Genomic DNA, 57,671 nt, shown 5'->3' with positions numbered 1-57,671 from the left:
TCAGAAAGGGCGCAGATTTCAGCCAGGGCTCACCACTCCAACTGAGCCCCGGTCTGATACTCAATCACCCGTGTCTCAAAAAAATTCTTCTCTTTGCGCATGGTCGCCTGCTCATCAAGCCAGGGCGATACGTTTTTCGCCCCTGGGAAGGGTTCGGGCAGGCCCACAGTGCGGGCGCGGCGGTTGGCTACAAAGCGGAACTGTTCTATGTGGTATTCGGCGGAGTAGCCCAGGATTGGGTCGCGTAGGATGTAGTGGGCGTAGTCGCGCTCCGCGGCTTCGGATTCGTCCCACATGTCCCGCACGGCTTTGGGGTCGAAGCTGATGTTTTCTTCTTCCAGAATCTGGTTAACCACTTTCAGGCCAAAGGAGAAATGCATGGCTTCGTCGCGCAGAATGTACTGAAACTGCTCGCCGGTGCCACGCATCAGGCCGCGGCGCTGCAGGGCGAAGATGGGGCTGAAACCGTTGTAGAACCAGGTGCCCTCGAACACCGCCGCGAAGAACAGATAAGACATGATGAATTCCTGCAGGTCGTCTTTATTGCGCAGGTTCATGTCGGGGCGCATGGCTGCGTCCAAACGGCGGTTGGCTATCTGGATTTTGGCGTTGATTTGCGGCACTACGCGGTAGCGGTTGTAGATTTCACCCTGGTCCAGGTTGAGGGTTTCAATGCAGTGCTGGTAGGCCCAGGTGTGCATGGCCTCTTCGTAAACCTGGCGTGCCTGATATATCTGCAGCTCAGGCGCGGTCATTTTTTCCATCACCGCCAGGCCGATGTTGCGCATGGCCAGTATGTCGGAGGTGGTGAGGTAGGCCACCACGTTTTCAAACACATGCTTTTCCGCCGGGCTCAGGCGATGGTGGTAGTCGTGAACGTCTTGCGCCATGTTCACGTCCAGCGGCGTCCAGTGGTTTTTGTTGGCGTTCATGAAGTATTCCCAGGCCCAGGGATACTTGAACGGAGCCAGCTGGTTTACGTCGGTTTCGCCGTTGATCACGCGTTTATCTTCAACGTTTACCGGGGCCACGCTGCTGTGCGCAGCGGGCGGGCTTTGGGGTTTGGTTTCATCGTCCCAATTCAGCATGGGTGTGCCTCTCAATAGTAGTAAGTGGTTACTGACACGCTTCGCAGTCGGGTTCGTCGATGCTGCATACTTGTGGCTGCGGTGCGGCAACCGGGGCGGCTTGTTCGTTCACGCCGGTGGCTCCTAATGAACGCAAGTAGTAGGTGGTTTTCAGGCCACGCTCCCACGCCAGCTGGTACAGCTCGTCCAGTTTTTTACCGCTGGGCTCGGCCATGTACAGGTTCAGGCTTTGGGCCTGGTCCAGCCATTTCTGGCGGCGGGAGGCTGCTTCCACCAGCCAGCGGGCGTCTATTTCAAAGGCGGTGGCGTATCGGGATTTCAGTTCGGTGGGTATGCGCTCTATTTGTTGCACGCTGCCGTCGTAATACTTCAGGTCGTTCACCATCACGTTGTCCCACAGGCCTTCGGCTTTGAGATCGCGCACGAGGGAGGGGTTCACCACGGTGAATTCGCCGGAGAGGTTCGATTTCACAAACAGGTTCTGGTACGCAGGTTCTATAGATTGCGACACGCCCACGATGTTGGAAATGGTCGCGGTGGGGGCAATAGCCATCACGTTGCTGTTGCGCATGCCGTGCTTGGCGATGAGTTCGCGCACCGGCGCCCAATCCAGACGGCTGTCGGTGTTCACGCTCAGGTCGCCTTCAAGGCGGGCGGCTTTGAGCCATTCTATGGAATCGATCGGTAGAACGCCCTGGCTCCACAGGGAACCTTCGTAGCTTTCGTAAGCGCCGCGCTCTGCCGCCAGCTCCGCTGACGCGCGGATGGCAAAATAGCTCAGCTGCTCCATGGCCAGATCGGCAAATTCCACCGCCTGCGGGCTGGTGTACGGCAGGCGCAGTGCGTAAAGCGCATCTTGAAAGCCCATCAGGCCGAGACCAACCGGGCGATGCTTCAGGTTGGAGTTGCGTGCTTGGGGTACGGCGTAAAAGTTGATGTCGATAACGTTGTCGAGCATGCGCACGGCGGTGTTTACGGTGCGCTCCAGGCGCTGCACATCCAGTTCGCCGTTGTTGATGTGAGCCGCGATGTTTACCGAGCCCAGATTGCACACGGCGATTTCTTCGGCACTGGTATTCAGGGTTATTTCTGTACACAGGTTAGAGCTGTGTACCACGCCCTTGTGCTGCTGCGGCGAGCGCAGGTTGCAGGGGTCTTTGAAGGTGATCCACGGGTGGCCGGTTTCAAACAGTACGGTGAGCATTTTGCGCCACAGTTGTTTGGCCGGAAGGGTTTTGAATAGCTCGATTTTGCCTTCTGCGGCCAGGGCTTCGTAATGCTCATAGCGTTCGCGAAATGCGTTGCCGTATAGGTCGTGCAGGTCTGGCGCGTCGCTGGGGCTGAACAGGGTCCAGTCGCGGTCCTGGCGCATGCGCTCAATCAGCAAATCCGGCACCCAGTTGGCGGTGTTCATGTCGTGGGTGCGGCGGCGTTCGTCGCCGGTGTTTTTGCGCAGCTCCAGAAACTCTTCGATGTCCAAGTGCCAGCTTTCCAGGTAGGCGCACACGGCGCCTTTGCGCTTGCCGCCCTGGTTCACAGCTACGGCGGTGTCGTTCACCACTTTCAGAAACGGCACGACGCCTTGGCTCTGGCCGTTGGTGCCTTTGATGCGGGAACCCAGCGCGCGCACCGGTGTCCAGTCGTTGCCCAGACCACCAGCCCATTTCGACAACATGGCGTTGTCGCGGATGGCGCCGTAGATGTCTTCCAGATCGTCGCCCACGGTGGTGAGGTAGCAGGATGAAAGCTGGGAATGGCGGGTGCCGCTGTTAAACAGTGTGGGCGTAGAGGCCATGTAATCGAAGGAGGACAGCAAGTTGTAGAACTCGATGGCACGGCTGTTGGGGTCGTCTTCACGCAGGGCCAGGCCCATGGCGACGCGCATGAAAAATACCTGAGGCAGTTCCAGACGATCTTCTTTCCAGTGCAGGAAGTACCTGTCGTACAGGGTTTGCAGGCCTAGGAAGCCAAATTGCTGATCACGCTCGGGTTTCAATTCCGCGCCAAGGCGCTCCATATCAAACGCGGCCATGGCTTCGTCGAGCAGTTCGTAACGAATACCAGCGCTGATGAACGTGCTCAGGGCTTGCGGATACACCTCGGCCAGGGTCAAGTTGGTGTCTAGTTTCAAGGCGGTTACGCTTTCAAGACGCAACTGCTCCAGCAGCAGGCGGGCAGTGACGGCGCTGTAGTCCGGCTCCCGCTCGATACGGCCACGGGCGGTCATAATGAGGGCCGTCAGCACTTCAGTTTCGTCGATACCGTTGTAGAGGTTGCGGGTCGCCTCTTCCACCAAAGAGTCGCCGTCAATGCCTTCAAGCTCGAATGCAGCGTGATCGACCTGCTGCTTCATCAGGCCCAGATCCAACGGCGTGGTGCGACCATCAGCCTGTTTTACGGTGAGATGGGGATGCGCTTCGACTGGCTCATGCCGTGCGCGCTCACGGGCGTGTTCTTCGCGGTAGAGTACGTAGGCACGGGCCACTTTCTGCTCTTCGGCGCGCATCAGGGCCAGCTCTACCTGGTCTTGAATGTCTTCAATGTGCGCCCGACCACCGGCCTTCAGGCGTCGGCTGATGGCCTGAACCACCTGTTCGGTTACTCGGTGAACGGCGTCGTTGATGCGGGCCGACCCGGCTGCCTGGTCACCTTCAACAGCGAGGAACGCTTTGGTAACGGCTACACTGATTTTTGAGGGGGTAAAACTGGCCAGGTTGCCGTTGCGCTTGATTACCTGCAGGGCTTCTGTGTTGGATGACGATAACGGCCGGGGCTCGGCCAGAGTTGTCGCAGACATACGGCTTTCTCCTGAATACGCGTGAATTCCATTGCCTTCGCGTACGCAGGACGAACAGAGCTCAGCCTCTATAACGCATCAGCCCTCTATAGCTGTACCTTAACGTTAGCCTTGCCGTGTTCGTTGCTGCTCACCTTGTAGGGCCAAATGCAGGCGCCTGAGTCGCGAAGGTACAGTCTTCCCTGGCAGGTCTTCGGACTCAGGGGCATGAACCTGCTGGTTCTGCCTTGCGTGGCGACTTCCCGGCTTGCGCCAGTGTCTTTTTACCACGCTCGTTCCCCAATACCGCTGCGCGTCAGTTCCGGATTCTCACCGGATTCCAAATACCATATCTGGTATCTAACCAAGGATTTTGGCACTATATACGGTAAATATTAGAGGGACAAGGCACTTTTCCCGAATCCACCGGTCTCTCACAAACACACAGCACACGGGACACATTCATGCACATATCCACACGCCCTGTTATCTGGCTACTGTTTGCAGCGTTCAGCCTGGCTTCTCCGCACCTGCTGGCACAAGAGCCGCTGTTGCCGGAATTCTCGAAAATGACGTCGCTGTCCGATGGCTGGGAGCCACTGGAATTTCCCAACATAGAACAGCACTCACGCTACGAACTGGTTCAGGATGACGGTTTGCAGGTGGTGAAAGCGCAAACCTCCGGCGGTGCGTCTGGCCTGATTACGCGGCTGAACATAAAGCCGGATGAGTCGCTGATACTTCGATGGCGCTGGAAGGTGTCCAACGTCTTTGAAAAAGGCGACGCCACAAAGAAGTCCGGCGATGATTACCCCGCCAGAATTTACGTGGCCTTCGAGTTCCAGCCAGACAAGGCAGGCTTTTTCGAGCGAGCGAAGCGTAAGACCGTAGAGGTGCTGTTTGGCGAGGAATTGCCCGGCAATGCCCTGAACTACATCTGGGCAAACACCCTGCCCGAAGGCGAGTTTATTGATAACCCATACACCGACAAAACCGTGATGGTTGCCGTCAGTTCCGGCAACGAAAAGGCTGGGGAGTGGTTAAGCATTGAGCGGGATATTGTTGCGGATTATCGCAAGGCGTTCGGGGAAGCCCCACCGCCTATCCGGGGCATCGCAATCATGTCGGATTCCGACAACACGGGTGAGCAAGCAACGGCCTGGTATGGTGATATCAGCCTCACCCCGGCAAGTTCTGACTAACCATCACATCTAACGGTGCGCCCGGGGAAATCCGGGAATAAAAAATCCGGGGGTTACATCCTGAACAGGTGGCGCCTCGCCGCGGTTCACCATGCGCAAATAGGCGTCGTCGAGCTCGTCCCTCAAAAGAGCGGCCCGGGGGCTTGCCAGGGAAAACAGCCAGGCCGAATTACGCGTGCGTATTTTCGATTCTCGAACGCGGCGGTCGGAAGGCTGAATCAGGATTTTTTGAACCGGCTCTCGATAATCCAGAACATAATCGCCCCGTTTCAGTTTTAGCATGTCAATCGCCGCACGATGATTGGGGGCTTCGGTAAGACGTATCCGGCTGGAGGCCTCAAGCCAGGAAAGCAAGCCACCATAGGTATAACCGCCAATCACAATGACCGTTCTGTTATTGAGCTGGTCGAGATGCGTCAGTGGTTCTGTCGTTTCAAGGTGCCAGGCGCTCATCTGCACGGGAAAAACATTCACCCAGCTTTCGAGCACCTCTTTTTCCAGGCTCGGCACACCGGAAAGACCGAGCCATAAATCCACCGTCCCATTTTTCAAATACAGATAAATCCGGCTCACGGGCAGGTAGATAAACTCTGCATCGTAGCCTGCTTCCTCAACGACCTTTCGAGTGAGCTCTACAAAGAGGCCTGCCGGCTCGCCCTTTTCATTCTGAAATTCGATGGGGGGAAACTCGGTGTACGCGATACGCACGCTGCCGCGAACGCTATCGGCTTGAACCGGGCTGGCCAGAACAACAACCGTCAGCCACACAAAAACAATGGCCAGGCGGGCAACAGAAAGCGAAGGCGAAAATGAGTTCCAGAGTCTGCGCATGGCGTCACACTAAATAGACGAGTTGTTGATCTGCATACGCAGAGATTAACAGGTCTGTTTAGAAAGGATACAGGCCGCCAGCTCAAAAAAGCGGCAACGATCAAATATGAAAGCTCACCATGTACAGGCCAACACCGCCCATAACCACGGTATATGGGAACGCCATAACCACCATCCGCCCGTACGAAAGCCGCACCAGCGGTGCAACGGCCGAGGTCAGCATGAACAGGAATGCGGCCTGCCCGTTAGGGGTTGCTACACTGGGCAAGTTGGTTCCTGTGTTGATCGCCACGGCCAGGTCCTGGAAGTGCTCATAGCTGATACTGCCGGCATCCAGAGCCTGTTTGACCTCACTGATATAAACCGTCGCAACAAACACGTTATCGCTGATCATGGAAAGCAGGCCATTGGCAATAAAGAACATGCCCGGCTGTTGGCTTTCCGGCAGCGACAGCACGTAATCGATAATCGGCGCGAACAGATGCTGCTCGTGAATCACCGCCACCACCGCAAAAAACACCACTAGCAAAGAGGTAAACGGCAGTGATTCCTGAAACGCCTTGCCTATCTGGTGCTCGCCAGTAATCCCGGTAAACGACGTGATTAGAATAATAACCAGCAGGCCGATCAGGCCTACTTCTGCCAGATGCAGGGCCAAACCAAGCACCAATATAACCGCCGCAACCCCCTGCACCCAAAGCGCAGCCTGATCGGCCTTGGTGCGCTTGGCGCGCTCATTATCAGCAAATTCTTCCAGCACCCGCCGAACCGGCCGGGGAAGCCTTCCGCCGTAACCAAACCAGCGCATTTTCTCGAGCACCCAGCAGGTTAGCAACCCGGCGGCCAGCACGGGCAGGCTCACTGGCGCCATGTGCAGGAAAAACTCGACAAAGTCCCATCCCACTACCTTGGCAATCAACAGGTTCTGCGGCTCACCCACCATGGTCGCTACGCCGCCAAGGGCGGTGCCTATGGCGCCGTGCATCAACAGGCTGCGCAAAAATGCCTGGAAGTTCACCAGATCCTCACGGTGCAGCTCAACTACTTCCTCATCACTGCCCGCATTATGTTCACTGCTTTGGTAACCCTTACCGGAGGCCACCTTGTGATAAACAGAGTAAAAGCCAACCGCAACGCTGATGATGACAGCGGTTACGGTTAACGCATCAAGAAACGCCGAAAGCACTGCGGCGGCACTGCAGAACAGCAGTGATAGAGCTGATTTGGAACGCACGCCTACCAGTATCTGGGTAAACGCCACCAGCAGCAGTTCCTGCATGAAATAAATGCCCGCCACCATGAACATCAGCAGCAAAATGACCGGGAAATTGGTCAGCACCTCCGAATACACCGCGTCCGCCGTGGTCAGGCCTATCAGCAGCGCCTCTATCGCAAGCAATCCGCCGGGCAACAGCGGGTAGCACTTCAGCGCCATGGCGAGGGTAAAGATAAACTCGGCGATCAGAAGCCAGCCTGCCGTGACCGGCCCCAACAGATACATCACAATCGGATTGGCAATCAGAAACAGTACAATAAACTGCTTGTACCAAACGGGGGCGTTGCCGAGAAAGTTGCTGGCAAAGGCAGAAAACAGCGTCTTGGGCATTGCGGGATTCTTCTGGGTTAGCGGGCGGATACACTATGTGGCGACAAGCCTGAATCTTCCTGTGCCCATATTTACGACAAAGATACAGGATAGATCCATTCTTTTGTAGCGCCAGCCCGCCGGGCCGTCATCGTGAGTTAGCGGGAAGCGGTATTAAAAAGCGCTCTGAACGACCGATATTGTGACAGCGCGGCGTCACTTCCTATGGCCATCAGTTTGACCTGTTCTCCGGGCAAACACTGAGCTAACCTTGACGCAGACAACGGTGAGAGAGAACCAAAGCGGGGGTAACCGCCGATGGTCTGGCGATCATTCAGCAATACAATGGGCTGGCCATCTGGCGGCACTTGCACGCCACCCAGGTTAATACCCTCGGAGACAAGCGTGCTGATCTTGCAACTGAGCTTGGGGCCCGTCAGGCGCACGCCCATGCGATCTGCACGGTCATCAACCTTCCACCAGGTATTGAACGCGTCAAACAGGCTGCGGCCGGTAAACTCAGCAATCTGCGCGCCCGGCAAGAGGTCCAGCGTCGCCGGTTTTTTGAAATCAGGTATAGCCTCTTCGGGGGCGTGTGTCGGCCCCTCGTTGCCCTGCGCCTCTGCGCTGCGCACAAAAAGTTGGTCGCCCTGTGCCAGCTTGGCGCCTCTGCCGTCAAAGCCACCCAGATTTTCTCGGGTGACACAGGCAACGCTTCCCAATACCGGTTCGGCCACAAATTCACCACTAACGGCCAGATACGCCCGAAGCCCGCTCACCGGCGCGTCAAAGGCTAGTGTCTGCCCCTCTTTCCAGGTAATTCGCTGCCACAGTGGCACCGGCTTTTGGTCCAGTGTTGCACCCAGATCAGCGCCGGTAACGGCTATTTCCAGATCCCGCCCGGCCACCAACTGCAAACCACCGAAGGTGATCTCCAGATTGGCCGCGCCCCAAGGGTTGCCAACAAGATGATTCGCCCACGCCCAACAATACACGTCGGCCGGACCACCCTGGGTAACCCCCAGGTGGCGAACACCAAATCGCCCGCTGTCTTGCAGCAGGGCGAGAGGCCCGGCACGAAGAACTTTGATACAGGGTTCCGAGTGAGTTTGCTGCCTCATGCTAATGGCTCCGTGGGCGTGGTATCGCCGCCCTCACGTTCAAATTCGTCACGGCTCACGGGCACAAAGCGCACCTGATCCCCCACTCTTAACAGGCTGAAGCCTTCACGTTCTCGATCAAAAAGCCGGGCACTGGTGCGACCCAGCAAATTCCAGCCCCCTGGCGTCGGCGCGGGATAGGCCGCCGTCTGGCGCCCGGCCAGGGCCACACTGCCAACCGGCACCCGCCGGCGAGGCGTATCCAGCCTGGGGCATTCAATACGCGGATCGAGCAAACCCATAAAGGCAAATCCGGGCGCAAAGCCCAACGCAAACACCCGGTACACTTGCTCACTGTGGATTTTAATCACATCGCTGACGCTGATATCGGCATGCTCAGCCACCCGTGACAGTTCCGGGCCTACGCTTGGGTCGTACCAGGTTGCAAGTTCGTGTACCTCGCCGGTGTTGGTGCTTCCGTCCGGTTCCAGGTCTGCCAGTATCGTATAAATCATCGTCCGGGCCTGAGCGGGCGACACCCTCAACGGATCAAAAACAACCAGCAGCGTGGTATAGGAGGGCACCAGATCAATCAGCGCATCACCAAACGCCTGTTCACACCGGCGTGACAGTGCGGAAAACCACGGCAGGTTGTTCTCGTCGATGGCGTCGAACAACCTCACGATCCAGCTATCAAGCCCTGCGGATTCGAGCATTGAACGGTGTAAATCGGTTCTCTGGCTCATGATTTCTCCTCAGGCAGCGGAAGTGCAACGTAGGCTCGTTTATGTTGCCACTGACTGGTCAAGAACAGAGCGGCGCTGACCACGAGTGACCCCACTAACGATAGCGTAAAAGTCAACATGGGCGGCAACTTACCCACGGTAAAAGCCAGTACTACACAGAACGCGACGAGGCTCAGCATACCCTTTTGAGCAATGGTCACGGTTGCCCTTGCAACGTGTGAGCCGTAGCGCTCATGCAGTGTCCAGCTGATCGTCGAAAGCCCCACGGGGAACCCCACCAGAACGCCAGACAGCAGCGGGCCTGATTTGGTCGCAACCGTTGTTGCAATGCTGACCAGCACGCCGGCTAACAGGCCTCGCAACAGCACATCAAACCACCCTGCTCTGGCAACCACCACGGGCTGGCCAAGCTTCAGCGCCAGCCGCACACCTTCTGCGATCAGCAATACCACGCCATACAGCAGAACGGCGCCCCATACGCCTCCCGGTGTTTTAAAAAAAACCAACGTGGACGGTATCCAGCACGCGGTTGCCAGGCCGAGACTGGCCAACGCGCTCATCCGGCCCGCCGTCATCACAAAACAAATACTGAACACCAGTGTGCCCACAAGCGCGTGCAGTGTAGACAACGCGGCCGACTGTATAAACTCAACCGGGCGCTCCTGCAACATAAAGTAGTAACCAGGGCCCAATATGATTGGCGTTCCCGCAAGGATTCCACCCAGCCTTGGCCCCAGCTTGCTGACCGCGAGGGAAACGCCAATCACCACCGATGCGGTGGCAATCAGTTTGACCAGAATAACCTCAAACATCGTTACTAAAGCACCTTTTCCATTGCCTGTGCCGCACCAAGCAGCGCACTGTCAGCGCCGTTACGCCCCACCAGCATAAGACCGCTTGGCAAATCACCCGGGCGATGATTCGGCAGCGTAATTGAGCACAGGTCCAGCAGGTTTGCCACCGTTGGGTTGCGCAGAACCAACAGATTAAGACGCGCATAGTCTTCGTCGGTTTCGAGATCCGTCAGCAAAGGCGGCTCAACGGGTACCGTCGGGGCCAGAAGCCCGTCAAAAGAGGCGAGCCACTCATCAGCCTGCTTTTTGCGGGCAGCCCGGCGGCGCAATAGCTCGAGATAATCCGCCGCACTGATGCTCGCGCCTCTCTCGATACGGGTTCGTACGCGAGGGTCGTATTCATCCCCATGCTGTTGCAACCACTCGCGGTGGATGTGGTAACTTTCGGCGGCAGTGAAGCCCCCGCCCTCCAACAGTTCTGGCAGCGCGTCCAGCACCGGTGCTGGCGCTTCTTCAATATGAGCTCCGCCATCCCGCAGCGCTCGAAGGCTGCGCTCAAACGCCTCAGCAACAACCGGGGACACGTCATTCAGCATGTAATTGGTCGGCACCACAAAGCGCCGGCCGCGCAAATCAACCGGGTTCTTTTGCCGCCAGCGCTCGCCGGCCATCACCGCATCCAGCCGCGCGCAACACTCAACGCTGCGGGCGATCGGGCCTATGGAATCGAGACTGTCGGATAAGGGGAACGAGCCCTCGCGAGGTATTCGTTGTTGGGATGGTTTGAAACCTACCAGGCCACACAGGGCGGCAGGAATGCGTACCGAACCGCCGGTATCACTTCCGATGGCCGCAACCGCCATGCCGTGGGCCACCGCCGAGGCCGCACCGGATGAAGACCCGCCGGATATTCGCCCCGGTGCCAGGGGGTTCGCAGGCGTGCCATAGTGCGGATTGAGCCCCAGCCCGGAGTAGGCGAACTCCGTCATATTGGTATGCCCGGTAATCACTGCCCCTGCCCGGCGCAGGCGGGAAACAATTAGTGCATCACTGTGTGCTTTTTGCGCCCACCATCTAGACCCTGAGTGGGTTACCTCACCCGCCACGTCAAACAGAACCTTGAGTGCGATCGGCAGCCCCGCAAGCTCACCCAGAGGCACGTTACCCTTCTGGAGCGCATCGATGGCGGCCGCTTCGGCTTTTGCCGTGCGGTCAAAGCGGGCGGTATAAACCTGATTGGCGGGGTCATCATGCTGGTCAATATTGTCCAGGCAGGTTTCAAGCAACCGGCTCGCCGGCCACGAGTTCTGACGGATCCCATCAAGTAACGACGCAAGTGTCGACTTGGTGAGATCCACAGGTGCCTGCCCAGACGTTTGCTTCATTTCACCACCGATAACGTTTTTATGCGATAGGAATGCTCAAGGTTTCGGCCCGTTACCGGATCCTCAAGAACCATGCGAAACGCGTCAGAAGGGCGTACGCCGCCGATGACCGGCAGAGTGCCACACAGCATGGCCTGACCGGGCTCAAGCGTTGCCTCATTCCGGCCAAATCGTTGCAACAGGTCCTTCGGGTGCAACAATCCGGTTACTCCGCCTTGCTGGTAGAGCACTTCTTCACCGTTAAAGGTGGCGTAGGAGTACATTTTCAGCTCGTCCCAATAATCAATAACGCTGTCCAGCGGCCAGACCTGGCTACCCACAGGCTTGGCGCATACCTGCTTGGAATGCGCCACTGACCAAGCCTCCGCTTCCCGATCGGTATGATCTGAGCCTATACCCACAAACGTGCCCTGCTCGGTGCCAATCAGAACAACCTCCACTTCGCCACTGGATTCGCGACCCAGCACCTGCACCGTTTCCGCCGTGGTCAACTGATCCGCCGATACGCGGTAGAACAAGGGCGTGCTTGAAGGCGGTGTAACGCCAATCGCCTTGAGTTCTTCGATGTGTTCGTCTATTCCCGCCTGCTCACGGCCTGCCCATCCCGCAATAATGAGCTCCTGAATGTGAACCTCGAACGCCTCTTGGGTATCTGCCCGGTAAAATGTTGTCATAAATCAGTCCTGTTTTTGCTATTTGCAGGTGAAAATCAACCCAGTACTCCCGGCAGGTACAAAGCCAGAGAAGGGAAAACAATAAGCAGTACGACCATGATCAGCATGAACCCTACGTACGGCATAGCGCCCATCATTACGTCGTTGAACGAGCCGCCTTTTCGAACACTCTGCACCACGTAAAGGTTCAGCCCAACCGGCGGTGTGATCAGCGCCATTTCAATCAGAAGAATCAGCAAAATGCCAAACCAGACCGGGTCAAAACCCAGGGCAATAATAATGGGCGCGACAATCGGAATGGTAATCACCATCAGCGACAGCGTCTCGATGAAAAAACCGAGAACAATGTACATGGCGATGATAATCAGCAGCGTCAGGTAAGGCCCGAAGCCGGCGGACTCCAGAAACGAGCTCAGCTCTCGCGTGATGCCCGTTGAAGCAAGCACAAAATTGAGGAAATAAGACGCGATGATGATCAAAACGATCATGCCGGTGGTGCGCATAGTTCCCTCAAGTGCTTCAACCACAACGCTGACACTCAGCTTGCGCATGAAAAGCGCAATCAGAAGTGAGCCGATGACACCCAGGGAAGCCGCTTCGGTGGGCGTTGCCCAGCCCGCATAGATTGAACCGACAACAATACCAAACAGCGCCAACACGGGTATCAGGCTCGTAAGCCCTGCAAAACGCTCACCCCACGTATGGTGTGTGCTGGGCCCACCCAAAGAGGGTCGCCATATGCAGATCAGCGCGGTGCCCAATACAAACAGAAATGCGAGGAGTAGGCCCGGCACAAGACCCGCTGCAAACAGGCGGGGAATCGAAGTTTCAGTAAGAAATCCGTACACGATCAGGTTGATCGAAGGCGGTATCATGATCCCGAGCGTGCCACCGGCGGCAATTGAGCCGGTGAACAGCTTTGGATCATAGTTCATGGCCTTGCCTTGCGGAATCGCCACCGTGCCGATGGTGGCGGCGGTCGCGACGCTTGAGCCTGACGTTGCTGAAAACAGAGTGGCGGTGGCTATATTGGCGTGGAGCAGCCCGCCGGGTAGCCAGGAAAGCCAGCTTTCAAGCGCACGGTAGGTGCTTTTCGCGATCCCGGTTCGAACCAGAATCTCACCCAGCAAGATGAACAGCGGAATGGCGATCAGCAGAAAACTGTCGGATGCCGACCACAATACATCCCCCATTGCGTTAACCAGCGGGAAGGGAGAGAAAAACTCGTCAAGAAACAGCCCCAGCACGATCAGTGTGGCGGCAACCGGCACGCTCAACACGAGCAGAACCAACAAAACAACCAGCGAGATAAGTATCATGAGGCGGCTTCCCTGTTTTCTTCAGCGACCTGCTCGTCAAGCGTCGGGCTGCCCGCAATTTTTTGCACGTCTTCGAGGTTCCAGCTCAACAAACCAAAAAGAACACGGAGCGATAACACAATCACAGCGATACCAAACCAGGCCAGTCCAATCAGCCAAAGCACCTGAGGTATCCAGATAGGCGTGCCGAGGGGCGTGTTTGCCCTGGCGCCGCCGGTGTAAGACAGTTGAGTAACCTCAAAGGCGGCACCCACAACAAGTATGCAAAAGAGTGCCAGAGACAGCAGCGCAACCAGATCAAGCACACTGCGCACGCTGGTGGGCAGTGTGAGATACAAAGCATCAATACGAATATGCGCTTTGCGCATGAGGGTATAGGCGAAAGCCCAGCTTGAGCTGATCGCCATGATGTAACCCGTCAACTCGGTGGCGTGAACACCGGATCGACCAAAAAACTGACGCGAAAACACCTCAACTGTAACGAGCCCGACTGTCAGAAGGATCAGCAAACCGCCCGCCCGGGCCAGCCACAATGATCCGATATCCACGCCGACGAGTAGCCGATCCAGCCCATTATTGATCTGTTGTAACATAGGATTCTCCAGGGCGCGTGCGGGCGGCTATGTGAGCGCACGCACGCGTTCAACCGACCCGCATATTATTTGGTTGCCGTAAGACCCGTTACTTTGCCAATGGTCTCGTTCCAACGGTCAACCCACTTCTGATCCACACGGTTTGCCCAGTTGGGCAACAGCGTGGCTTGAAGATGACGAGACACTTCGGTGAAGTCTTTATCGGTCGCCTCCACAAGCACCATGTCGCCAGGCTCACCACGTGAACACTTGCCCTCGCCGGTCAGGCAGGCGATGCCTTCGCGTGTCTCCTCAACGGCCGAGTCCCACACAGGGTTCTCATAGTTGTCGTGAATCTCTTTTTGCAGCCACTTTTGCGTGTCTGGCGACAATGACGCCCACTTTTTGCCGTTCATGGCTGTGATCACGTAGTCCCAACCACCGACAGGTAGCGGATAAAGGTGCGTGGACACTTCTTGCCAGCCAGAGCTGTAACCTGAGAGCGAACCGGTGACGGCACAGTCGATAACACCTCGCTGCAACGCGCCCGGCACTTCGCTGAAGTTCAGAGTGATGCCTTCAGCGCCCAATGTTTCCAGGAACTCAGCCGTGGTGCGACCGCTGGCGCGGATCTTCTTGCCTTTGAGGTCCAACAACCCTTTAATTTCAGTATTACAGAACACCACCTGGGAGGGATAAGGCACAACGGCGAGCAGTTGCGCATTGTCAAAACGCTCGACGAACGCTTCCGCAAGCACGGGGCGATAGGCTTCCGCTATTTTCCGTGCCGTCGCCACATCCGGAGCCATCATCGGCATGTCCAGGCCTTCAAGTTCCGGAGCATCTGCTACGGCATAGTCAGCCACGGTGGAGGTCACTTCGATGACGTTGCGCGCCATCAAGCGATAAACCTCACCTCCGCCCAAACCCATTTGATCAAAGGTTGTAACGTCCGTTGTAATCTTTCCATCGGAAGCTTCGGGAACGTGATCCTGCCAGAACGGTTTCTCAAAGTTTTTGTACAGCGACAGGCTGCTCCAGCTGCCAACATAGGAAATATTGGTGCTGTCCAGTTCCTGAGCCGATGCCTGTGAGGCAACCACCAATAAAGCGGCGGTTACGGCAGAGGTGAGGTATTTTCGTGTAGTCATTGTTATCGTCCTATTGTCGTTGTTTTGGTGTTACAACAAAGCCACCTGACTTTCAGGGATGTCCGTGACCAACATGTGGCCCGGTGTGTGTGTAATCGCAAATTCGATTCCTGAATCCATCAGGACCTGCTGCGGCGTAACGCCACAAGCCCAGAAAACCGGAATTTCATGGTAGGCTATCGAAACCGCATCGCCGTAATCCGGTGAATTCAGGCTCTGTATTCCAATCAATGACGGGTCTCCAAGGTGCACAGGGGCACCATGGGTCTGGGGAAAACGCGTGGTGATCTGCACCGCACGAATGGCGGCGTCGGCCCGGAAGGGGCGCATGGATACAACCATATTCCCACTGAAGCCGCCGGCGGGTCTCAGGGGAATCGAGGTTTTGTACATGGGCACATTGCGCCCTTCCTCGATATGGCGCACGGGTACGCCATTCTGCAGCAGAGCGTGTTCGAAGCTGAACGAACAGCCAATCGCAAACGTAACCAGATCATCGCGCCACACGTCTGAAACGTCGTTCAGCGTGCCGTCGAAGGTGCCGTTGCGGTAAATTCGATAAGAAGGCACGTCCCGGGCAATGTCCAAGTCTTTGCCCAGCACATCGCATTGCCGTTCACCCGGCTCGCTGACGGCCAGCACCGGGCAGGGCTTGGGGTTTGCCTGGCAAAAGCGCAAAAAACCATTAGCCTGCGCCTCCGGCAGTATGACCAGATTGACCTGAACAAAACCTTTCGCCATTCCAGCCGTGGAGCCAACCAGCGAACCATTGCGGGCGGCCAGCCTGACATCATCGGGCGTTAAATAGCGCTGAGCGTGATCGTGGGGAGCCATGTTTCTGCCTTATTTTACTTTTTATTAAAATTAGCGCAGAAACAATGATAAGTACAAATCGAATTTTAGAATCAACTTTGATAGAGAAACATGATCAGCCAGCAATGATGCGACTGTCAGGGGCGTTTGGCCGCCACAATTTTGAGGGAAAGATCTGCAACGGCCCGCACAACGTTTGCGCCTGGCGCAGCGCAATACGCCATGTTGAAAACCAGGTCCGGAATACTGGCTTCCACCTGGAATTCCCGAAGTTGGCCGCTTGCGAGCTCTCTTGTGATGATCTCTTTTGGCAGGGCGCTGACGCCGATACCGTCCAATGCCATGCGGATAATGGTGGATAACGAGGAGCTGGAATGAATCTGGGTTGAACCGTTCATTTTATTGATCAGGCTGCGAATATTAACGTGGGGCTCGCTCATTCGCGGGTACGTAATAATCGGAATTTTTGACAGCCGGGAAAGGCTTACAGGTTCAGGGGGCAACGTGAGTTTCGGGCTGACAACCCATATCAGTGAGTAGCTGTAAAAAGGCGCGTTGAAAAAACCTTCGTGTTTCACCTCACCGATCAGGAACGCAATATCAATTTCCCGTTTGAGCAGTTTTTCCGCGAGATTGACGGATATGTCCACATCCAGTTCAAGGTTTATGGCCGGGTAGGTTTCATTGATTCGTTCGATCAGTTCAGGAAGCCAGGTATAAGCGATGGTCTCGGCAACGCCCAACCGAATGCTGCCCTGAATGGCATCCGGGCTGGCTACGGTTTCAAGCAAATCGGCATGAAGCTGAAGAATTTTTTCTGCGTAGACAAGCGCTTGTCGGCCTTCGGTTGTGAGCACCGCATTGCGCCCCGACCGATCAAATAACTCGATGCCAAGCTCATCTTCCAGACCGGCAATTCGTGCTGAAATCGTGGGCTGCGACGCGTACAGCTTCTTCGCCGTCGCTCGAAAACTGCCAAGCTTCGCAATCCAGAAGAAGGTTTCCAGCGACTTGATGTTCATAGCCTGGTGTTCATAACTTCGCGTTCATAAATGTGGGATCACAATAAAGTTGGTAACTCTGCGAAAAGCGACAGTTCAGATTCAAAGCAATTCCCTTCTGAGAATATCGCGTTGTTCCTGTTAAGCGCCCTCTAGACAATAAGTGGACACGACCATGATGCTGGCAACGCACGGCTCAGTATAGTATTACCGGACGCTGTTGTCCGGCAGAAGGAGAAAGGCCTCATCTTTTTCAATGCAGATAGAAGCCTCTCTCTAGCATCCGCTAACAGGCAAGGTAATCTCCCCAAGAAACCCCTCTTAAAATGGGGGATCAGTCACACTTATCAGAGCAGAGGACGGGAGGCGGGGCCGGCATAGCGACCTGGCGCCGGTTCCGCTGGCCCGCCAGCGGTATCAGCAGCGGGCAGAAGGCTTGCGGGTGGGGCCTTATCTCGCAGTGCAGACCGAATATCTCCTCGATCAGTTCCGGGTTCGCGGTCGCGGCCGGCGAGCCCTGCGCACAAATGCGCCCCCCCTTCATGTAGATCAGGTGGTCGGCGAATTCGAACGCCAGATTCAGGTCATGAAGCACCAACACCAGAGTCTTGCCCTGCTCCCGATTCAACTGCCAGATCAGGTTGAGCAGGTCGTACTGGTGGCTCAGATCCAAGTAGCTGGTGGGTTCGTCCAACATCAAAATGTCGCTCTGCTGAGCCAGCACCATAGCCAACCAAGCCCGCTGCCGCTGACCGCCAGACAGGGTGCCCAGTGATCGCTCCGACAGGTCGTGCAGGTCGGTCTGCGAAAGGGCCTCTTCCACGGCGGCACGATCCTCACGGCTGGGGGGTAGAAACGGACGCCGGTAGGGGTAGCGCCCCAGCATCACCAACTCCGTCACGGTTAGCGTTTCGGGGGCATTGGGGTGTTGGGGCAAAAAGGCCAACCGCTGAGCTAGCCGCCGGGCAGGGGTAGCTGCGAGATTCTCATCGCCAATCCAAACTTGCCCTCCCTGCAACGGATGCAGCCCCGCCAGAGCCTTGAGCAGGGTTGATTTGCCGGAGCCGTTTGCGCCCAGCAACACACTGATGTGTCCGGCAGGAAATTCCAGGCGGCCCTCGTCAATCAAAAGAGTACCGCGATAGCCGACGCGAAGATTCGTGGCGCGAATCGCATGCTTGTTCATTGTATCAGGCTCCTCGGATGCGTTGCTGCCAGAGCAGCAGCAAGATAAACAAAGGCACCCCGAGTATCGCTAGCATCAGTCCCGCAGGCAGTTGCACAGGGGCGAGCAAACTGCGGCCCAACAGGTCGGCCAGCATCGCCAGTAGCGCGCCGTAGCCAAGGACGGGCAGGCCTAACTTTTCCGGTTGCGGGGGGTGCAGTCGACGGGCGATATGGGGGGCCAACAGGCCAACGAACCCCAGAGTGCCTGCGGCAGCCACGGCCACAGCCCCGAGGACGCAAGCCATCAACAGGCAAAGGAATTCAATGGTACCGGTACGGGCACCCAGCATACGGCTGCTGAGGGGGTCCAGCATTAGCGGCCCCAGCCGCTGACAAAGTAACCAAGACGCCGGCAGCAGTACCAGTGACCAGCCCAGGGTGGTCAACAGCACCGTGTCGTTAGCGGTGGCAAAACTGCCCGCCAGCCAGGTCATCACCATAGCCAGCCGTTGTGTCTCCGATAAGATCAGCAGACAACCAATTAATGCACTCAACAGACTGCTAAGCCCAACTCCCATCAGAATCAGGGCGATAGCGGCGGTCCCTCGACTTAACAGCCAGAGCAGGGCCATGCTGGTCACGCTTCCCAGCACACCGAACAGTGGCAACCAATGGGGCGAAAGGTCCGGCAGGATCAGCATTCCCGCCACAACCGCCAAGGCCGCGCCCTGGTTGACGCCGATAATACCTGGATCGGCCAAGGGGTTGCGGGTCAGAGTCTGTAGCAACAGTCCGGCCATACCCAGGCTCGCCCCCACTAGCGCAGCCACCAGCACTCGGGGTAGACGCAGTTCGCTGATGACTCTTACGATCAGCTGACGGTGACTGTCATCCAGTAACAGTGAAAGGGTCTCGATACTGCCATTCAATAAGCACAATCCCATGACAGGGGGCAGCAGCCAGAGATAGGGGGCCATGATTGCGCGTCGGTTCATCTGCTCAAGTATCTGCGTCGAACCAACCATATGAACCATGGCACGCCTAGCACCGCGAGAGCGACACCAGGAGGCAGCCGGTCGTCGCTGTCCAGATTGAAAACAAACAGGTCCGCCAGTGCCAGCAGCAGGGCGCCGAGCAGCACACTGCCTGCCAACTGACGGCTGGATTGCTCGCCGATCCAGAGCCGGGCCAGATGGGGCACCACCAGCCCGACAAAAAGGATGGGACCACTAACCGCCACTGCGGCTGCAGTTAGCAGTAGGATGACGGCACTTACTCCCAGCAGGATCAGCCGGGGGTTGGCACCCAGCCCTCGAGCCGTGTCGCTACCTGTTTCCAGCAGCTGCAATGGACGACTCAATAGCCCTGCCAGTAGCAATCCGGTGAGCACCAGGGCCGCCAACGGGCGAATCTGATCCGGTTCCACCAAGGACAGAGAGCCCGCTAGCCAGAAACGGATCGCATCCAGCGCATGCTGGTCCAAAATCAAGGCGATGGTGGTCAGGGCCCCGAACAGGGTGCTTAACAGAGCGCCAAACAGCAGCAGGCTCTCTGCTGCCAGCGCGCCGGTCGCGAGCCGGACCACACCGAACACCAACGCCATGGCCAAAGACGCACCGCTCAACGCCGCAATAAAGCTGTTCACTGGAGTAAACGGCCAGGGGGAGAGCAACAGACAGACCAATCCCAAGGCTGCACCCTGGTTCAGTCCCAGCAAACCAGGGCTGGCCAGAGGGTTGGCGGTTAAGCGCTGCAGTAGACAGCCGGCGCAACCCAGGGCCGCCCCCACAAGCAGTGCGGCAAGCAGGCGCGGCAGGCGCAACTCCGTTAACACCAGACGGTCTATAGCGGTTACGGCGGCCTCGCTCCCACTCATCAGCCGCCAGAGTTCCATTGCGCTGTAATCGACCTCCCCGGACAACAGAGTAGCTGGCACCACCAGGAGCAGAGCGAGCAACAGCCAGGAAAAGCGACGATCAAGGGCCGGGATAATCATGAATAATCTGCTCCAAGTCAGTCAGGACGCGTTCGGCGGCAAGGGGACCGATACCCAGCATCCAGTAGCCGTCGTCTACCTCATAGACACGCCCCTTGAGTCTTGACCAGAACAACGAGCGCTGCCAGCGTCGAACCAGCGATCCCTTTTCGGGAGCGTACTCGCTGAGTAGAACAATATCGCCGTCCAGCAGATCGATCTGCCTGGGGGAGCGCAGTCGCCTGGCGAAGCCGTTGCCAGACTGGGAATCAGGCCGTTGCAGACCGCAGCGTTGCAGCAAATCACCGATAAAGGAATCTGGCAGATAAAGCCGTATGTGCGTCTGCATGGAGCGCACCACGGACAATGTGGGCCGGCCCTTGGCCTCATATTGATGGCGAATCCGTCGGCAGCGGCGATCGATTCTACTCAACAGCGTCTCAGCTTCGGCGTCCCGACCAAGGGCCTGGGCAAACAAACGCAGGTTGCCGGCCCAAGTTGCGCCTACAGTTTCACTTAACACCGTCGGAGCAATAGCCGAAAGTAACGGATAGAGTCGACCATGGCGCAACCGGCTACCCAGAATCAGGTCCGGCTTCAATCGCATCAGCCGTTCCAGGTCTGGTTCCTGTACCACGCCCAGGGACTTCACCCGGTGTTCGTCCAGTGTCAGATAGGCGGGGAACTGGCCTACCTGATAAGGAGTGGTGGCGGCGACAGGCATTACCCCCAAAGCCAAAGCGATATCCAGCTCTCCGGTATCCAACACTGCCACCCGTTTCGGCTCAGGAGGAACGCAACTGCTGCCCAGCGCATGACTGACGGGGCGGCAGGGACCCGGCGCCGCCCCTACCATAGGCGACTCGATGGCAGCCAGCAGCAGGACGACCAGGATCGTTGCTCTTACCATTGATAAGCATAGCTGGCTTTCAGTGTCACTCCCGAAGCCGGAATATGGCTGGTGTTGTTGCCGTTGCGCAGCAACTGGCCATAAGCGGTGAAGTAGTCTTTGTTGAGCAGATTCTCGACCCCCAGGCTTAAGGTGTGCTGGTCCAGTTGATAGCGGGTAAAATAGTCAACGGTGGTGTATGTTTTCACCTCGCGGCTGCCGAAACCCACCTGATCCTCGAAGGCATCGTCCCGAGAACCACTGTAGTTAACCTGCAGACGATGGAACCAATGCTTGCTGGGCGCGTATTCGGTGTAGGCGCGCATTTGCAGCGGCGGAATCCGGAAGCCGTTCAGGGCTTCCCAGCGCTGATCGTTCTCGTCAAAGCGTTCCCCTTCCATCCAGGACAACAGCCCTCCCAGTTTCCAGCGGGCGTTAATGTGGTGATCCAGGGTCAGTTCCAGACCGTAGATCCGCTCCTCGGAGCGTGGTAGATATAAAGTGAAGTTCTGGATGCTGGTCTGGCCCAGATCCGATTCGCTATAGAACATTGTGGCGCTGGCCTGAGTGCTTCCCCAGTCGCCACGAACGCCCAGCTCGTAATTATCGGTCTTGAGCGGTTTGAGCTGAGAGTCGCTAACATCGAAACCGACAGGAGCGTAACGCAACCGCAGGCCAATATCCGGCAGCTCGAACCCCTGGGAGAAGCTACCGTATACCTCGGTGGCATCGCTTAGGCTGTAGACTAAGCCGGTGTTGAACAGGTAGTCGTCATAGTTCACCTCGCCCCCCTGGATGGCATTACCCTGTCCGAGCGTGGCGAAATCGTCAAAGGAAGCGGAGACGTATTCGAAGCGAGCGCCCAATTCACCCCGCAATCGGTCGGTTAAATCATGCTCAAGCTGGGCAAAGGCACCGATGTTATCCTGAGTGATGGGTGGCATAAAAGTGCGGTCGCCGGTATCAATAAACACCCGCCCGCCGCTATTATCGAAAGCACTACCGTCATAGGTGGTGACTGGCTGCTCCGACTTCTCTCGACTCAGGTCCAGCCCCCAGCGCACCAGACTGTCTTCGCTGATATCGGTATTGAAAGTTACGCGCCCCCCCAGAGTCTCGCTGTCGAGAAAGGACTGAGAAAGAACCTGAAAGTTACTGAAAGCACGACCGTCGAAGGGGGCGAAGCGTGCGTGATAGTCGCGGTAATAAGCTTGGGCATCCAGACTGCCCAGCAAGGTCTGATCCGCGGACCAGGCTAGATTGAGCTGGGTGTTGCGGGTCTCGTTCTGCTTATCCAACTGTAACCCCGGGATTGCCCGCGCCTTGGCGCTGCCCGGCGGCAGGGCCGCAACCGAAGGATCGGAGGCGAAATCGGTATCCTGCTCCGCATCGAAGTGGTTCGCAGAGAGGGTTAGCGTGCCGCTATCGAGGAACCATCTTAGCTTGCCTGCCAGACTCAGGCTGTCGGTGTCGGACAGATCTCCCTGACTGGGCTCGGGGGCGATCCGGTCGCCGTCGGCATCAAAGAAAGCGCCCCGGCGCTCCCACGCCAGATTGAGGCCGTAGTCGAAGACATCACTGCCGCCACCCAGATATTGCTCGCCCCGGTAACCAAGACCGTCTTTGTTTATCTCGGTCAGGGCGCTTTGCAGCCCCAGGGTGGTGGTGGCGCCGGCCTCATTACGGCGAGTAATGATATTGACGACACCGCCGGCGGCGCCACTGCCGTATACGGCGCTGGCGCCCCTCAGCACCTCGATGCGCTCGATATTGGCTACATCGATATTCATGAGATCACGGCTGATGTTGCGGTTGGTGTTCTGGGGAACGCCGTCGATCAGCACCAGTAGATTCCGCCCACGAAGGCTCTGATTAAAGTTGGTCAGAGTCTGACTGGCGGGCGCCATGCCGGGCACCGTCTTGGCTAACACCTCACCAAGATTCCGGGAGGTCTGGAACTGAGTATCCAACTGCTGGCGATCGATCACGGTGACAGCATGGGCGAGTTCGTTGGCGGCCATGCCCTGACGGGTGGCAGTGACGACCAGTGTGTCCATCTCGGCGATAGGAGCGGACTCCTGGGCGTTCGTGACAGGAGCGAAAGAGGTAACGCTCACCGTGAGAAGCATGAATGGAAGTGTTTTGTTGTGGATCATACAGTGTCAAACTTTTGCTGGTGACTAGGAGGGATGCTGTTCTAAATGACAATACTTCGCATTTGTATTCTAGTCAACTGTTGCGGCGCAATTCAGAGAAATTGATGTAAGCGCTTAATAGCTATGGAGTGCTCTTCGTGAAACGAAGCCCGCGCACCAGGGCGAGCCGAGCTGGCGGCTGCCGCTGGACGGTCGCTATGGCGCCGCCATTGGAAATGCCATCGATATCGTCAACAAGAGGGCGATTCCTTCGCAACTTGAACTGCTCTTGTTGAGAAACTCGTTACGAGCCGGTTCGCAAACTCTGACTGGTCTGCTGCAACAGCTCAGCCGTTTGAGCACCACCGGGGCAGAGCTGAACGCTATAAGGCTTTATGGCCACAGTGACCCTGAGGGCGAAGATTTCCCGCTTCTGGTCAAACACTCACAGAACGCTACCTCGGACGACATCGCTAGCAAATCTCCGTTGGCAAGGTATTTGACTGACGGGCTGGCAAAGCTAGGACTCTAGTGACACAGGAAAGCATTCTTCGGAGTGGTGATAGCTCGCGCTCGCTTTTTCGGGCTTCAAGTTTGTATGGCAGGCTCCAAAGCCCGCCAAAAATTCAACATGATGGTGAGCCCGAAAAGCTAGAAATCTTTCAAACGTGGCTTTTATGGGAATATTGGGTTTGGTCATGAGACGGCGACCAGGAGCAACTGACCAGCACTATTAGTCAGTCACCAAGTTTATTATGTGGTTACCGACTTTATTAAGACCCCACAAATGAATGTGATCTCGTAATAAAGTTGGTAACAAAACGCATCTTTAGGCCTTATTTTACGATATCAGGCCACTTATAAAAATAAATAAAGTTGGTAACTTTCGAGGACCCTTGCAGAAAATCGACCAGTTTCCGTCGTAATAAAGTTGGTAACTCTTCGAAATTAAGCCGGTAAGCTTCAAAGCAATTTTCCTCTGAAGGCATCGCATTGTTCACGTTAAATGTACACTAGAAAATAAGGGGCACTATCGTGACGACGACAGCTCCTGGCTCAGGAATTCACAATCCAGTTCGCTGGCTGCATATTCCGGCCCATCGTGAACACCCATTCTGGACGAACGTGAACACCTATGCTGGTTTAACGTGAACAGTCATTCCGGTCGAAGATGAACGTTTTCCGGTGATTTTCCGGAATCAGTGTTCACCATGCCGGAATCGGTGTTCACGTTCAACCAGAATCCCTCTTAACGCATTGTATATTCAACCGTTTGCTACTCTGGTTCCTTTTTTTGGGGACCAGGGTCATGGCAGCAAAGAGAATTCCAATGCGCAAAATCAGAGAATTGCTTCGCTTGAGGCTGGAAGCCGGGCTCTCGATCCGGCAAATCAGCGCCAGCACCAAGACCAGTGTGGGAGCCATCCAGAAGCTTCTGGCCCGGGCCGATTCCTTGGAGATTACCTGGCCATTGCCAGAGGACCTGGACGATGACCGCCTGGCAGCCATGTTCTATCCCGGCTCCGATCCCACCTCGTCCGCCCGCTATCAGGTACCGGACTGGGCGACCGTCCATCAGGAACTCAAACGCAAAGGTGTGACCAAGCAGTTGCTGTGGGAGGAATACACCGCCCAGTATCCCAACCGGTGTTACAGCTACTCCCAATACTGTGACCGCTTCCGGCACTGGCAAAAGCAGCAAAAGCGTTCCATGCGCCAGATCCACAAGGCCGGTGAAAAGTGCTTCATTGACTACTGTGGCCCCACCGTACCGATCATTAATCCGCAAACCGGTGAAATCCGCACGGCCCAAGTGTTTGTTGCCGTGCTGGGGGCCTCCAATTACACCTACGCCGAAGCCACCTGGAGCCAGGGGTTGCAGGACTGGCTAATGAGTCACGTGCGCACCTTCGAATACTTCGGCGGTGTTCCGGAAATGGCAATCCCCGATAACCTCCGTAGCGGTGTCAGCAAAGCCTGTCGGTACGATCCGGACCTGAACCCCAGCTACCAGCAACTGGCAGCGCACTATCAGGTCGCGGTGCTACCAGCACGGCCCTACAAGCCCAAGGATAAATCCAAAGCGGAAGTGGGCGTACAGATCGTTGAACGCTGGATCCTGGCGCGGTTGCGCCACCACACCTTCTTCGCCCTGGCCGACCTGAATCAGTGCATCCGGTCCCTGCTGGAAGACCTGAACAGCCGGCCGTTCCGGCGGCTGCCGGGCAACCGGCAGGAGGCCTTCAAGACGCTCGATCAGCCAGCCTTGAGGGCACTGCCCAAACACCCCTATGAATACATCGAGATCCGGCGTTGCCGGGTCAACATCGATTACCACATTGAGTTCAGTCAGCATCATTACTCGGTGCCGCACCAGTACGTTGGAGAGCAGGTAGACATCCATGCCAGTGAGCGACTGGTACAGATCTACTTCCGGCAGCGGCAGATCGCCAGCCACCCACGCAGCCATCAGTACGGCATCACTACCGAGTCAGGGCACATGCCCACCCGTCATCAAAAACAACAGCAGTGGACGCCTGGACGGCTTAAGAACTGGGCCCGGGACATTGGGCCCGACACGCTGATCTGGATTAGTGATCGGCTGGAGGAGCGGGAGCACCCGGAACAGGCCTACCGGGTCTGTCTCGGGTTGCTCAATCTGAGCAAGGAGTATCCCAGTGAGCGCCTGAATGCCAGTTGCCGTATTGCCAACCGCGAAGGCCTGGACCGACTGAAACACATCAAGGCCATTCTCCGGAGCAACCGCGACAAGCTGCCAGAACAACTGCCCTTGCACACAGAACTGCCCCAGCACCACGAGAACATCCGTGGCCCGAAGAGCTTCCACTAGGACACCACTATGAGCACCTTACAGACCCTGACACGACTGAGAGACCTGAAGCTCGGCGGCATGGCCGCCGCTCTGGAACATCAACAAAACCAGCCGGGCACCTATGATGAGCTGTCGTTCACCGAACGCCTGGAGTTGTTACTCGACCGGGAGTTCCAGAGCCGGGAACACCGGAAACAGGGTCGCCTGGTTCGCCAGGCCCGCTTCAAACTCCGGGCCTCGATCCAGGACATCGACTACCAGCATCCGCGCAATCTCAAGAAAGCACAGGTGGCGCAGTTGGCCCAGGTCGACTGGCTGGAGCGTGGTCAGAATCTGCTGATCACCGGCCCCTGTGGCAGTGGCAAAACTTACCTGGGCTGCGCGGTGGGGCATCAGGCCTGTCTGAATGGCTTCAGCGCCCGGTATTACCGAATCTCCCGCTTACTGCTGGAACTGACTCAGGCCAAAGCCGACGGCACCTACCAGAAAACCCTTAGTCAGTTGGCCAAGGTAAAGCTGCTGATACTGGACGACTGGGGCCTGGAAGCCCTGAAACCGGCACACCGGAATGACCTGATGGAGATCATGGATGACCGGCACGGCACTCACTCGACCGTGATCATCAGCCAACTGCCCACCGATCAGTGGTATGCCGCCATCGGTGACAACACCCTGGCGGATGCCATCCTGGACAGGCTCATGCACAACGCCCATCGCTGGGCTCTGAAAGGAGAATCAATGAGAAAACGACTTCAGGAAATTGACTGAACGTGAACACCCGGGGTACAAACCTCGGTGGGTGATGCGTTAAGAAAAAAGGTGTTCACGTTCAGCCAGAATGGGCGTTCACGTTCGCCGGAATATGCACTGGCAGCAAGCTAACCCTTTGCCCCGCTTCGCGGTACCCCATGCACACTCAAGACTCAATACGAAATTGTTTTCAAACTTCGAGCCCAATCACATATGTCTTGGTAACAAACCAAACCGGCCATTGCCTTCGAGGCCACTGAAGGTCTCAATGCGAGCGACATCCCGGATAGCAGTGGGCGGATCAGAGTTTTCGATCACGATGAACTGCACCTTGTCCTTCAAGCTAGCTAGGTGTTTGTAGAAATGTTCAGCAAGATCTGTTTTCTTTAGAATCTTTTCATCATCCGATAACTCACCATAGCGCGATGTCATCGGCTCACGATAAGTGAGCAACGGAGTGTCAAGAACGAGGAAACCAGGGTATGGGAGATTATTTTCGATACAGAAAACAACAATGGCTACATTAAAAGCAGCATGGAGAATCGCCCTAACACCTTTGCCGTTGGCGGCACGGAGTTTCCCAGCAACGGTAATATCCATAGCTTCCGCGTCAAACTGAACCTTGTCTGCATCAGGAAAGCGCCATTCTGTTAGCACAGACTTCACTGTCTCTCCAAACTGGAACAATGTAGTCGAATCTGGGCCGACTGGTGGTGCATCGCCTTTACTACGTCGGGTTGGTTCTGCGTTGATTTCAGCTTTCCGGGTCGATAGATTGGAGCGGCGCTTATAAAGGTCGAGAACATCTACTATCTCGGATCGCTTCGATACATAGACTTCGTAACTTTCTCGCAAAGAAGTTTCATGTGGGCGCGCCTTTTCAATCTCGCCATCGAGTCTGTCAATCTCGTTTTTCTCCAAATCAACGGTCCGGCGCAGTCCTACTGCTTCTGCCTCTAGGGAGGCTACAGTTTGGGTCAGCTCACGTTGTTCACGCTCGATCTTGCGGGCCTCAGCGGCAGCCGCTCTATGCGCCATCGCAACTTCTTCTGCAGCATGATTATGCTTTTGGGCGTCAGGCGGAGCACCACAAACTGGACAATCCATGTCGGTCATCGCCACAAGCACGAACCCTCCCTCCTCAATTGACTGCAGGCGCTGAAGGTCCGAACTGTAGACAGCCTGTAGTTTAAAGAAACGTTCAATCGTTAGATCAAGCTCACCCGCCCTTTCTAATAACTCGCGGCGGCGCTCTACGGTTTTTCGCCTTTCGCCTACAAGAGCATCAAGTTTTTCTTGGGCTTCCTTGAGCCGAGAGGCAAGGTCCCTTGCACTTCGCTCCAGTTGCCCAAGCTGCTCTTCGCTTTCCCTTTTATCTGGCGGATTCTCGCCGAGTTCCGCATCGATCTGGGCAGTCAGCTCCTCCACTAGTTCAATCTTCGCAGCTTTGGCCACCTTGCGTTCGGAGGGCTTCGGAACTGTTACTGCAGCGGCATCGTCAACACCTGTAAGCAAAAATTTGAACAAATTCTGCTCAAAGGTACGCTGAGAAGGCGAACCCGAGGTAAAGACAGGGCTCTTCTCGGCAATAATATCCTGCTCGGACACCACTAAGTAGGGCGATAAAAAGTAAATGGACAAGGTGTCCTTCTTGCAGTTACCGTCGCGAACCACCGTTTTTCCAGCAACCCCTATCGAATTGAGCAAGAAGTGCGAAACGGTATCAGTACGCTTCGAATCGTGCTGCTGACGCAACACCAAACCCTCTTTTACGCCTAACTTCTTGAGCAGCCCCTTATAGAGCTTGAAATGGCCGCCCTGTGTGGCACGGTATAGAGTAACATCCCGATTATCTGGAAGTGTCAGCCCCAGCCAAACTGAGTCATAATCAGCAATTTCTTCAATTTTGGGCAAACTCTTGGAAACACCAAGCATGAACAGAATAGCCTTCGAAGCGAAGGATTTACCTGTATTCGAGGCGCCATAGATAATATTGAGCCCCTCATCAAACCCAAGTTCCGCAGGCTCAATGCTAGGGCCAGTGAAGACGAGATGGCGCAGCCGGATACCATTCATACTGATCGCCCCGAAGATGTGTCATCAATCGTGAATTCCGTAGTCCAGCGCCCAATCTGGCCTTCAATGAGCTTACGGATTTCAACGCTCTCCTGTTGAGCAAAGCGATTCGCCATCCATCTAGCTCGCTCCTTGAGCGCGAGAGAATAAGGCGCCTGCAAAAGCTCCACGTAACTTGGAGCTTCCTCACTGGCGCAAAATTCTATTCCAGACTCTGTCTCAAAGACGTCGACAAGGTGCATTTTCTGCATCATACGCAGGCTTCTTTCTACCAACTGGCGACGAACAAGGAGTTCGCCGGTACGATTAGGTAGATCGGGATGGAGACTTTCCGGTACGTTCTGCCCATCAATATCGCCTGTATGTACTATCAAATGATCAAACCACGTCATTTCCATTAAATCGCAATGACGCGGATAAAAAGCCTCAAGTACTACCAAGGCCCGAATACCGGTTTCAAGGGTGCTATTGAACGGATGTTTGTCCAATATTCTGTCCTCTAACGATGCCACGGTAAACGTCCGTCATTTGCGAACTGGTGGCAGGTCCCTTGTTTGACTTGAGGGCCTGCATGCTTTCCCAGTATGCCGGATGGTTGCAAGATGGCTGCTTGCTGCATCACTTGGCGCAGCTTCGCCAGACCACTTGCATGATCATCATCATGAATTTCGACCACACCGTGGTAGATTTCATCCTTAAAGTTGAACAAGTAATCTTCAGGGGTAGAGTCTCTATAAAATCTATCAAATGCCACCGAGTCAAAGAAACGAGTACGTTGGTCACGCAGGTGTGTAGCAAACTCCGGACTGGCCAATGCTGATGTTGCATCTGGGAACGTCCCCGGACCTTTTTCTTCGTATAGTTTAAGCAGTTGACCGATGTACGAAGACTCACTGACACCTATCTGATCTGGAACGACTCCTCGTGGAGAGGGGCCTGGGTCTTCGTCAAACCATTTAACCAGCGCTGGCTTGCACGCAGGATCGTCGACAAGCCGCGCTGCATCAAGCCAATGCATCTGGGTGAAATCAAATGCTTTAATCGCGGCTTCAATCTCGGGGCTAAGCGGTATACTTTGCTTTTCCACTAGTTTTCCCGCGATATCAGAATTCCAACGTTCGAGAAAGGCGGCTCTAAAGCGCTCAGGATGAGCGATAAACTGCTGCACAGCCCTAGCAACACCTCGTGGTGCGACAAAAGTGTAGGAGCGTGGCAATGAGTACTCACCGGCAGAGGAGTGCATAAATATCTTGCCAAGCTCAATAAACGCCGAGCTTTCGGAAAGTGACTTGCTGAGCTGCTTACATTGGAAGTTATCCCACGAACCTTCCATACGCTTATTTGTCACGTAGCCCGTGACATCGCGTCCCATGTCACCTGTGCCGCGCCAAAGTTCGTGGCTGTGGTATTCTTTGCAGCGCTGGGCCAGCCAATCATTGACGAAGTCCTCCAAGCGATCTGGCGGAAGCGCGCGGATAAGAATAGCGTGATTGATGCGCAACGACTGCCCCCTTAGTAGTCCCCAAATTCGGCTGGCACATTCCAATGTGGGCCAATGCCATTGGTGTTTATTATCGCCGCCTTACCCTAGCCACTGTGTTTACCTGAGGTAATATGCCAAATCCTAGCCGACATTAGTAATTTTGAATGCTATTCAGGCATATTGTTTTTTTGATCCTCAGGCGCCTTGCTCAGGGCAGCAACATCAGAGGAATTATAACGAACCGGGTGTCGACGCCATGGCTGAATCAGCTGTGTCCGAATCAAATTCGGCTTATTTGCCACGCTAGTCAGAAGAAGGCTGTGCAGGCGTGGAGGATGCAAACAAGTAGCAGAAATCGCAAGAGTACGCATAGCACACATCAGGGGGAAATAGTTAGCCGGAGGATCTTCGCTCTCCAAAATAAATCGCCTTCCAGAACGAACACACTTGAACCGTGTTAATCGGCCTGGGCCTGCTATGCCAACTCCTAGCCGTTTCAGGCGAGCTTCCTTGAGACTCCACAATTCCGTGAACTTTCTTACACGACGCATATCGCCCATAGACTCAAAGCCAAGCCACCTCATCCGAAGCAAAGGCCGTCCCGGCGATGACAGACACCTCGGTTGAGGCACTTATCCTTTCAACATCAACACCGACAGGAGTGGTGGACAATGCTATTGCGAGGAGACTCTCGCTATAGCTAAAGTTGAAATGGAGCGGGATGTTCTCAAGATAAGGCTCGCCTGCCAGACCTCTTCGAATCGAAAGTCGTTTTGGAGTCCCAATAGAAAATATTGAGGGAAAAACTCTCAATATCATTCGCTCGCCCGTCGCCATTATTCGATCGGTGATATGGCTGTCCGAAACCATTGAACCACTACAACTTGCCCCACTTCGGTGAAGCGCGCTTTTAGTCATACTGTTCGCAAACAGCAATAGATCAACGCAATAGGTCAGGACGAGGTTTCGGCGTGGGCTTGTTCCAGTCTTTGCCCGAGAGCATTACGCTCCAGTATAGCCATGGGAAAAAGCGGCGTTTCAAATGCCAGTTCATGCGTCGCGGCACTCTCGGGTCCAAAGGAAAGCTGGGAACAATTTCACCGTCGTAACGAAATTCCGCCAGCATCACTTCGCCAAGCGACGTGGTTAGCGGACATGCACCATAACCATCATAAAATTTTTTATTTTCATCGTTTCCCAAGTCACGCAGCAAATTAACAACCACAACAGGAAACTGACGACGCACGGCAGCCAGTGTTTTTGCATTTGGCGTATTAGTGCAATCGCCCAATCCATACACATTTGCATGCACTGAATGGCGCAGGGAATGCTTATCAACCGTGACCCACCCGGCATCACCGGAAAGCGGGCTGTGTTTAATAAAATCCGGTGCTGATTGTGGCGGAACCACGTGGAGCATGTCGAAATCTGTTTCTATTTTACCTTCTTCGGTGTCAAACCAAGCCTTTCTCGCAGGGCCATCGACGGCAACCAAGTTATGACCAAAATGCGTGTGGATCCCGTATTCCAAGACCACCTTGTCTAACGCTTCGGCATAGGCAGGCACCCCGAACATTGCACCTCCCTGGCTGTAAAAGTGCACATCAGCAGGCTGTTTGCTTTTTCGCCAATGATCAGCGCTGAGATACATGGCTTTTTGCGGCGCACCCGCGCATTTGATTGGCATGGCCGGTTGTGTAAACAGCGCCTTCTTACCGGAAAACTCTTGTGTCAAACGCCAAGTATAAGGCGCAAGATCAAAGCGATAGTTGGACGTAACACCATTAAAGCCCAAGGTGTCTACAAGCCCGGAAACCGAGTCCCAGTCCAGTTGCAGCCCTGCGGCAACGACCAGGTATTTGTAATTTACCGTTTTCCCTGACGCCAAAGTGACCTGGTTGGCGTCAGGCTGAAAAGATACCACAGCATCCTTTATCCAGGTGGCTTTATCAGGCATGTATTCTTGTTCCCGCCGGTGGGTTTCCTCAGCAGACATCGCCCCGCCACCCACTAAGGTCCAGCCCGGTTGATAATAGTGATCACTGCTCGGCTCAATGATGGCGACATCAATATCACCTGACTTACGCAGCAATCCGGCTGCAACCGAGAGCCCGGCTGCGCCACCACCGACGATAACAATCACATGACTTTGCGAGAAGTTCTGGTCAGACACGGGATGCGCTCCTTATAAGGTTGACAGTTATCTATCTTCTTATTACATTCAGTTACTAGCTTAGAACACTTTATCAGTGGCGCAAGGAGGATTTTATGATTTTCCGACAGTTCTTCGACAAAACATCCAGCACCTATACCTATCTCATTGCGTCTGGCCGGGGGCGGGAAGCAGTGATCATCGATCCCGTAAAGGAGTCAACGAAGGCTTACCTTGGCATAATCGACCAGCTTGATCTCAAGTTAGTACGGGCGATTGATACGCACACCCATGCTGACCATGTCACGGCCCTGGGTGACCTGCGTGATGCCACCAAGTGCGTCACCATCATGGGTGAGTTTACCAATGCAGAATGCGTTTCAGAGCATGTCTCGGAAGGCGATCGAATGGACATTGATGGCATTCGATTAGAGGCCATATACACTCCGGGCCATACGGACGAATCCTTTAGTTTTTATTGGACTCAAGGCAGCCAACAGGCCGCGTTCACAGGCGACGTGTTATTGATTAGAGGCAGTGGCCGGACTGACTTTCAAGGTGGTGATCCGCGTAAGAGTTACGACTCTATCGTCAATAAATTGTTCTGCTTACCAGACGATACGCTGGTGTATCCAGCCCATGATTACAAAGGAATGATGTGCTCCTCCATCTACGAGGAGAAACATTACAACCCACGTTTGGCCGGCAAATCAGAGGCTGAGTACGCGCAAATTATGGATAACTTGAATTTGCCCGACCCCAAGATGATGGATGTTGCGGTGCCTGCAAACCTCGCATGCGGAAAATAAGAGTGGCTAGTTCCTGTATTCCGCTTGTAAAACAGATACGGGAGTCAGGAACAGCTCATTTGTCCGATGACATACTTGCCGGGGTTATTACAGCTATTCTGTTGATCCCCCAAGGCATGGCCTATGCCATGCTTGCGGGTTTACCCCCTGAGATGGGGCTGTACGCTTCCATCTTGCCTCCCATCGTTTACGCTTTTATTGGCAGTAGTCGTGCCTTAGCCGTTGGCCCTGTGGCCGTCGCGGCATTAATGGTGGCTAACGCCCTGTCAGTACACTACGGAAACGAAAGCACTGAAGCCGCCTTCACAGGGGCCATGATTCTGGCGGCAGAAACAGGCGCACTTCTGTTACTTATGGGTATTTTCAGGGTGGGCGCTTTAGTCAGCTTCATCAGCCATCCTGTGCTATCTGGTTTTACCAGTGGTGCCGCCATACTCATTATTACCAGTCAGCTTAAGCATTTGAGCGGAATCAATCTTGAGCGTGGGGATTTGTTTGCGACGATCGTCTCATTTTCTCACCGCATTAATGAACTTCATGTCCCTACATTGTTGTTTGGTTTGATTTCAGTCACCTTGCTGTTGCTCGCGCGCAAACCACTGGCGCGCTTACTCGTAGCTTTGGGTGTAGCGCAGAAATCAGCGGTAATTATCAGCAGAACGGCACCGCTTGTGACAGTGATTGGGGCGACGGTTATTGCGAGTGCTAGCCAGGCAGAGGGGTATGGGCTCTCTGTGGTTGGAGCAATCCCAAACGGGTTACCGATACCTGCGTTTGCTTTCCTGAGTGCTGAAGGCTGGGTTGATTTACTGCCATCGGCCATACTCATCGCTTTGGTGGGTTATGTTGAGAGCGTGTCAGTGGCCAAGGTGCTTGCTGCCCGACGGCGTCAGAAAATCGACGCAAACCGAGAGCTTGCAGCCTTGGGCATGAGCAACATCGCTTCAGCAATCGGCGGCGCGATGCCGGTCGCTGGCGGTTTTTCCCGATCTGTTGTCAATTTCGACGCAGGTGCCCGCACGCAGTTTGCTGCAATAGTGACAGCTACCCTCGTCGCAGTGGTCGCGGTTTTTTTTACTGACTGGTTTTATTACCTTCCTGACGCCGTGCTGGCAGCCATTATCGTTGTTGCAGTATTCCAGCTAATTGATATTTCGGGCGCTATGTCTATATGGCGTTACGATCGCGCGGATGGTGTAGCCCTGTTTGCTACGGCTCTGGCGGTGCCCGTTTTGGGCATTGAATCCGGTCTGCTTATCGGTATTGGCTTGTCACTGGTTCTGTACCTGTGGCGAACCAGCCAGCCGCATATGGCAATACTTGGACGGATGCCAGGTACCGATCATTTTCGTAACATTAACCGCCACCAGGTTGATACCTTGCCTACCGTTTTGATTGTTCGAGTAGATGAGAACCTCTATTTTGCCAACGCCGGCGCGGTAGAATCTTATCTCATGCAAAAAGTAGCAACAGATGATGACCTTAGCGATGTAGTGCTGTTGATGTCAGCGGTTAACTACATTGATTCCAGCGCATTGGAGATGCTCGAACATCTTGAGCAGGATTTTTTGGCTACCGGCGTATCAATGCATTTTGCTGAAGTGAAAGGCCCGGTTATGGACCGACTGCGCCATACGCATTTAGGTAAATCGCTGGCGGATAAGCGCATTCATTTGTCAGCCAAACATGCGTGGGAAGCCCTCGATGAAGAAATACGCGAGGGCTCGGATTGAGATCATACGGAGAGATTCAGTGAACTGGACTGCAAATATTCAAGGCCTGATTGGAGGCGGATTCATCGGCCTGTCTGCCGTTTTTCTGATGGCGACGCTTGGTCGGGTAGCTGGCATTAGTGGCATTCTTGCCGGTCTTTTTCTGGATAGACCCAACCGTGATGAGCTGGGTTGGCGATTGATGTTTTTACTTGGTTTGGTGAGTGGTCCGCTACTATTGATGCTTGTTGGTGGCCCTGGCAACGTCGCCGACTCACCACAGGCTGTTATTGGCGCTCCATCTGGCGGTGTCCCTTTGATGCTAGTCGCAGGACTGCTTGTAGGAATCGGCACTGGCGTGGGCAGCGGCTGTACCAGTGGCCATGGCGTTTGCGGGCTTGCAAGGTTGTCACGGCGTTCGCTGGTCGCAACATTAGTCTTTCTTCTAGCAGCCATGGTCGTCGTTTTCCTGACCCGACATCTGATCGGAGGTGCGGCATGAAAGCATTTTTTGGCTATATCGCCGGGTTACTTTTTGGCGTTGGGCTCGGGCTTGGTGGTATGACGGATCCCGCACGTGTTTTAGGGTTTCTGGACATCTTCGGGGCCTGGGATCCAACGCTGCTGTTCGTGCTGGGCGGAGCGGTAATAACGACGTTTATCGGATATCGCGTGGTACTCCGTCAAACCAAGCCACTGTGGGGCAATAGCTTCCGGTTACCAACCCGCCATGATCTGGACGGGAAGCTCCTTATGGGAGCCGCATTGTTTGGAATTGGCTGGGGACTGTCGGGCTATTGCCCGGGGCCGGCATTCGCCTCGATCGGCAACCCCTCATACCCGCTTATTGCCATGCTGTTGGCAATGATTGCAGGCTGGTGGGTCGCCAGGCGTGCCCCCTTTATTCAATAGGCTTGACTACCCGTGCAAAAATTAAAGGAGATATTTCATGGATATCAAACAGCTCGACGAGCGCCTCAGTGTATCGGCTCAACCTGGTATCGACGATATCGAGCAACTGGCGAAAGAGGGATTTCGTACCATTATTTCCACTCGACCGCGAAACGAAACTGAGGATCAACCGGACACACAGGTTCTCAAGGACAAAGCAGAGTCGCTGGGTATGGCCTGGCATGAAATCCCTGTTGAGCCTGGGAACTATGGGTCAACAGACATTAACACCTTCGCTAAGGCTCTGCAGTCGTCTCCAACACCGATATTGAGCTATTGCCGCACCGGTAAGCGCGCCACCCACCTTTGGGCGTACAGCCAGGCTAAAGTACGACCAATACCCGAGTTGTTAAAATCAGCCGACTCTGCTGGCTACGGCCTAAAAGCGCTAGAGGACGACCTCTTGCGATATCAAAGTCAGACTAATAGCAGATAACATCACACAAATGGGTCGCCAATTTAGCGCTGTAACGGTACGCGCAATCGGCCGGCATTGGCGATGACCATCAGCGAACTTGCCGCCATCGCGCCTGCTGCCGCGAGCGGCGGCACTGTACCACCAACGGCAAGACCGAGCGCCAGGACATTATAGGCGACGGAAAACACAAGGTTTTGCCGCAGCACGCGGCGGGCCTGTCGGGAGATTGTTATCGCCTCGCCCACAGCTTTCATACCGCCTCTGGCGATAACCACATCGGCCAGAGCGATCGTGGCCGGTGATGCATCAGTCGCCGCCACGCCAACATCGGCGCGCACAATGGCAAGCATGTCGTTGACGCCATCGCCTACGAAAGCGGTTGGTCCCGGCCCTGCGCCAACCAGTTCAGCTTTGACCTCGGGCGTACAGGCAGCGTGGATCTCACTCGGTGTCAGTCCTGCCGCGGCACCAACGTGCGCACACGGCGTAGGCGCATCACCGCTTGCCATTCCGAGCATAAGGCCGGAGGCCCGGAGCTGCGCAATGGTCGCTGCTGCGTCCGGTCGCAGCGCATCGCCAAGGAGAAAGGTCGCGACCCATGCGCCATCGGTCGCCATGTGAACGGCGGTCAGACCAGCTTCGTGCTGCCCTTCTTCGGGCGGTGTGACTCCATTACAGGAAAGAAAACCGCGACTACCCACCAACACCTCAGTGTCGTCAACGGTGGCCCTGACGCCGTCGTCGAACCGCTCGGATTCTGTCGCAACCAATCCCTTGCCACCCGCTTGGCACAGCGCCAGCCCCGCGCCAGCTTTCCGCTCGGCACCCCGACCCACAAGAATCGCAATCAGGTTGAACGCGAAGGCGAAATGGCCCAGTACCATGAGCGGTCCGCCGACAGAGCGGCCCGTAAGATATGGCACAGTAAGCTCCATACTCTCTATCCAGTCGCGGGTTGGATCCAGCATTGCCTTGCCTTGCCTTGCCTTGCAGCCAGCCACCGAAGGTGAGCGAGGCGAAATAGATGGCGAAACCGACGACTACAAGCCACCAATGGGCCACGATGAACGACGGAAATGGCCAGACACGTCCAACAAGACGTGGAATCACGTAATAAAGCGCATCGAATAGCACAAAGGTCACGAAAGCATAGGCACCCAGATGCGCGTGCCCGACAGTGTAATGCGTGAAATGCGTGACCGAACTCACGGACCGCAACGCTTCGATCGACCCTTGCATTGACGCTGCCGTATACATGAGCGCACCTATCGCCACAAACCTTAGCGGTATGCTGGCCCGAAAGGCACCCAAATTGCCCAGCCAGAGTGGGTGCTGGTTGACGGCAACCGCGATCACAGGAACAAACATCATTATGGACTGCACCACCGAAAGCGTTACAACCCATGTCGGTACCGGGCCGCCAATCAGATGATGCATGCCAACCTGGCTGTAGAACAGTGCCAGTGCCCAGAAGCCGACGAGTGAAAGACTGTAGGAATAAATCGGCTTGCCGATGATGCGCGGCAGCAGATAGTAGGCAGCACCGACCCCCAGCGGCGTTAGCCAGAGACCCAGCACGTTGTGGGCGAACCACCAATTCACGGTCGCCTGCTGCACGCCGGAATGCAGGCCCGGAATGTTCGCTACGATGAACAAAACCGGAAACCAGACCATCGCGCCAAGGTAATACCAGCCAGTGACGTAGATATGCCGCACATTGCGATGGCGCGCCGTCACGAGCAGCGGCACCACGAACAAAAATACCGATATGGCGATAAAAATATCAATCTGCCAAGGGATCTCGATCCATTCGAGCCCGTCGGTCCAGCCTGAGCCTATGGCCCAGACCCCTGCCCCAACCGACAAATTCATCAGGACCGCGCCTGCCATTGCCACTGACGGCAGACGCAGTCGTGTGGCGAAGATCGTTGGGATCAGCCACAGTGCCAGACCCATCAGTCCAAGCGACAGCCAGCCATATATCACAAGGTTCAAATGCATCGTCCGCATTCGGCCAAAGGTCAGCGGCGCGACGCTATTCAGCCAGTCAGGAAGATGCAGTTTGAGCGACGCTATCAAACCAAAACTGCTGCCAAGAAGCAGCCATAACGTTGCGGTTGCGAAGACAAAAAGGATGATGCGCCGACTGCTTTCCGGGACGAGACTGTCGCCATCCCGCCCTTGAGGGGAGCCGGTTTGCTCGGGCCGGGTACCCGGATCATCGAGCCCCTCGCCTCGCGCCTCGGCCTCAGAAATTGTGTGTGCATTCGCCTGGGTAAAGCGCATCTCGCTGCGCGAAATCGTCCAGATAAGGACAACGAGTGCGACCAGCGACACTACAAAGCTAACAAGGACAAGAGTCCCGATCGTGAATTCCAAGGCATATTCCCCTTTCGCTGAGCGTGTCTCCCAAGCGAAAAATCATGTCTAGTCTCTGCGTTCTCCCCGAAATCCTGCGAGGGCAAAGAAGCGCGAGCCCGTGATCGCAAGTCATAATACCCATGCGCTGCGCCAGCGCACATAAGGCGTCTTTCCGGTTCGTGGAACGACATTCTCCACGAGCACGCCTGGCGAAAACGGCGCGATACGCTTTCGAACCTGGCCATCAGCGCCGATCACTGCGGTCAGGCCGGTGTTGGTCGCGCGTAATACCGGGCGTCCTGTTTCCATGGCCCGCATGCGCGCCATTTCCAGGTTTTGCCACAGACCGATCGTGCGGCCGAACCAGGCATCATTGCTGATATTTATGAGCAACTGGGTGTTGGCAGCAAACTGGGCTACCTGGGCACCAAACGCCATCTCGTAGCAGATCGGGGCACCGACGTCGATGTCGCCGACGGGTAGCGAAGACATGCCTGATGCCGCGGTCAGATCCGAGAGCTCAATACCCAACTCGCGGAGCAACGAATCCAGCCAACGACTGAACGGCACGTATTCGCCGAATGGAACGAGGTGCTGCTTATCACTGAAATCCCCTGACCCAATATCGAACACACTATTGTAAACATGCTCACCCTGTAACCTCAGCGCTCCGGCAACCAGTTGGGCTCGGGAATCGCGCGCCCGTTGCCCGAGGGCATTAAACGGTGCCCTGGAGCCGTCTCGGCATACCTCGGGGATGGCGGTCTCCGGCCAGACAATCAGGTCGACGCTGTTCCAGTAAGGCTCACTGAGTTGCCGATAACGCGCAATAATACCCTGCAGGGCCTCGGGCTGCCATTTGATGGCCTGCGGTATATTGCCCTGTACTAGAACGGTCTTGATTGCATCGCCCGACGGCCGGGTCGATAACAGTGACAGCGTTGGCCAGGGCAGTAGCAGGATAGTTATCCAAAGCAGCAAAGACAGTATCGACCATCGACGTTTTCGCATTGACATACCGAATGCCAGGCTAGCCGCAACGAACGCCACGATAGTGCTGAGCCCGAGTACGCCAGTGATCGGCGCCACAAACGGTGCGAGTTCGCTACCGGTCTGGGTATAGCCTAGCTGCAGCCACGGAAAGCCGGTAAATAGCCAACCCCGCAGCCATTCGCCGAGCACCCAGGCCACGGGCAGCAGGCTGAATCGTTTTCCCGACATCGGCGGTGCTATCCACGCCGCAAACCCGAGCGCCATGGCGCAGAAAACACTCATGAGCATGACCAGCGCAACCGTGGCTGGCACGGCCAGTATAAGGCCGACCCCGAACTGGAGCACGGCCACATGGATCCATGCGATGCCGAAACCAAACAGCCCGAGGCCAAAAACGTAGCCGCGAGCTAATGCCTGGCTTACCGACTCGCTGCGGGTCTGGTAAAACAGCACTGCCATGGGCCATGGTGCCAGCGCGCCCCAGGACCAAGGCGCGAACCCCAACACGAGGGCGGCACCTACAGCCGCTGTGAGCGCAAACGACACCAGACGCGAACTGCGCACGCGCGACGCAAATGTGGCTACCGAAATCATGGATTAGCGCGCATTGTGATCTTTGGCCGGCAGCGAAAGGCGCGCCAATAGCCCACCACCGTCCCGCGCTGTAAACTCCAGCGCTCCACCGTAGCGTTCGGTAATAGTGGCCACAATCGCCAGCCCCAGCCCGCTACCTTGTCTATCGCCCTGGCCGCGACCATGCCGCCAGAAACGCTGGGTTAGATTGTGCGTGCTTTGCTCAGCCGGCCAATCGCCACGGTCACGTATCGTGAATACGACCTCACGAAGCCCTGCCTGCACCTCAAGCGCTACCGGTTCGTCGCCGTGCGTATGTCTCAGGGCGTTTTCAAGCAAATTACGAAGCGCCGCCGCGGCTAACTCATAGGGCACTCCTACAGCCACGGATTCGCTGTCGTGCTCAACCATAACTACGCGCTCACGGCTCACCAGATCTGCCAGCGCTGTCTCTACGATCGATGTGCTGTTCACTTGAGCCCTATTATTGCCCGCCTGGTCGACCTCAAGTCGCGCGAGCATCAGTAACTGATCGAGAGTACGTTGCAGGCGCGCAATACCGGCTTCGGCACGAGACATCGCCTCATGCATCTGATCCGCCGGCACTCTCGACGCCAGCTGGACATGCGTTTTGATAGCAGTCAGCGGTGTGCGCAGTTCATGCGCCGCGTCACTGGTAAAACGCTGCTCACGCCTCAGCGCCTCGCGAGTACGCATCAGCAGTCGATTAAGGGTGTCGACCACGGGCTCGAGTTCGGCGGGCGCATCCACAATAGTGACCGGGGTCAGCGTTTCCGGATCACGGCGCGCGAGCTCGCTACGAAGGTGTTCGAGCGGCCGAAGCCCTCGACGAATACCAAACCAAAGCGTCAAAAGGCTGCCCAGCAGCGCCACCACGAACGGCAGCGCGGCGACAACAACGATGTTGCGCTGCAGCATCACCCGCTCGGCCAGCAGGTCTGCAGTAGTGATGCGTAGCCCATTCTGGATGTAGGTGAAGACTCGCCAGCGCTGGCCGTCGATTTCCCGATTAACGAATCCTGCCTCGGGCGCATCAAACTGTCCGGCGAAATCACCGTGCGTGCGCATCAGCACTTCGCCTGCTGGTGAGCTTATCTGGCAGGCCACACCGCTGCTTTGCGGAATCGATATCATGGGTTCGGCAGCCCGAGTCCAAGCATCTTCTGGCAACTGAGCTACCAAGCCTGCCACCATGCGCGCTGACGCTGCCAGGCGCTGATCGAGCGTCTGACGCATCTGACCACGCAGATCGCTGTAAAGCCACGCAGCAGCAAGCGCCCAAAGCACACAAAACGACAGTCCAAGGGTGAGCAGCAGTCGCCGGCGCAGGCTCATTTCGGGCCGCCGCTGTCGAGGTCGCCGGGGTCGCCAAGCCGGTAACCCAGCCCGCGCACGGTACGGATCAACCCTGTACCAAGCTTGCGGCGCAGGTGATAGATATGGACGTTTACCGCGTTGCTTTCCACTTCGGTATCCAGGCCGTAGAGGCTGTCCTTGATCTGTTCGATATCGAGAATCCCACCACGCGCGTTGAGCAGTTTTTGCAGCAGCGTAAATTCACGTCGCGTAAGCCCAACCTCAAGGCCATCACGCCAAACTCGGCGACTACTGGAGTCGATACACACGGGGCCATGCTCAATAAGCGGTCGTGCGCGACCGGCCGCGCGACGCAGCAATGCCTGTAAACGAGCCGTTAACTCATCGAGGTCGAAGGGCTTCAACAGATAGTCGTCAGCACCGACTTCTAGGCCTGCGACCCGATCAGCGACCGCATCACGAGCGGTCAACACCAGTACGGGCACGATCAAACCCTGCGCGCGCCATTCACATAGCAGCGTCAATCCATCTTCATCCGGCAGGCCAAGATCGAGCACGACGATATCGCTGTCCAGATTGGCCAGCGCCTCCCGAGCTTCCGCGGCGCGTGTGAACCAGTCAACCGTAAAGCCCGCGAGTTCAAGACCGGTGCGAATGCCCGACCCCACCAGTTCATCGTCTTCGATCAGCAATACATGCATGAGGTGTCCTCGTTCAATGTGGCTTTAGTATACCGGCCAAGATTAAGCCGGCATGAACTCGGCGAATTCTGACGCTCTTAATCCTGACTTAATTCGAATGAGCCACCATTGCACACAAATCCCAGAGGTTGTTTCTATGAATAAAGTCGCGCCTATAGGCTTGTTGCTGTTTCACACGATAAAAAACCTTAGAATTCGAGTTGTTGCACTCCTGGCCATGTTGCTCCTCGCAACCTCTACCTTGGCTCAAATGAGTAACAGTGACTTTCTGCCGGTCGAACAGGCTTTTTCGTATGACGTTTCGGCCAACGCCGACGATACGCTAACGATCACCTGGGACATTGCACCAGACTATTACCTGTATCGCCATCAACTCAAATTCGAGGGCGAGCCCCAGCCGGTCACCGACGTCCGGATTCCCGACGGCAAGCCGATCGAAGACGAGTTCTTCGGCGAGTCCGAGGTGTATTACGATCAGGTAGCGGTTACCGTTGACCCCGGCCAGGCACAAACGCTGAATATTGCCTGGCAGGGCTGTGCCGAAGCCGGGCTGTGTTATCCACCGCAACGGGCGACACTTAACCTCTCTGACTACAACATAGGTGGTGGCAGCGGCGGCGCTAGCTCGGCAACCGCAGCACCCACCGGCGACGAGTCAACCAGTAGGCCCGCGCTCGGCGAGGATCAATCTTTGGCAGCGGGTCTCGCCGATGGCAATACCGCCTGGGTACTTGCCATATTTTTCGGTCTCGGGTTGCTGCTTGTGTTCACCCCCTGCGTATTACCGATGGTGCCGATCCTGACCAGCCTGATCGTGGGCAGCGGTGCCCGCGGCAAGCGCGGATTCGTGCTCTCGGTGGCGTACGTGCTACCTATGGCAGCGACCTACGCGCTGCTTGGTGTGGCTGCGGCCCTGGCAGGCGCCAGCCTGCAGGCGATCATGCAGACGCCTTGGGTACTGGGCGCTTTCGCACTGGTCTTTGTCGCCCTGGCTTTGTCTATGTTCGGGGTCTACGAACTGCAACTGCCGGCTGGCCTGCGGGATCGGCTCAACAACGCCAGCAATCGCCAATCCGGTGGCAGCCTGGGAGGTGCCGCGATTCTCGGCGTGTTATCGGCGCTGCTGGTGGGTCCCTGCATGACTGCGCCGCTGGCCGGTGCGCTGCTGTATATCGCCGACAGCGGCAACGTAGTATTGGGTGGTAGCGCGCTGTTCGTGCTGGGCCTGGGCATGGGCGCGCCGCTGGTGCTCGTGGGCAGTGTCGGCTCCCACCTGTTGCCCAAGCCTGGCACTTGGATGACCGGCGTTAAGGTAGTCTTCGGTTTCGTGATGCTGGGCACCGCGATCTGGTTCGTCGAGCGCGTGGTAGCGGACAACGTCGTTCTTGGCCTATGGGGAGCCTGGTTGGTCGCTATTGGCATCACCCTCTACCAGCTCGCAGTGCACGCAGCGACACCGACTGCACCCACGCGCATGATCTCGCGTATCGCCGGGTTATTGATCGGCCTATGGGGTGGTTTGCTTGTCATCGGTGCGGCCGGTGGTGCCGACAGCATCCAACAGCCGCTGGCGTTTGCATCGACACCTGTCACGCTGGCCACTGGGAACACCGCATCCGCCGGACAAGGCGATTTCATGGACCGCTTCGAAGGCGTGGTCGATCTCGGCGATCTCGAGACGAAGGTCGATAAAGCCTCCGCGAACGGCCAGTGGACGCTGGTGGATTTCTATGCGGACTGGTGTATTTCCTGCAAAGTCATCGAGAAAGAAGTTTTCGGCAATTCCGAAGTTCAGCAGGCGCTCGGTAATTTCCAGCTGTTACGGCCAGACGTGACCAAAAATGACACTACCGATCGTGCGCTGATGCAGCAATTCGGTATCATCGGCCCGCCCACCATTTTGCTGATCGACCCGGACGGTCGGGAGCGGCGCGCAGCGCGTGTGGTCGGCGAACTAAGTGCGGATGAATTCATGCAACATTTATCTCGCGCCAAGAGTGCCCTCTGATGCTGTCATTAAATCTCGGCCCGCTGGCAATTTCCGTTGGCCAAGGGTTAATCATAGTCGCCTTTGTGGTCGCGCTGATCGCGGGCAAGCTCGCCGCCCGCCGACGCGACTTGGCCATCGGAGACACCTTATTCAATCTCGCCTTCCTGGGCTTTGTGACCGCGCGTATCGCATTCGTCGTGCATTATTATCCAAGCTACGGTCTGGATCCGCTTGCGTGGATCGATATCCGCGATGGCGGCTTCGAGATGGTCCCTAGCCTGATCGTGATCGGCTTTTATGCCATTTACCTTGCGGCCCGACAACCGTCGTTGCGAGGCCCACTGGGCGTGGCGCTTTTCGCTGGCGGGCTCGCCTGGGGACTGACCGGCGGGGCACTGAGCTTGATCGAAAACCAGGCGAGTCAACCACCGGAGACCGAGTTGTACACACTCGAAGGCACGCCCACCGATTTGGCAAGCCTGCAGCAAAGTGCAGGCAATCGACCGATGGTGGTCAACCTCTGGGCGACCTGGTGCCCGCCCTGTCGCGAAGAGATGCCCGTTCTGGAGCAAGCGCAGGACGAACGAACCGACGTTCTGTTCGTTTTTGCCAACCAGCGCGAAGTCGTTTCCACGATCCGCAAGTTCATGGATCAGATGCAGCTCGATATGGATCACGTGGTACGCGACCCTCGCGGCGGAATCGGTAGCCAAGCGGGGTCTGCTGCACTACCGATGACGCTGTTCTATAACGCCAACGGCCGGCTGGTCGACAGCCATCTCGGTCAACTTTCGAAAGCTACGCTGTCGCGGGCGCTCGAGCGCTTCGATCTGCCATCCACCGAATCAACTCAAGCAAAGGAACTCCCATGAAAAAGCTATTGACCCGCGCATTACTCACGATCCCAGTCGCGGCCCTGGTCGCCAGCGCCTATACGGCCGCAACCTGGGCGGACACACCGAATGCATCCGGCACCAAACTTCCCGAGCCTATCGCCTCAATGGCCGATCGCGGTCTTGAAATCGTGGGCTCATTCGATGCGCCGTCCGGCCTGACCGGCTATGCTGCAACCTTCCAGGGCCGACCAATGGCGATCTATCTAACTGAGGACAGCGAGTACGCCGTTCTGGGCACGCTCATCGATAGCCAAGGCAAAGATTTGACGGCCGAGCCACTCCAGCGCATCGTCTCCGGCCCGCAAGCCGAAAAGGCCTGGGCACAGCTCGAATCAAGTCACTGGGTGCGCGACGGTAGCGAAGATGCTGAGGTGATTGTCTATGAATTCACCGATCCCAACTGCCCGTACTGCCACAAATTCTGGCAGCTCGCACGGCCGTGGGTTGACGCCGGCGAGGTCCAGCTCCGCCATGTAATGGTCGGCATCCTCATGGCAGACAGTGCGCCCAAAGCCGCCACGATTCTGGCCGCTGACGATCCCAGCGAAGCGTTCGCGGTTTCGCAGCACAACTACGACCAGGGCGGCATACAGGTCGCGAAGGATATCCCGGCCGCGGCGCGAGAAAAAATCGCCGCAAACAACGACCTGATGAAGTCGCTGGGTTATTTTGCAACCCCTACGATTGTTTACAAGAACGATAACGGCGAGGTCGGCGTCAAGCAGGGCTTGCCACAGGGCAACGAGGTTGAGAGGATACTCGGTGGGCCCAAACCCTGATCACGAGGTATACCGAATAAGTACTTGGTGACATACCTAATCTTCCAATATTCCCGGAGTGTCTCGATGAAAAAACTTATATATGCGATGGCGATGCTACTAGCACTGACAGTCGCGCCCATAACTGCTGGGGCTGCCGGCAGCACGAGCAATCCCGACTGGCAGTATCCGGAGATCGAAAACTTCGGGCGCATCCAACCCCTGCCCGATGCAGTCAACCAGCCAGCGCTGGATCAAACACACAAAGCCGCGTTCAGCGTCACCAGGAAAGCCAAGGATAGGGGCCAGCCCAACCCCGATCTTGAGCGTGTCGCCAGAGCGGTCAACCTATTCGCGTCCGCCGGAGTGCCCCAGGCCAAGCGCGATTTCGTGGCAGTGATTTACGGCCCGGCAACACCGAGCGTGCTGAACGATGCGCAATACAATAAACGCTTCGGCCAGAAAAACCCCAATAGAGAGCTCATCGCCGCGCTGCGCAATGCAGGGGTCAAGGTGCATGTCTGCGGTCAGGCGCTGGCCGGGCACGGTTTTGATCAGGCTTGGGTAGATCCCAACGTGGATATTGCCCTGTCTGCGCTTAGCGACCTGGTCATCTACGGCAATCGTGGCTACGCGCTGATTCCATAAAAATGCGACGCCCCAGGGCTGTGTCGGCAGCCGTGATGCAAGGTTTTTTCGTGCCGGACCTTTGCCGGGTACGGTCGGTATTCATACTGCTTATTACCAGCGAGCTCCTGGTGCTGGCCGTTGTTCAGGCCAGTAACGGCTGGATCGATTGGAACTATTTCGCACTCCTGTCGCTGTTTGTGCAATGGACTACCCTCACCAGCGCGGCACTCATCATGACGACTGCCCCACCAGGCTCAGGATGGACTTGCCGGACAGTTAATCAGACAGGTGATCAATGGCTGGCGCAACCAGCTCTTCCGCTCTGCCCAAGACCTCTCTCCGCTCGTCAAAGTAGTCGTAACGGTCGTAGGTACCCTCGACGCCCTTCAGCTTATGGTTCAGGCAACGCTCCGCAATATGTCCCGGAACGCTAGCAGCAGACAACAAACTGCGGCAGGTACGTCGCAGGTCATGCACGGTAAACTCGGCGATATTCCCCATCTTCCCCTCTGACTGCAGCTTTCTTCCCGGCTCCCTACCGAATAGCTTGGCAATGGCGCGGTTCATAGCGTTCCGGTGAACCTTCTTTGATCAGAGACTGAACTTTCTTAGCTGTAAAGCTCCCCATCATAGATGATTAAAACCAAACAGGGCGCACGCTGATACTCCGGCAGGCCGACAATAACGTCCATTAAGACTGAGCCCCACCGTCAAGGGTTTCCAGATGATCAGACCATCTTTGTAGCCACTACACTCGGCTTCATAGTTGTGCAAATCATACGCCCCCTCAATACCCTTTCTTGAATGCCCAAGGACTGCCTCAGCCACCTCATTGCGGCAGCCTAAACGGGACAATCCCGTACGAACGGTACGGCGCAGGTCATGTGGAGACCAGTCAGAAATGCTATCGAACCAGGTTTGGCTGGGCTTAAAGTAGGTGCCGCTTCGAGCCTTGGCAGAATTCCTCAAATACCATTTTGTCTCGGTAAGCGACTTCTGCTGGATCGACAAGCCAGTCCGCGTGGAGGGAAACAAATAGATCTTTGTGCTCAAACGAAGCTGACGAAGAAAGGCAACAGCGTGACTCGGCAACTGCACATACCGCTCAGCTCCGTTCTTAGAGTCACGCATGTGCCAAACTGCTAGATTAAGATCTACGTCTGACCAACGCGCTTGGCAGACCTCTCCCGTGCGAGCCCCAGTCCACAGAGTCAGACGAATGACGTTCTTCTGTGTTACCGAGAATCCAGAGCCCGGCAGCCAGACTAGCACTGCCTTCAACTCCGCATCAGACAGTACCCGCTTGCCCCGAACGGATGTAAGCCGCACCCTAGCTTGCTTCAGGCTCGCTTTTGCCAACAAAGCCGGATTCGCAAAATCGTCATCGAACTTGCCAAGGCCAATCGCATACTCGTAGGCGGCAGTAAGCTCACGCAATACATTCCCCGCCTGAACGTTCGCACCCCGGTCAAGAATGCATTTCACCATTTCTACAACATGCTTGCGCCGAAGCTCTGCCGCACTTCGGTCTCCCAGGGTGCGCTCAACATCACCGTATAGCGTACGCCGCGTCTTAGCCTGCCCCTTAGGTTTTCGTGCACCAGGGACACGTTTCTTTGACCCAGTGCGGTGATCTACAACCACTCGATCCTCAATCACTTCAGTTAAGTACAGATCAACTAGGTCACGAACAGTAAACCCTGCCACCTCTGTCGCCTGTTAATTCTGCTCGTCTGCTACACTCTGGCGTGCTTGTTCCCGCTGAGCTTCGGCACGAATGCATACACCATCTCGCCGCAAATCTTTCATCCGAGCAAGTTCTAGGCGAGCCTCTGCCAAACTCATCGAAAGGTAACGTCCTATCTTGACTTGAGTTAGCTTGCCCGTCTCGGGACTCCGGTAGCGATATATGAACGACCTGGCACCGGTAGACCCACAGGTCACACGCAGACCAGTATTTTCTCCAGTGTCGACCTTAACTTTATCGCCAGGTCGCATCGTCTTAATGGCTCTAGCCGATAGAGGCTTATTGCCGTGTTTGTTATTATGCATGATTTAGTCCATGAACTTATTGGAACGATGGTCGCCATTGATGAAAGGCTTGGACGGAATAAGTGTAGGTTTTTAATTGCCCGCAGCCTTGCGTAATAAGGCGCCAATGATCCTACCCCGAAAGCTATACTAAAACCTATACCGCCTACGTAGATTGCAATAGACTCCGCCAGACCTTGCAAGACTACAGACGAGCTCAACATCCACGTAACTGCTTGTATTAAAATGGTTTAAAGTTACTTTACGAGCGATTTATCAGTGAGTACAGACGATATTAAAACTTCTCACACACCCATGATGCAACAGTATCTCAAGATCAAGGGTCAGCACCCAGATGAACTGGTGTTTTACCGCATGGGGAACTTTTACGCGCTGTTCTATGACGACGCCAAAAAAGCCGCAGAACTGATGGATATTACTCTCACTGCAAGGGGGCAATCCGGCGGCAACCCCATTCCCATGGCGGGCATACCGTTTCATGCATCGGAAGGATACATTGCACGGCTGGTTAGAGCGGGTCAATCCATCGCCATCTGCGAACAAATTGGCGACCCCGCAACCAGCAAGGGGCCGGTTGATCGCCAAGTGGTGAGAATTGTTACTCCTGGCACCCTGAGTGATGACGCCTATCTGGAAGACCGGCGCGATAATCTGCTGGTTGCTATATTCCATCACCGAATCATGTCTTCCTGGCCACCCACCATGCGACGGCGACCAAGCTCTACCAGAATATCCACGGCCTTCAGCCCGTACTTCTGCGCCGCCACTTCGGAGTGGCGTAGAAAGCTGGAGTAAACACCCGCGTAGCCCAAGGCCAAAGTTTCGCGATCTACGCGCACCGGACGGTCCTGCAGCGGGCGCACTATGTCGTCTGCAGCATCCATCAAGGTATAAAGGTCGGAGCCATGTTCCCAGCCCATGCGTTCTGCGGCAGCAATGAACACTTCCAGGGGCGCGTTGCCTTGCCGGCACCCATGCCGGCAAGGCTCGCATCAATGCGGTCGCAGCCTTCTTCGACAGCCACAATGGAATTAGCCACACCCAAACTGAGGTTATGGTGCGCGTGCATACCAGTGTGAGTTTCGGGCTTGAGCACATCTTTCAGCGCACGGAAGCGTTCGCGAATGTCGTGCATACCCATAGCGCCGCCAGAATCCACCACGTACAGACAGGTTGCGCCGTAGTCTTCCATCAGCCTGGCTTGTTCGGCGAGCCCCTGCGGGGTTTGCATGTGGCTCATCATCAGAAACCCGACCGTGTCCATGCCCAGCTTGCGGGCGTGCTCTATATGCTGACGTGACACGTCTGCTTCTGTGCAGTGGGTGGCAACCCGCACGATTCGCGCACCTGCCTTGTAGGCTGCGTCCAGATCGTGAACAGTGCCAATGCCGGGCAACAGCAAGGTCGCTATTTTTGCGTGGCTAACCACATCGGCCACGGCTTCGATCCACTCCAGGTCGGTGTGGGCGCCAAATCCGTAGTTGAAGCTGGAGCCTTGCAGGCCATCGCCATGAGCGACCTCAATGCTGTCAACTTTGGCTTTGTCCAACGCGCGGGCAATGTCCTGCACGTTTTTGATTGAATACTGATGACGGATAGCGTGACTGCCATCACGCAAGGTCACATCGGAGATATACAGTTTTTTCCCGGGGTTAAAGGTCATGATGCTGTCTCCTCAGTTGACCAACGACTCAGCAATACGCTCGGCGGTGCCAAGAGTTGCAGAGGTCATGATGTCGAGGTTGCCGGCGTAGGCCGGGAGATAGTGGGCTGCGCCTTCCACTTCCAAAAAGATAGAGGTTTTCAGGCCGCTGAATTGGCCCAGACCAGGCACATTAATAGGCTGGTCTTCAGGGATCCGGTCGAACTGCACCTTCTGCTTCAGACGATACCCAGGCACATAGCTATTTACTGCAGCAACCATCTCTTCTACAGAAGCTTCCACTTCAGCTTCATTGGCCGCTTCAGACAATACATACACCGTATCGCGCATCAGCAATGGCGGCTCAGCCGGGTTAAGGACGATAATGGCCTTGCCCCTGCCGGCGCCACCCACCACCTCAATAGCTCTGGATGTGGTTTCAGTAAATTCATCAATGTTGGCACGAGTACCCGGGCCCGCAGACTTGGACGAAATCGACGCAACAATTTCGGCGTAGTGGACCTTGGCAACGCGGGACACGGCGGCCACCATGGGAATGGTAGCTTGGCCACCGCAGGTCACCATGTTGACGTTACCTTCGTGCAGGTTCTGCTCCAGGTTCACCACCGGTACGCAATAAGGGCCAATGGCCGCTGGGGTCAGATCCACAACCTTGATACCGGGTTTTACTTCCCGCAATAGCTTATCGTTGTGGATGTGCGCCTTAGCCGAGGTGGCATCGAAAACCACATCGATGTTCTGGAACTCGGGCATCCTGATCAGACCTTCCACACCCTCAGAACACGTGGCGACGTTCATGCGCGCGGCGCGGGCGAGACCGTCGGAGGCTGGGTCGATGCCTACCATCACGCCCATTTCCAGGTTCTTGCCGTTGCGCAGAATCTTGATCATCAAATCGGTGCCGATATTGCCGGAGCCGATGATGGCTGCTTTGATTTTCTTACTCATAATGTATTCCTCTCGTCTGCGGGTCAGGCAAAGCGCACAGAGGCGCTGCCGATACCGCCGATGTCAACGCGCATGTAATCGCCAGGTTTGACCGGTTCCAGAGGCACCAGCGAACCCGAAAGAATCACTTCACCGGCTTTCAGCGGAATACCAAATTCACCCAGCGTGTTGGCCAGCCAGGTAACGCAGTTCACCGGAGAGCCCAAGGCGGCAGCTCCAGCACCGGCACTGAGTACAGCGCCATTCTTTTCAACCACCATGCCGCAGGTCACCAGATCTACCTTGCGCGGTGAGACCGCCTGATCACCCAGCACAAACAGGCCACAGGAGGCATTATCAGCGATGGTGTCCTGAATCGCGATCTTCCAATCGCGGATGCGGGAGTCGACAATCTCAAAACAAGGCATCATACACTCGGTGGCAGCCAACACATCGGCATTGGTCACGCCTGGCCCGATCAGGTCCTTTTTTTGGATAAAGGCAATCTCGCCCTCTGCTCGGGGGACTATCAGCCGATCACTGATGGGCACCACTTCACCGCTGTTAAACACCATGTCATCGGTCAGATAGCCGAAGTCCGGCTGGTGCACGTTGAGCATGTTCTGCACCGCCTTGCTGGTTACACCGATCTTCTTGCCAACCACTGACGCACCGGCGGCAAGCCGACGCTCGAGCATGCGCAAGGAGATATGGTAAGCATCATTAATACTGATGTCTTCGCCACGACCGGTCAGCGGATCAACAGCTTCAAGGGCCAGCATCGCTTGATATAGCTCGTCACCAAGTTCCTGAATTCGTTTCTGTTCCATTAATATGCTCCTGAAGCCATAGCGTCAGCTTCACTAAATAAACCGTTAACCAATCGAAAAAAGCGATGGGCGTGTTCAACCTGGGTCCAATGACCGCAACAGCCGTTTGCGGTCAGACACTCCTCACAGCTTGACGCAGATGTTCTTCATCTCGGTGTAGAACTCCAGGGAGTGCACACCACCTTCACGACCAATACCCGACTGCTTGCTGCCACCAAATGGCGTGCGTAAATCTCGCAAGAACCAGCTGTTTACCCAGATAATTCCAGCCTCTACCTGACCGGCAACACGGTGCGCACGGGTGATATTTTCACTCCAGATCGCAGACGCGAGCCCGTAAGGAAGGCTGTTGGCAAGTTCGATCGCTTCCTCTTCGGTATCGAAGGGGCGAATGTGGCAGCAGGGGCCGAAGATTTCATCGGTCACTACGGCTGAGTCATCTGCCAGACCGGCCCAGATTGTGGGCTGTATTCAAGCCCCACCTGCCAGCTCCGCCGGCATGTCCGGCACGCCACCTCCGGTGACAACCGTCGCCCAAGTGGGTCAAAATAGATGACCATTGACACTCCTGATCCACTTCTTCGTGAATGGCTCCATAAGGCCAACACCGATTTCTGTACCTGCGCCTATGGCTGACTGAACTGCCAGCAAGACTGCGAATTTTGACGGCCTTGGCAATTACCGCGAATGATCAGTTTTGCTCCAAGCTCTCGGCCAAGGCCATTAGCGCTCAGCCGCCAGAAAAAACAAAGCACTGCCAGCTAATCGGGGTAGGGAGGCACCTCACGATGCCACTCCTCCAACATCACCGAACATACGCATCACATACCACGGCGATTCAGTGACTTTTTCAACCCTTTACCGCACGGCTAATGCTGGCAGTCCAGAGCTCCGGAAGGGCCGGCAATGCCTGCGCCACTGCTGGTGATCGGCTCAGACGCCATTGCTTCCAGACAATACTTCGCAATCTCCGCTGTAGCCACTTATTCAGGTACCGCAGCGAGCTCAGTACTTCGGCTGCCGACGTACGCTTTCCAGCCAAGCAGGGTGTCTTTCAGATCTGCGCTCACCTGGGCAACAAGTGAACGAAGTGACTGCAGCGGTAGCGCAACTGGTAAGTGACGTTTTTTTGGATCTATTTCACTCCGAGCGCAGAGAGTCTGCTTGGTACGGATAGAAATGCGCTTCTTGCGAGTAAAGGCTACCTTTAAAGGATTCATTTGCCAGAGCTTGAATTGATGGCCGACTTTTCCCAAACTCCCCTCCGGGCGGCAATCCTGACCCCGCCTAAATCAATGTCTCCCCAGTGCATGACCGTTTTGGGTTCTAAGGACCCTGCCAGCGTCGCGTCTATGGCTCACGGGCTGATTGCTATACCGCTTAACGATGAGGGCTTCTCCCAGCCCCATTACTAGCTTGCAAGGAGGACAACCCTCTAAGTGACCAGCTCAGAAATTTTGTCGACTCACATTAGCTGAAAGCATTTCAGGATACTAATTACCCTCACGCCATCGCCGCAAGTACCCTATCTGCCCAATGTTGCAATGAACCAGGCTCTAAAAGTCCTTTGTTTTCTAAAGACGTTCTTGGATGCGGGATGCGCGTGTGGTGGTCAGGGAATACTAACTTTAGGTGAGAGGTTGGCCAGTTCAATGATTTTCTTAGTAAATTTTGCTCTAAGGTAGTTATCCCAGTCTGCCAGTCGAAATGCGGAGTAGGTTGCTTCAAAAGCAACGTCGACAGCCGGTTTTTATTATCCGATGTATCAACCTCCAAGAGAGCGTAGTTCTGCCCACGCTTAGCCAGCACCTGAAATGATATGCACCGCGGATTACCATCCTCCAGCAAGTGTTTCGAGTAGCCTGCAATTACTGGCAACTTTCTGACGCCCCCACACACTTGCCGACACCCCTTTGTTCTAAGCAGTTCAACCATGGCGGAAAATGCCTCAAATTTACGAGGGTACAGATGCAAGTCATCACTTTGGTCGTCAACGGCATCAAACCCGGCAGCCGGTAACTGACCCTGAATTGTCGGTTCGTCTGTACTCACGTCTGTTTGGTCACCACCTGTCTCGCTCTCTGTTTCCTCGCTTTTTTCCGCCCCAGAACGACGGCGGCCATTGTAGGCTTTACGAGTCGTCATAACCGGTTGGGAGAATGAAAGCTTGACCGGTGGAACATCAAGAATGTATTCCTCCGAGTCCAGCGAAGGCAGCTCTTCGTCATCAATCAGTGGCTGAGTTACAGGCGCTGATGCTCCCTGAGCACCCGCGCCCTTATTCGCCTGCTGTTCTGCAAACCTGGGATCAAAAAACTCAACCGTTGTAGAACTCTGAACGGTCAAGTTCTCAACACTGTCGATCTCATAAACAAAGAAGGTTCGCGATTCTTTTTGAAACTGCCCCCGCATCGTGAGCTCCACGTTCGCCAATGCCGGAGGATCAAATCGAAACTTCCAACGTCTATGGCCATTTGACTCTTCACCCTCTTTTAGTTGGTGTTGGGCGATGCTGCTGAAGGAACTTCGAGTTTCTTCATCCAGCAGAATCCAGGCCAACACTCTGCGCTGTTCGTGATCCCCTCGCGCTTTCAAAGGGAGCGTACTGGTCGGCAGGATATGAATTTCTGTTATGTCTGGCTCATCGCCCGGCTGGATATCAAACTCTTCGCTCAATCCATTGGGAAGCATCGCGAGGCGGCTCATGTAGGCGCTGTGAAAAAAGAGCACACGTGCCAGCTCTATTTGGGGCAAGAAAAACTCGATACCTTCAGATTCAAAACTGAAACACCACTGGTCCTGATCTTCCTGCTCACTGACGTTCTTGATCGGACACCCACGTATTCTGCGATGCGACCACATAGTTGCATCGTCTATGTGAATCGTCGCTGGATACCCGGCTGGCTTGAAGTTCTCCGTCGCATTAAGGACCCGTCGCCTGGCCAGCACCGTCAGCTGCGAAATAGCGAAGTTCTTTCTGTGCTGGCCGGGGTCTAGACTGATATTAATACGCCAGTCTGAGCCACCCACACGTCGATACATTAAACCGATTTCTTTAATCCGACTGTTATCCTTGATTCTCTTGATACGCAGTGGGGCTTTTTTCGAGGCCATTCAAGCAGTCCCGTGCTTCATTGGTAAGTCGTATTTCACTGAGCCCGGCACGACGCAACAATCGCCAACGTGGCGGGTGCTCAAAGTTCTGTTGGAGTTCATAACACGCGTTCTGCAACCGACGCACCTGATATTGAGCAACGCTCTCAGAATACCGCAACAGAAGCCGCCTGGTTCGCGGTAACAGGTGGAGTCTCTTTTCCAAGGTAGAGCTCTTCCCTAACCGTTTCAGGAGATAGGTTCGAGACTGTCGGGGCCCAGACAGACTTGCTCGTATAAACCGGAGTATTTCTCGCAATTTTACCAAGTAATGCCGATCCCGCTGTTCCCAGTCGACTCGCGGCTTTCTGTTTACTGTTCTTGCTCGCCGTTGGTCACGATTTACCTGTTTCAGCCAGAGTCGTTCGGATCGGTACAGCCTTGCATAGAGCGCCGGCTTGGCAGCCCTCGCTGCTTTCGGTGGCCTCTCCTCCAGTGCTTTCATCCACTCCTGCTGATCTTCTGTTAAATCAAGTGTGGCTTCAACATTTGCTCTTGTAGGTATTGCCACCGCTGATTGCACTGGTAAGTTCCGTACACGATCAATAACTTCGCCAATACGCCAGAACTCTGGCAACAGCGATTCGTGCACAATGATGTGCTGGAGGTAACTGAAAGATTTCCTGTGTTTTCGGAATATGGCCTGCAGCCACAAATTACCTGCTTGACCTTCTATTCCCAATCCATACCGCCGCAGAAATTTTGAAGACCATTTGACTGACACGGCCTCAAGGATAGCGGTATGGTCAATTTGGGAATGCCCACGGATAAAGCCATACTGTCGAGCCAGGCAATGGTAATGAGCAGTCCACTGCTCAAAGCTCGGAGAAATAGCCGGCCCTTGCAGCAGTAACTGTCGGACTTGGCTCAGAATCCTCACTGACTCGTCACAAACCGGCTTTTGGGGAAACAACGGGCATGCGTCAGGCGACGCTGCATGGTAACGGTGGCGATCTTTCAGAGGTCGGGTAAAAGCGGTATTCAGCAACGCTCCATGTCTTTCACAGCACTCCACCCCGGCCACTTGCCATTCACGTTGCCAGAAATACTCGCCAACAGAGTGTTTTTGCTCTTTGAGACACCCTGAGCAATATCGAATGTGGTCCGGCGCCTTCACAATTGAAGCTGCCACGCCCATCGCGAGGTGGACTGCACCCTGAGATTCACCAGATATCCATTTCAGACAACGTTTGCGGCGCTCTTCGGGGATGAACGGGGCATACATGGGGAACAGGGTGTGCCGGTACGCTATGGTTTCCAGGTCATAGCCCTGTGGCAGCCAGCGCACAACCTTTTCCAGCTGATTGGGTAGATCCAGCGTTGCTATAACTTTGCGGTTGCCATAGATTTCGTCCAACAACTGCTTGGGGCTAAGAATCCCATGCCGAATGCCTGCCCTGGCTAATATGCTATATAGCAATTCTTCAGGGTAGGGATTTGGAAAATTCAGCATACGGATTTATCGTCTACTCGCCAGAAGTTAGCCACCGATCGGTGTTAAACACCAAGCCGGATTGCTGAACAGCCTCCAGCATCTGCTCCTCGTTGGCGGCCTGAGAGTGCATGAATCGAAAGTCATCCGAAGCGAGAGTGTGCCAGTCTTTTACCTTGATCGATTTGGGTTTTTGCTGCTTTTTCGCCGGTGGCGATTGCTCTGTAAACTGATACCAGTTCAGGATGATGGGCATCAGATCTTTTATCTGTAGGTCAGGGTGTTGCTCAAAGGCTCTTTCAATCAGGGGTTCCAATAAATCCGACTCGTAGCCCATATCAACCAGCATATTGTGCAGCCTGATTGCCTGGTCGTTACCGCCGTAGCGAACTGATTTTCGAATCTGGTCCTTACTGGATTCCAGCAAGTTGCTCAGTTCCAATATCTTCTTATCAATATCAGGAATCGTGAGATCAGAATAGCGGGCAATTTTGCTGGAGTCGCCGGATCGTAACGCCTCCATCATTGGATGAATTGGTTTCAGCTCGTCTTGATAGACCGCTTTCAGAATGTTGGCCGTAATCCGCTCCGTACCCGTCACAACCGCACGAATTTGTGAAAGTACAAACAACTTGATCACAACGTCCATGATGCCCTGAGAAAGATCAAACCACAGATCTCTTAACTCGTCGGCGACCTCCTCACTGGCCTTGGTCAGCCACTGGTATTTCCAGAGTTTGTTTGTGAACGCGCCCCATTCGGTACGCAGTACATTTTCGCCAAGTGCAGACTTTTCCATAGGCTCCCACAATATAGAGCCAAACCCGGCGCCACGGCGTGCAGAGCGCAGGTCCATTTCAAATATTGGTCTGGCTTTTGGTGTGCCAACCATTACAACCGGGATAGAGATCTCATTCACCAAGGTCACGAAAAAATTCAGCATTTTTTCAGCACCACCCGATGCCCGAATGCTCAAATGTTGAATCT

At 55.5% G+C, this 57,671-nt stretch carries 49 protein-coding genes, 6 pseudogenes and 1 riboswitch; of the genes and pseudogenes, 14 read left to right on the top strand and 41 right to left on the bottom strand.

Annotated features, from left to right (window positions below):
* Positions 1-29: 29 nt before the first annotated feature.
* Together ENI00_RS03260 and ENI00_RS03255 are read right to left on the bottom strand one after the other, a co-directional pair.
* The gene (locus ENI00_RS03260) at positions 30-1,088 is read right to left on the bottom strand and encodes a ribonucleotide-diphosphate reductase subunit beta (protein WP_304098760.1); all 1,059 of its coding nucleotides are present in this window, start codon (positions 1,086-1,088) and stop codon (positions 30-32) included.
* 28 nt (positions 1,089-1,116) lie between these two features.
* Positions 1,117-3,885 (bottom strand): ribonucleoside-diphosphate reductase subunit alpha, encoded by a 2,769-nt coding sequence (locus tag ENI00_RS03255; RefSeq protein ID WP_304098757.1) that lies wholly within the window; start codon positions 3,883-3,885, stop codon positions 1,117-1,119.
* 167 nt (positions 3,886-4,052) lie between these two features.
* Positions 4,053-4,248, bottom strand: a riboswitch (cobalamin riboswitch).
* Between the two features lie 185 nt (positions 4,249-4,433).
* Here ENI00_RS03255 and ENI00_RS03250 point away from each other — a divergent pair.
* Complete coding sequence (locus ENI00_RS03250) at positions 4,434-5,066, top strand: DUF3047 domain-containing protein (protein ID WP_304098770.1); 633 nt, start codon at positions 4,434-4,436, stop codon at positions 5,064-5,066.
* Positions 5,067-5,075: 9 nt separating this feature from the next.
* On the opposite strand, the gene ENI00_RS03245 is transcribed toward ENI00_RS03250, so the two are convergent.
* The 17 genes from ENI00_RS03245 to ENI00_RS03165 all read right to left on the bottom strand — a co-directional run bounded on the left by ENI00_RS03245 (position 5,076) and on the right by ENI00_RS03165 (position 23,224).
* Positions 5,076-5,897, bottom strand: coding sequence for a substrate-binding periplasmic protein (locus ENI00_RS03245; protein WP_304098754.1), 822 nt, complete (start codon positions 5,895-5,897; stop codon positions 5,076-5,078).
* Positions 5,898-5,997: 100 nt separating this feature from the next.
* Entirely contained in the window at positions 5,998-7,503 is a 1,506-nt protein-coding gene (gene nhaB / locus ENI00_RS03240) for a sodium/proton antiporter NhaB (protein WP_304098751.1), read from the bottom strand.
* Between the two features lie 137 nt (positions 7,504-7,640).
* A complete protein-coding gene (locus tag ENI00_RS03235; protein WP_304098749.1) occupies positions 7,641-8,603 on the bottom strand; it encodes a biotin-dependent carboxyltransferase family protein in 963 nt (320 codons plus the stop codon).
* Positions 8,600-9,328 (bottom strand): 5-oxoprolinase subunit B family protein, encoded by a 729-nt coding sequence (locus ENI00_RS03230; RefSeq protein WP_304098744.1) that lies wholly within the window; start codon positions 9,326-9,328, stop codon positions 8,600-8,602. The genes ENI00_RS03235 and ENI00_RS03230 overlap by 4 nt, the downstream gene beginning before the upstream one ends.
* The gene (locus ENI00_RS03225) at positions 9,325-10,140 is read right to left on the bottom strand and encodes a hypothetical protein (protein ID WP_304098742.1); all 816 of its coding nucleotides are present in this window, start codon (positions 10,138-10,140) and stop codon (positions 9,325-9,327) included. Before ENI00_RS03225 ends, ENI00_RS03230 begins: the two co-directional genes overlap by 4 nt.
* 5 nt (positions 10,141-10,145) lie before the next feature.
* Entirely contained in the window at positions 10,146-11,507 is a 1,362-nt protein-coding gene (locus tag ENI00_RS03220; protein WP_304098740.1) for an amidase, read from the bottom strand.
* Positions 11,504-12,181, bottom strand: a complete 678-nt coding sequence (locus tag ENI00_RS03215) for a DUF2848 domain-containing protein (RefSeq protein ID WP_304098738.1) — start codon at positions 12,179-12,181, stop codon at positions 11,504-11,506. The genes ENI00_RS03220 and ENI00_RS03215 overlap by 4 nt, the downstream gene beginning before the upstream one ends.
* A 35-nt stretch (positions 12,182-12,216) precedes the next feature.
* Entirely contained in the window at positions 12,217-13,500 is a 1,284-nt protein-coding gene (locus ENI00_RS03210; RefSeq protein WP_304098735.1) for a TRAP transporter large permease, read from the bottom strand.
* Positions 13,497-14,093 carry a TRAP transporter small permease subunit gene (locus ENI00_RS03205; protein ID WP_304098733.1) on the bottom strand — a complete coding sequence of 199 codons (597 nt, stop codon included), beginning with the start codon at positions 14,091-14,093 and terminating at the stop codon, positions 13,497-13,499. Before ENI00_RS03205 ends, ENI00_RS03210 begins: the two co-directional genes overlap by 4 nt.
* A gap of 65 nt (positions 14,094-14,158) precedes the next feature.
* Positions 14,159-15,223: a TRAP transporter substrate-binding protein gene (locus tag ENI00_RS03200; protein WP_304098731.1), complete on the bottom strand. Its 1,065-nt coding sequence runs from the start codon at positions 15,221-15,223 to the stop codon at positions 14,159-14,161.
* A gap of 30 nt (positions 15,224-15,253) precedes the next feature.
* Complete coding sequence (locus ENI00_RS03195) at positions 15,254-16,057, bottom strand: putative hydro-lyase (RefSeq protein WP_304098729.1); 804 nt, start codon at positions 16,055-16,057, stop codon at positions 15,254-15,256.
* Between the two features lie 116 nt (positions 16,058-16,173).
* The gene (locus ENI00_RS03190; protein ID WP_304098727.1) at positions 16,174-17,058 is read right to left on the bottom strand and encodes a LysR family transcriptional regulator; all 885 of its coding nucleotides are present in this window, start codon (positions 17,056-17,058) and stop codon (positions 16,174-16,176) included.
* Between the two features lie 313 nt (positions 17,059-17,371).
* A complete protein-coding gene (locus tag ENI00_RS03185; protein WP_304098724.1) occupies positions 17,372-18,166 on the bottom strand; it encodes an ABC transporter ATP-binding protein in 795 nt (264 codons plus the stop codon).
* Positions 18,167-18,227: 61 nt separating this feature from the next.
* Positions 18,228-19,199, bottom strand: coding sequence for a FecCD family ABC transporter permease (locus ENI00_RS03180; protein WP_304098722.1), 972 nt, complete (start codon positions 19,197-19,199; stop codon positions 18,228-18,230).
* Positions 19,196-20,200, bottom strand: coding sequence for a FecCD family ABC transporter permease (locus tag ENI00_RS03175; protein ID WP_304098719.1), 1,005 nt, complete (start codon positions 20,198-20,200; stop codon positions 19,196-19,198). The genes ENI00_RS03180 and ENI00_RS03175 overlap by 4 nt, the downstream gene beginning before the upstream one ends.
* A complete protein-coding gene (locus tag ENI00_RS03170; RefSeq protein ID WP_304098716.1) occupies positions 20,181-21,089 on the bottom strand; it encodes an ABC transporter substrate-binding protein in 909 nt (302 codons plus the stop codon). Before ENI00_RS03170 ends, ENI00_RS03175 begins: the two co-directional genes overlap by 20 nt.
* Complete coding sequence (locus tag ENI00_RS03165) at positions 21,083-23,224, bottom strand: TonB-dependent receptor (protein ID WP_304098712.1); 2,142 nt, start codon at positions 23,222-23,224, stop codon at positions 21,083-21,085. Before ENI00_RS03165 ends, ENI00_RS03170 begins: the two co-directional genes overlap by 7 nt.
* A 1,288-nt stretch (positions 23,225-24,512) precedes the next feature.
* On the opposite strand from ENI00_RS03165, the gene istA reads away from it, so the two are divergent.
* Both istA and istB read left to right on the top strand, forming a co-directional pair.
* On the top strand, positions 24,513-26,054 hold the full coding sequence (gene istA, locus ENI00_RS03160; RefSeq protein WP_304098710.1) for an IS21 family transposase: 1,542 nt from the start codon (positions 24,513-24,515) through the stop codon (positions 26,052-26,054).
* A gap of 9 nt (positions 26,055-26,063) precedes the next feature.
* Entirely contained in the window at positions 26,064-26,804 is a 741-nt protein-coding gene (gene istB, locus ENI00_RS03155; RefSeq protein ID WP_304098708.1) for an IS21-like element helper ATPase IstB, read from the top strand.
* Between the two features lie 189 nt (positions 26,805-26,993).
* Here the strand turns inward: istB and ENI00_RS03150 are convergent, their stop codons facing one another.
* The 4 genes from ENI00_RS03150 to ENI00_RS03135 form a co-directional block, all read right to left on the bottom strand.
* A complete protein-coding gene (locus ENI00_RS03150) occupies positions 26,994-28,862 on the bottom strand; it encodes a hypothetical protein (RefSeq protein WP_304098705.1) in 1,869 nt (622 codons plus the stop codon).
* Entirely contained in the window at positions 28,859-29,374 is a 516-nt protein-coding gene (locus tag ENI00_RS03145) for an ABC-three component system middle component 2 (protein WP_304098702.1), read from the bottom strand. The genes ENI00_RS03150 and ENI00_RS03145 overlap by 4 nt, the downstream gene beginning before the upstream one ends.
* The gene (locus tag ENI00_RS03140; protein ID WP_304098700.1) at positions 29,362-30,363 is read right to left on the bottom strand and encodes an ABC-three component system protein; all 1,002 of its coding nucleotides are present in this window, start codon (positions 30,361-30,363) and stop codon (positions 29,362-29,364) included. The genes ENI00_RS03145 and ENI00_RS03140 overlap by 13 nt, the downstream gene beginning before the upstream one ends.
* 922 nt (positions 30,364-31,285) lie before the next feature.
* Positions 31,286-32,518: an NAD(P)/FAD-dependent oxidoreductase gene (locus tag ENI00_RS03135; RefSeq protein ID WP_304098697.1), complete on the bottom strand. Its 1,233-nt coding sequence runs from the start codon at positions 32,516-32,518 to the stop codon at positions 31,286-31,288.
* Positions 32,519-32,613: 95 nt separating this feature from the next.
* Here ENI00_RS03135 and ENI00_RS03130 point away from each other — a divergent pair, with 95 nt between their 5' ends.
* Genes ENI00_RS03130 through ENI00_RS03110 form a run of 5 tightly spaced genes read left to right on the top strand, consistent with a single transcriptional unit; the run spans position 32,614 to position 36,405 of the window.
* Positions 32,614-33,306 carry an MBL fold metallo-hydrolase gene (locus ENI00_RS03130; protein WP_304098695.1) on the top strand — a complete coding sequence of 231 codons (693 nt, stop codon included), beginning with the start codon at positions 32,614-32,616 and terminating at the stop codon, positions 33,304-33,306.
* Complete coding sequence (locus tag ENI00_RS03125; protein WP_304098694.1) at positions 33,294-35,039, top strand: SulP family inorganic anion transporter; 1,746 nt, start codon at positions 33,294-33,296, stop codon at positions 35,037-35,039. The genes ENI00_RS03130 and ENI00_RS03125 overlap by 13 nt, the downstream gene beginning before the upstream one ends.
* 19 nt (positions 35,040-35,058) lie before the next feature.
* Complete coding sequence (locus ENI00_RS03120; RefSeq protein WP_304098692.1) at positions 35,059-35,520, top strand: YeeE/YedE family protein; 462 nt, start codon at positions 35,059-35,061, stop codon at positions 35,518-35,520.
* Positions 35,517-35,930 carry a DUF6691 family protein gene (locus tag ENI00_RS03115; RefSeq protein ID WP_292275286.1) on the top strand — a complete coding sequence of 138 codons (414 nt, stop codon included), beginning with the start codon at positions 35,517-35,519 and terminating at the stop codon, positions 35,928-35,930. Before ENI00_RS03120 ends, ENI00_RS03115 begins: the two co-directional genes overlap by 4 nt.
* Before the next feature lie 37 nt (positions 35,931-35,967).
* Entirely contained in the window at positions 35,968-36,405 is a 438-nt protein-coding gene (locus tag ENI00_RS03110; RefSeq protein ID WP_304098689.1) for a TIGR01244 family sulfur transferase, read from the top strand.
* A 23-nt stretch (positions 36,406-36,428) separates the two neighbouring features.
* Here ENI00_RS03110 and ENI00_RS03105 read toward each other — a convergent pair whose 3' ends face one another.
* The 5 genes from ENI00_RS03105 to ENI00_RS03085 all read right to left on the bottom strand — a co-directional run bounded on the left by ENI00_RS03105 (position 36,429) and on the right by ENI00_RS03085 (position 42,353).
* Positions 36,429-37,157, bottom strand: coding sequence for an HAD-IC family P-type ATPase (locus tag ENI00_RS03105; protein ID WP_304098686.1), 729 nt, complete (start codon positions 37,155-37,157; stop codon positions 36,429-36,431).
* Positions 37,105-38,766, bottom strand: a complete 1,662-nt coding sequence (locus ENI00_RS03100; protein ID WP_304098683.1) for a cbb3-type cytochrome c oxidase subunit I — start codon at positions 38,764-38,766, stop codon at positions 37,105-37,107. The genes ENI00_RS03105 and ENI00_RS03100 overlap by 53 nt, the downstream gene beginning before the upstream one ends.
* 111 nt (positions 38,767-38,877) lie before the next feature.
* Entirely contained in the window at positions 38,878-40,335 is a 1,458-nt protein-coding gene (gene lnt, locus ENI00_RS03095; RefSeq protein WP_304098681.1) for an apolipoprotein N-acyltransferase, read from the bottom strand.
* Between the two features lie 3 nt (positions 40,336-40,338).
* Positions 40,339-41,670: an ATP-binding protein gene (locus tag ENI00_RS03090; RefSeq protein ID WP_292275293.1), complete on the bottom strand. Its 1,332-nt coding sequence runs from the start codon at positions 41,668-41,670 to the stop codon at positions 40,339-40,341.
* Entirely contained in the window at positions 41,667-42,353 is a 687-nt protein-coding gene (locus ENI00_RS03085; protein WP_304098677.1) for a response regulator, read from the bottom strand. Before ENI00_RS03085 ends, ENI00_RS03090 begins: the two co-directional genes overlap by 4 nt.
* Positions 42,354-42,546: 193 nt before the next feature.
* Here ENI00_RS03085 and dsbD point away from each other — a divergent pair, with 193 nt between their 5' ends.
* The 5 genes and pseudogenes from dsbD to ENI00_RS18610 form a co-directional block, all read left to right on the top strand.
* Positions 42,547-44,361 carry a protein-disulfide reductase DsbD gene (gene dsbD / locus ENI00_RS03080; protein WP_414674206.1) on the top strand — a complete coding sequence of 605 codons (1,815 nt, stop codon included), beginning with the start codon at positions 42,547-42,549 and terminating at the stop codon, positions 44,359-44,361.
* Positions 44,361-45,215: a TlpA disulfide reductase family protein gene (locus ENI00_RS03075; protein WP_304098671.1), complete on the top strand. Its 855-nt coding sequence runs from the start codon at positions 44,361-44,363 to the stop codon at positions 45,213-45,215. Before dsbD ends, ENI00_RS03075 begins: the two co-directional genes overlap by 1 nt.
* Complete coding sequence (gene dsbG, locus ENI00_RS03070; RefSeq protein WP_304098669.1) at positions 45,212-46,018, top strand: thiol:disulfide interchange protein DsbG; 807 nt, start codon at positions 45,212-45,214, stop codon at positions 46,016-46,018. Before ENI00_RS03075 ends, dsbG begins: the two co-directional genes overlap by 4 nt.
* Positions 46,019-46,084: 66 nt before the next feature.
* Positions 46,085-46,645 carry a DsrE family protein gene (locus tag ENI00_RS03065; RefSeq protein WP_304098666.1) on the top strand — a complete coding sequence of 187 codons (561 nt, stop codon included), beginning with the start codon at positions 46,085-46,087 and terminating at the stop codon, positions 46,643-46,645.
* A gap of 35 nt (positions 46,646-46,680) precedes the next feature.
* Positions 46,681-46,875: pseudogene (locus ENI00_RS18610) on the top strand (sensor histidine kinase); the annotation flags it as partial.
* Between the two features lie 28 nt (positions 46,876-46,903).
* Here the strand turns inward: ENI00_RS18610 and ENI00_RS03060 are convergent.
* Genes ENI00_RS03060 through ENI00_RS18705 form a run of 3 tightly spaced genes read right to left on the bottom strand, consistent with a single transcriptional unit; the run spans position 46,904 to position 48,679 of the window.
* Positions 46,904-47,194 (bottom strand): hypothetical protein, encoded by a 291-nt coding sequence (locus tag ENI00_RS03060; protein WP_304098662.1) that lies wholly within the window; start codon positions 47,192-47,194, stop codon positions 46,904-46,906.
* Between the two features lie 60 nt (positions 47,195-47,254).
* Positions 47,255-48,334, bottom strand: a complete 1,080-nt coding sequence (locus tag ENI00_RS03055; protein WP_304098660.1) for a tyrosine-type recombinase/integrase — start codon at positions 48,332-48,334, stop codon at positions 47,255-47,257.
* A gap of 12 nt (positions 48,335-48,346) precedes the next feature.
* Positions 48,347-48,679: an Arm DNA-binding domain-containing protein gene (locus tag ENI00_RS18705; protein WP_414674203.1), complete on the bottom strand. Its 333-nt coding sequence runs from the start codon at positions 48,677-48,679 to the stop codon at positions 48,347-48,349.
* A gap of 294 nt (positions 48,680-48,973) precedes the next feature.
* Here ENI00_RS18705 and ENI00_RS03050 point away from each other — a divergent pair.
* Positions 48,974-49,345, top strand: a pseudogene (locus ENI00_RS03050) (DNA mismatch repair protein MutS); the annotation flags it as partial.
* Between the two features lie 5 nt (positions 49,346-49,350).
* Here ENI00_RS03050 and dmpG read toward each other — a convergent pair.
* From dmpG to ENI00_RS03010, 10 genes and pseudogenes are all read right to left on the bottom strand, one after another.
* Positions 49,351-50,342: pseudogene (gene dmpG, locus ENI00_RS03045) on the bottom strand (4-hydroxy-2-oxovalerate aldolase).
* A 12-nt stretch (positions 50,343-50,354) separates the two neighbouring features.
* A complete protein-coding gene (locus ENI00_RS03040; RefSeq protein WP_304098658.1) occupies positions 50,355-51,290 on the bottom strand; it encodes an acetaldehyde dehydrogenase (acetylating) in 936 nt (311 codons plus the stop codon).
* 23 nt (positions 51,291-51,313) lie between these two features.
* Positions 51,314-52,099 carry a 2-oxopent-4-enoate hydratase gene (gene dmpE / locus ENI00_RS03035; RefSeq protein ID WP_304098655.1) on the bottom strand — a complete coding sequence of 262 codons (786 nt, stop codon included), beginning with the start codon at positions 52,097-52,099 and terminating at the stop codon, positions 51,314-51,316.
* Positions 52,099-52,203: pseudogene (locus ENI00_RS18700) on the bottom strand (2-hydroxy-6-oxo-2,4-heptadienoate hydrolase); the annotation flags it as partial. The pseudogene ENI00_RS18700 and the gene dmpE, both read right to left, overlap by 1 nt.
* A gap of 19 nt (positions 52,204-52,222) precedes the next feature.
* Positions 52,223-52,633, bottom strand: a pseudogene (locus ENI00_RS03030) (aldehyde dehydrogenase family protein); the annotation flags it as partial.
* A 449-nt stretch (positions 52,634-53,082) separates the two neighbouring features.
* Positions 53,083-53,355 (bottom strand): hypothetical protein, encoded by a 273-nt coding sequence (locus ENI00_RS03025; RefSeq protein WP_304098652.1) that lies wholly within the window; start codon positions 53,353-53,355, stop codon positions 53,083-53,085.
* Entirely contained in the window at positions 53,316-53,441 is a 126-nt protein-coding gene (locus ENI00_RS18695) for a Wadjet anti-phage system protein JetD domain-containing protein (RefSeq protein WP_414674205.1), read from the bottom strand. Before ENI00_RS18695 ends, ENI00_RS03025 begins: the two co-directional genes overlap by 40 nt.
* Before the next feature lie 161 nt (positions 53,442-53,602).
* Entirely contained in the window at positions 53,603-55,213 is a 1,611-nt protein-coding gene (locus tag ENI00_RS03020; RefSeq protein WP_304098650.1) for a Tn7-like element transposition protein TnsE, read from the bottom strand.
* On the bottom strand, positions 55,167-56,705 hold the full coding sequence (locus ENI00_RS03015) for a TnsD family Tn7-like transposition protein (RefSeq protein ID WP_304098647.1): 1,539 nt from the start codon (positions 56,703-56,705) through the stop codon (positions 55,167-55,169). Before ENI00_RS03015 ends, ENI00_RS03020 begins: the two co-directional genes overlap by 47 nt.
* A 13-nt stretch (positions 56,706-56,718) precedes the next feature.
* A pseudogene (locus ENI00_RS03010) lies at positions 56,719-57,671 on the bottom strand (transcriptional antiterminator); the annotation flags it as partial.

The sequence above is a fragment of the Marinobacter antarcticus genome (assembly GCF_011049865.1).
GTDB classification, from domain to species: domain Bacteria; phylum Pseudomonadota; class Gammaproteobacteria; order Pseudomonadales; family Oleiphilaceae; genus Marinobacter; species Marinobacter antarcticus_A.
This window is presented reverse-complemented; position numbering and strand designations above follow the sequence as displayed.

Bases quoted from the DNA above. Each gene is read 5' to 3' on its own strand.
- ENI00_RS03260 (WP_304098760.1), bottom strand. From the start codon at position 1,088: ATGCTGAATTGGGACGATGAAACCAAACCCCAAAGCCCGCCCGCTGCG.
- ENI00_RS03255 (WP_304098757.1), bottom strand. From the start codon at position 3,885: ATGTCTGCGACAACTCTGGCCGAGCCCCGGCCGTTATCGTCATCCAAC.
- ENI00_RS03250 (WP_304098770.1), top strand. From the start codon at position 4,434: ATGACGTCGCTGTCCGATGGCTGGGAGCCACTGGAATTTCCCAACATA.
- ENI00_RS03245 (WP_304098754.1), bottom strand. From the start codon at position 5,897: ATGCGCAGACTCTGGAACTCATTTTCGCCTTCGCTTTCTGTTGCCCGC.
- nhaB (WP_304098751.1), bottom strand. From the start codon at position 7,503: ATGCCCAAGACGCTGTTTTCTGCCTTTGCCAGCAACTTTCTCGGCAAC.
- ENI00_RS03235 (WP_304098749.1), bottom strand. From the start codon at position 8,603: ATGAGGCAGCAAACTCACTCGGAACCCTGTATCAAAGTTCTTCGTGCC.
- ENI00_RS03230 (WP_304098744.1), bottom strand. From the start codon at position 9,328: ATGAGCCAGAGAACCGATTTACACCGTTCAATGCTCGAATCCGCAGGG.
- ENI00_RS03225 (WP_304098742.1), bottom strand. From the start codon at position 10,140: ATGTTTGAGGTTATTCTGGTCAAACTGATTGCCACCGCATCGGTGGTG.
- ENI00_RS03220 (WP_304098740.1), bottom strand. From the start codon at position 11,507: ATGAAGCAAACGTCTGGGCAGGCACCTGTGGATCTCACCAAGTCGACA.
- ENI00_RS03215 (WP_304098738.1), bottom strand. From the start codon at position 12,181: ATGACAACATTTTACCGGGCAGATACCCAAGAGGCGTTCGAGGTTCAC.
- ENI00_RS03210 (WP_304098735.1), bottom strand. From the start codon at position 13,500: ATGATACTTATCTCGCTGGTTGTTTTGTTGGTTCTGCTCGTGTTGAGC.
- ENI00_RS03205 (WP_304098733.1), bottom strand. From the start codon at position 14,093: ATGTTACAACAGATCAATAATGGGCTGGATCGGCTACTCGTCGGCGTG.
- ENI00_RS03200 (WP_304098731.1), bottom strand. From the start codon at position 15,223: ATGACTACACGAAAATACCTCACCTCTGCCGTAACCGCCGCTTTATTG.
- ENI00_RS03195 (WP_304098729.1), bottom strand. From the start codon at position 16,057: ATGGCTCCCCACGATCACGCTCAGCGCTATTTAACGCCCGATGATGTC.
- ENI00_RS03190 (WP_304098727.1), bottom strand. From the start codon at position 17,058: ATGAACATCAAGTCGCTGGAAACCTTCTTCTGGATTGCGAAGCTTGGC.
- ENI00_RS03180 (WP_304098722.1), bottom strand. From the start codon at position 19,199: ATGAACCGACGCGCAATCATGGCCCCCTATCTCTGGCTGCTGCCCCCT.
- ENI00_RS03175 (WP_304098719.1), bottom strand. From the start codon at position 20,200: ATGATTATCCCGGCCCTTGATCGTCGCTTTTCCTGGCTGTTGCTCGCT.
- ENI00_RS03170 (WP_304098716.1), bottom strand. From the start codon at position 21,089: ATGGTAAGAGCAACGATCCTGGTCGTCCTGCTGCTGGCTGCCATCGAG.
- ENI00_RS03165 (WP_304098712.1), bottom strand. From the start codon at position 23,224: ATGATCCACAACAAAACACTTCCATTCATGCTTCTCACGGTGAGCGTT.
- istA (WP_304098710.1), top strand. From the start codon at position 24,513: ATGGCAGCAAAGAGAATTCCAATGCGCAAAATCAGAGAATTGCTTCGC.
- istB (WP_304098708.1), top strand. From the start codon at position 26,064: ATGAGCACCTTACAGACCCTGACACGACTGAGAGACCTGAAGCTCGGC.
- ENI00_RS03150 (WP_304098705.1), bottom strand. From the start codon at position 28,862: ATGAATGGTATCCGGCTGCGCCATCTCGTCTTCACTGGCCCTAGCATT.
- ENI00_RS03130 (WP_304098695.1), top strand. From the start codon at position 32,614: ATGATTTTCCGACAGTTCTTCGACAAAACATCCAGCACCTATACCTAT.
- ENI00_RS03125 (WP_304098694.1), top strand. From the start codon at position 33,294: ATGCGGAAAATAAGAGTGGCTAGTTCCTGTATTCCGCTTGTAAAACAG.
- ENI00_RS03115 (WP_292275286.1), top strand. From the start codon at position 35,517: ATGAAAGCATTTTTTGGCTATATCGCCGGGTTACTTTTTGGCGTTGGG.
- ENI00_RS03110 (WP_304098689.1), top strand. From the start codon at position 35,968: ATGGATATCAAACAGCTCGACGAGCGCCTCAGTGTATCGGCTCAACCT.
- lnt (WP_304098681.1), bottom strand. From the start codon at position 40,335: ATGATTTCGGTAGCCACATTTGCGTCGCGCGTGCGCAGTTCGCGTCTG.
- ENI00_RS03090 (WP_292275293.1), bottom strand. From the start codon at position 41,670: ATGAGCCTGCGCCGGCGACTGCTGCTCACCCTTGGACTGTCGTTTTGT.
- ENI00_RS03085 (WP_304098677.1), bottom strand. From the start codon at position 42,353: ATGCATGTATTGCTGATCGAAGACGATGAACTGGTGGGGTCGGGCATT.
- ENI00_RS03075 (WP_304098671.1), top strand. From the start codon at position 44,361: ATGCTGTCATTAAATCTCGGCCCGCTGGCAATTTCCGTTGGCCAAGGG.
- dsbG (WP_304098669.1), top strand. From the start codon at position 45,212: ATGAAAAAGCTATTGACCCGCGCATTACTCACGATCCCAGTCGCGGCC.
- ENI00_RS03065 (WP_304098666.1), top strand. From the start codon at position 46,085: ATGAAAAAACTTATATATGCGATGGCGATGCTACTAGCACTGACAGTC.
- ENI00_RS03060 (WP_304098662.1), bottom strand. From the start codon at position 47,194: ATGAACCGCGCCATTGCCAAGCTATTCGGTAGGGAGCCGGGAAGAAAG.
- ENI00_RS18705 (WP_414674203.1), bottom strand. From the start codon at position 48,679: ATGCATAATAACAAACACGGCAATAAGCCTCTATCGGCTAGAGCCATT.
- ENI00_RS03040 (WP_304098658.1), bottom strand. From the start codon at position 51,290: ATGAGTAAGAAAATCAAAGCAGCCATCATCGGCTCCGGCAATATCGGC.
- dmpE (WP_304098655.1), bottom strand. From the start codon at position 52,099: ATGGAACAGAAACGAATTCAGGAACTTGGTGACGAGCTATATCAAGCG.
- ENI00_RS03020 (WP_304098650.1), bottom strand. From the start codon at position 55,213: ATGGCCTCGAAAAAAGCCCCACTGCGTATCAAGAGAATCAAGGATAAC.
- ENI00_RS03015 (WP_304098647.1), bottom strand. From the start codon at position 56,705: ATGCTGAATTTTCCAAATCCCTACCCTGAAGAATTGCTATATAGCATA.